Annotated in this window: 40 protein-coding genes, 1 tRNA gene and 2 pseudogenes; 27 read left to right on the top strand and 16 right to left on the bottom strand. The window is 49.4% G+C overall.

Annotated features, from left to right (window positions below; genetic code table 11):
- Positions 1-303: 303 nt before the first annotated feature.
- Together ACY0JR_RS15760 and map are read left to right on the top strand one after the other, a co-directional pair.
- Positions 304-2640 carry a GAF domain-containing protein gene (locus ACY0JR_RS15760; protein WP_462635077.1) on the top strand — a complete coding sequence of 779 codons (2337 nt, stop codon included), beginning with the start codon at positions 304-306 and terminating at the stop codon, positions 2638-2640.
- Positions 2641-3080: 440 nt separating this feature from the next.
- Positions 3081-3845, top strand: a complete 765-nt coding sequence (gene map / locus ACY0JR_RS15755; RefSeq protein WP_462635076.1) for a type I methionyl aminopeptidase — start codon at positions 3081-3083, stop codon at positions 3843-3845.
- Positions 3846-4052: 207 nt separating this feature from the next.
- On the opposite strand, the gene fabV is transcribed toward map, so the two are convergent.
- Positions 4053-5243 carry an enoyl-ACP reductase FabV gene (gene fabV, locus ACY0JR_RS15750; protein ID WP_462635075.1) on the bottom strand — a complete coding sequence of 397 codons (1191 nt, stop codon included), beginning with the start codon at positions 5241-5243 and terminating at the stop codon, positions 4053-4055.
- A gap of 139 nt (positions 5244-5382) precedes the next feature.
- Positions 5383-6108, bottom strand: coding sequence for a phosphatase PAP2 family protein (locus tag ACY0JR_RS15745; RefSeq protein WP_462635074.1), 726 nt, complete (start codon positions 6106-6108; stop codon positions 5383-5385).
- 124 nt (positions 6109-6232) lie between these two features.
- On the opposite strand from ACY0JR_RS15745, the gene ACY0JR_RS15740 reads away from it, so the two are divergent.
- Positions 6233-6487 (top strand): hypothetical protein, encoded by a 255-nt coding sequence (locus ACY0JR_RS15740; protein WP_462635073.1) that lies wholly within the window; start codon positions 6233-6235, stop codon positions 6485-6487.
- Positions 6488-6540: 53 nt separating this feature from the next.
- On the opposite strand, the gene ACY0JR_RS15735 is transcribed toward ACY0JR_RS15740, so the two are convergent.
- The 3 genes from ACY0JR_RS15735 to ACY0JR_RS15725 all read right to left on the bottom strand — a co-directional run bounded on the left by ACY0JR_RS15735 (position 6541) and on the right by ACY0JR_RS15725 (position 8095).
- Positions 6541-6993, bottom strand: a complete 453-nt coding sequence (locus tag ACY0JR_RS15735) for a hypothetical protein (protein ID WP_462635072.1) — start codon at positions 6991-6993, stop codon at positions 6541-6543.
- A gap of 211 nt (positions 6994-7204) precedes the next feature.
- Positions 7205-7286: transfer RNA gene (locus ACY0JR_RS15730), tRNA-Leu, on the bottom strand.
- Between the two features lie 89 nt (positions 7287-7375).
- Positions 7376-8095, bottom strand: a complete 720-nt coding sequence (locus ACY0JR_RS15725) for a phosphatase PAP2 family protein (protein ID WP_462635071.1) — start codon at positions 8093-8095, stop codon at positions 7376-7378.
- A 166-nt stretch (positions 8096-8261) separates the two neighbouring features.
- Here ACY0JR_RS15725 and ACY0JR_RS15720 point away from each other — a divergent pair, with 166 nt between their 5' ends.
- From ACY0JR_RS15720 to ACY0JR_RS15690, 7 genes are all read left to right on the top strand, one after another.
- Complete coding sequence (locus ACY0JR_RS15720) at positions 8262-8756, top strand: CinA family protein (RefSeq protein ID WP_462635070.1); 495 nt, start codon at positions 8262-8264, stop codon at positions 8754-8756.
- A 344-nt stretch (positions 8757-9100) separates the two neighbouring features.
- Positions 9101-9781, top strand: a complete 681-nt coding sequence (locus ACY0JR_RS15715; protein WP_462635069.1) for a class I SAM-dependent methyltransferase — start codon at positions 9101-9103, stop codon at positions 9779-9781.
- 491 nt (positions 9782-10272) lie between these two features.
- Complete coding sequence (locus tag ACY0JR_RS15710; protein ID WP_462635068.1) at positions 10273-12102, top strand: M61 family metallopeptidase; 1830 nt, start codon at positions 10273-10275, stop codon at positions 12100-12102.
- A gap of 267 nt (positions 12103-12369) precedes the next feature.
- Positions 12370-12975, top strand: a complete 606-nt coding sequence (locus ACY0JR_RS15705; RefSeq protein WP_462635067.1) for a hypothetical protein — start codon at positions 12370-12372, stop codon at positions 12973-12975.
- A 195-nt stretch (positions 12976-13170) separates the two neighbouring features.
- On the top strand, positions 13171-14643 hold the full coding sequence (locus ACY0JR_RS15700; RefSeq protein WP_462635066.1) for a sodium:solute symporter: 1473 nt from the start codon (positions 13171-13173) through the stop codon (positions 14641-14643).
- A gap of 367 nt (positions 14644-15010) precedes the next feature.
- Entirely contained in the window at positions 15011-16477 is a 1467-nt protein-coding gene (locus ACY0JR_RS15695) for a sodium:solute symporter (RefSeq protein ID WP_462635065.1), read from the top strand.
- 172 nt (positions 16478-16649) lie between these two features.
- Positions 16650-18470, top strand: a complete 1821-nt coding sequence (locus ACY0JR_RS15690) for an ABC transporter ATP-binding protein (protein ID WP_462635064.1) — start codon at positions 16650-16652, stop codon at positions 18468-18470.
- A gap of 368 nt (positions 18471-18838) precedes the next feature.
- On the opposite strand, the gene ACY0JR_RS15685 is transcribed toward ACY0JR_RS15690, so the two are convergent.
- Together ACY0JR_RS15685 and ACY0JR_RS15680 are read right to left on the bottom strand one after the other, a co-directional pair.
- On the bottom strand, positions 18839-20266 hold the full coding sequence (locus tag ACY0JR_RS15685) for a SusD/RagB family nutrient-binding outer membrane lipoprotein (RefSeq protein ID WP_462635063.1): 1428 nt from the start codon (positions 20264-20266) through the stop codon (positions 18839-18841).
- A gap of 10 nt (positions 20267-20276) precedes the next feature.
- Complete coding sequence (locus ACY0JR_RS15680; RefSeq protein ID WP_462635062.1) at positions 20277-23489, bottom strand: SusC/RagA family TonB-linked outer membrane protein; 3213 nt, start codon at positions 23487-23489, stop codon at positions 20277-20279.
- Positions 23490-24409: 920 nt separating this feature from the next.
- Here ACY0JR_RS15680 and ACY0JR_RS15675 point away from each other — a divergent pair.
- The 9 genes and pseudogenes from ACY0JR_RS15675 to argH all read left to right on the top strand — a co-directional run.
- Positions 24410-24955: pseudogene (locus ACY0JR_RS15675) on the top strand (GNAT family N-acetyltransferase); the annotation flags it as partial.
- 133 nt (positions 24956-25088) lie between these two features.
- On the top strand, positions 25089-26285 hold the full coding sequence (gene argG, locus ACY0JR_RS15670) for an argininosuccinate synthase (RefSeq protein WP_462635061.1): 1197 nt from the start codon (positions 25089-25091) through the stop codon (positions 26283-26285).
- Positions 26272-27264, top strand: a complete 993-nt coding sequence (gene argC / locus ACY0JR_RS15665) for an N-acetyl-gamma-glutamyl-phosphate reductase (RefSeq protein WP_462635060.1) — start codon at positions 26272-26274, stop codon at positions 27262-27264. The genes argG and argC overlap by 14 nt, the downstream gene beginning before the upstream one ends.
- A 291-nt stretch (positions 27265-27555) precedes the next feature.
- A complete protein-coding gene (locus ACY0JR_RS15660; RefSeq protein ID WP_462635059.1) occupies positions 27556-28689 on the top strand; it encodes an aspartate aminotransferase family protein in 1134 nt (377 codons plus the stop codon).
- A gap of 79 nt (positions 28690-28768) precedes the next feature.
- A complete protein-coding gene (locus ACY0JR_RS15655) occupies positions 28769-29722 on the top strand; it encodes a Rossmann-fold NAD(P)-binding domain-containing protein (RefSeq protein ID WP_462635081.1) in 954 nt (317 codons plus the stop codon).
- 167 nt (positions 29723-29889) lie between these two features.
- A complete protein-coding gene (gene argB / locus ACY0JR_RS15650; protein ID WP_462635058.1) occupies positions 29890-30687 on the top strand; it encodes an acetylglutamate kinase in 798 nt (265 codons plus the stop codon).
- A gap of 133 nt (positions 30688-30820) precedes the next feature.
- Positions 30821-31642, top strand: a complete 822-nt coding sequence (gene proC / locus ACY0JR_RS15645; RefSeq protein ID WP_462635057.1) for a pyrroline-5-carboxylate reductase — start codon at positions 30821-30823, stop codon at positions 31640-31642.
- 228 nt (positions 31643-31870) lie between these two features.
- The gene (locus ACY0JR_RS15640; RefSeq protein WP_462635056.1) at positions 31871-32935 is read left to right on the top strand and encodes a M20 family metallo-hydrolase; all 1065 of its coding nucleotides are present in this window, start codon (positions 31871-31873) and stop codon (positions 32933-32935) included.
- Position 32936: 1 nt separating this feature from the next.
- A complete protein-coding gene (gene argH / locus ACY0JR_RS15635; RefSeq protein ID WP_462635055.1) occupies positions 32937-34268 on the top strand; it encodes an argininosuccinate lyase in 1332 nt (443 codons plus the stop codon).
- Between the two features lie 460 nt (positions 34269-34728).
- Here the strand turns inward: argH and ACY0JR_RS15630 are convergent, their stop codons facing one another.
- A complete protein-coding gene (locus ACY0JR_RS15630) occupies positions 34729-36129 on the bottom strand; it encodes a high affinity choline transporter 1 (RefSeq protein ID WP_462635054.1) in 1401 nt (466 codons plus the stop codon).
- 230 nt (positions 36130-36359) lie between these two features.
- Here ACY0JR_RS15630 and ACY0JR_RS15625 point away from each other — a divergent pair, with 230 nt between their 5' ends.
- On the top strand, positions 36360-37484 hold the full coding sequence (locus ACY0JR_RS15625; protein ID WP_462635053.1) for a T9SS type A sorting domain-containing protein: 1125 nt from the start codon (positions 36360-36362) through the stop codon (positions 37482-37484).
- A 374-nt stretch (positions 37485-37858) separates the two neighbouring features.
- Here the strand turns inward: ACY0JR_RS15625 and ACY0JR_RS15620 are convergent, their stop codons facing one another.
- From ACY0JR_RS15620 to ACY0JR_RS15600, 5 genes are all read right to left on the bottom strand, one after another.
- The gene (locus ACY0JR_RS15620; RefSeq protein WP_462635052.1) at positions 37859-39946 is read right to left on the bottom strand and encodes an insulinase family protein; all 2088 of its coding nucleotides are present in this window, start codon (positions 39944-39946) and stop codon (positions 37859-37861) included.
- Positions 39947-40017: 71 nt separating this feature from the next.
- Positions 40018-41355, bottom strand: coding sequence for a M16 family metallopeptidase (locus ACY0JR_RS15615; protein WP_462635051.1), 1338 nt, complete (start codon positions 41353-41355; stop codon positions 40018-40020).
- 563 nt (positions 41356-41918) lie between these two features.
- The gene (locus tag ACY0JR_RS15610; protein ID WP_462635050.1) at positions 41919-42665 is read right to left on the bottom strand and encodes a LytR/AlgR family response regulator transcription factor; all 747 of its coding nucleotides are present in this window, start codon (positions 42663-42665) and stop codon (positions 41919-41921) included.
- Positions 42666-42858: 193 nt separating this feature from the next.
- A complete protein-coding gene (locus ACY0JR_RS15605) occupies positions 42859-43959 on the bottom strand; it encodes a serine hydrolase domain-containing protein (protein ID WP_462635049.1) in 1101 nt (366 codons plus the stop codon).
- 91 nt (positions 43960-44050) lie between these two features.
- Positions 44051-45070, bottom strand: coding sequence for a sensor histidine kinase (locus ACY0JR_RS15600; RefSeq protein ID WP_462635048.1), 1020 nt, complete (start codon positions 45068-45070; stop codon positions 44051-44053).
- Positions 45071-45279: 209 nt separating this feature from the next.
- Here ACY0JR_RS15600 and ACY0JR_RS15595 point away from each other — a divergent pair.
- From ACY0JR_RS15595 to ACY0JR_RS15580, 4 genes and pseudogenes are all read left to right on the top strand, one after another.
- Positions 45280-47709: pseudogene (locus tag ACY0JR_RS15595) on the top strand (TonB-dependent receptor domain-containing protein).
- 673 nt (positions 47710-48382) lie between these two features.
- A complete protein-coding gene (locus ACY0JR_RS15590; RefSeq protein ID WP_462635046.1) occupies positions 48383-48787 on the top strand; it encodes a DUF983 domain-containing protein in 405 nt (134 codons plus the stop codon).
- Positions 48788-48855: 68 nt separating this feature from the next.
- On the top strand, positions 48856-49728 hold the full coding sequence (locus tag ACY0JR_RS15585) for a helix-turn-helix domain-containing protein (RefSeq protein ID WP_462635045.1): 873 nt from the start codon (positions 48856-48858) through the stop codon (positions 49726-49728).
- 97 nt (positions 49729-49825) lie between these two features.
- Positions 49826-51427 carry a PQQ-dependent sugar dehydrogenase gene (locus ACY0JR_RS15580; protein WP_462635044.1) on the top strand — a complete coding sequence of 534 codons (1602 nt, stop codon included), beginning with the start codon at positions 49826-49828 and terminating at the stop codon, positions 51425-51427.
- A gap of 204 nt (positions 51428-51631) precedes the next feature.
- Here ACY0JR_RS15580 and ACY0JR_RS15575 read toward each other — a convergent pair whose 3' ends face one another.
- From ACY0JR_RS15575 to polX, 3 genes are read right to left on the bottom strand one after another with little or no spacing between them, the layout of a single operon-like run.
- Entirely contained in the window at positions 51632-51952 is a 321-nt protein-coding gene (locus tag ACY0JR_RS15575; protein ID WP_462635043.1) for an Mpo1-like protein, read from the bottom strand.
- A 51-nt stretch (positions 51953-52003) separates the two neighbouring features.
- The gene (locus tag ACY0JR_RS15570) at positions 52004-52954 is read right to left on the bottom strand and encodes a restriction system modified-DNA reader domain-containing protein (RefSeq protein WP_462635042.1); all 951 of its coding nucleotides are present in this window, start codon (positions 52952-52954) and stop codon (positions 52004-52006) included.
- Between the two features lie 32 nt (positions 52955-52986).
- Positions 52987-54696 carry a DNA polymerase/3'-5' exonuclease PolX gene (polX, locus tag ACY0JR_RS15565; RefSeq protein ID WP_462635041.1) on the bottom strand — a complete coding sequence of 570 codons (1710 nt, stop codon included), beginning with the start codon at positions 54694-54696 and terminating at the stop codon, positions 52987-52989.
- A gap of 313 nt (positions 54697-55009) precedes the next feature.
- Between polX and ACY0JR_RS15560 the strand changes: the two genes are divergently transcribed.
- From ACY0JR_RS15560 to ACY0JR_RS15550, 3 genes are all read left to right on the top strand, one after another.
- Entirely contained in the window at positions 55010-55405 is a 396-nt protein-coding gene (locus ACY0JR_RS15560) for a hypothetical protein (RefSeq protein WP_462635040.1), read from the top strand.
- A 68-nt stretch (positions 55406-55473) separates the two neighbouring features.
- Positions 55474-55878, top strand: coding sequence for an EVE domain-containing protein (locus ACY0JR_RS15555; protein ID WP_462635039.1), 405 nt, complete (start codon positions 55474-55476; stop codon positions 55876-55878).
- A 65-nt stretch (positions 55879-55943) separates the two neighbouring features.
- Positions 55944-57497, top strand: coding sequence for a hypothetical protein (locus ACY0JR_RS15550; protein WP_462635038.1), 1554 nt, complete (start codon positions 55944-55946; stop codon positions 57495-57497).
- Positions 57498-57671: the final 174 nt, after the last annotated feature.

Genomic DNA, 57671 nt, shown 5'->3' with positions numbered 1-57671 from the left:
CTGTGCGTAGAGTTAGCGGCAGCGCTCTACGCACCACCGGACAGCCAATCTCCCGATTGGCGTTACGGAACGGCATTGGCACAGACACTCGTAGGACCTTCGGGCACTACGAGGTCTTTTGAGCAGGCGGTTCAGCTTTGACAGACAGAAACACCCCTCCTATTTTAGGAGGGGTGCCCGAAGGACAGAGTGGTCAACACGCTTTGTCAAGCCTATTTCCCGTAAATCAGACTAGAAACACCAGCCTAACTGGCACGCACTGTTTTTGTATCTGACCTACTTTTTTTCCGTTTAAAGACCTGTATGGGATCTAACGATTATCAAATTAGTGTTGCTTCTTTTCCGTTCAAGGCACAGCTGAGCCTGAAACCAATCATTACCTACTGGCAGCAGTTTCAGGATAACTGCAAAAGCAGCTTCACGCTGAGTGCGCAGGAAATTGGCCGGCAGGTGCAAGAAATGCCGGAACTTCTGGAACCCATTACAGATCTTACTTCCCTGGGCGAGCAGCACCATTGCCTCATAGACATGCTTATGACCGCCATTTTTCCGCCGGCTACGCATGAGTCAGAGGCCAGTGGGGCGGTAGGGCCGCAATATGATGCCAGTTTTTACCACACGCCGCCGTTCAAGCAAATTATTCTCAATGACAGTAACCAACTGAAACGGCCGCTGAATATTGACAATCACCGCATGCTTTTCAACCGGGTGCGCATGGTGTATCTTCTCATTCTGGAGAAATTCTACCACGTACAGGTGCCACATGAAGAGTTCCTGATCTATACCGTGCCAGATTACCAATTGGGGCTCTACCGCCACTACAATGTGGTTTTGAATACCCAATTTCTGGACATAACCCTTACGCAAGCCTTGCCCGCGCTCAGCGAAGAAGACATTCAGACCATGCTGGACAACATCCGGGACATGGATATCTGGATGGCGTTGCTGCCGCCCCAAAATTTTGAGATAAGCGGGTTCTACATCATGAACCTGCTGGACGTCACCGACCAGGAAGTACTTTCTTCGCTTAAAAACGATTTGCTGGAGCGTGATGTCATGTTAGCGCCTGATAGGTTTGAGCAATTGCAGGAGAAAATCAGAATCCTCTTTAAGCGGCCGCACCTGCAGTTGGGCGTGGCGGCGTTCCATAAAAACAAAAGCGCGTTCGTCAACTTCGGCAATAAGATTAACCACAGCTTTTTGCTGCAGAGTGAGATTACCAGTTCCAGCTACGCTGGTTTTAAGGCTATTTATGATGAACTGGTGCGGGACGGCCACCCATTGGTGATCAAGAATGTGGAAACAACTACCCAGTTACCGGCAGGCGTACGGGAAGAAATGCTGAGCATGGGCATCCGGAATATCGTATTGGCCCTGCTGCGCTACGGCGATGACCCCATTGGGATTCTGGAACTGGGTTCTCCTAACGCCGGCGACTTAGACAACTTCGCCATTGCCAAAGTAGAGCAGTTTCTGCCGCTATTCTCGGTAGCGGTAAACCGAAACTCCGAAGAAATTGAGGCGCGGGTACAGTCGGTGATACGGGAGAAATTCACGGCCATTCATCCGGTGTTGGAGTGGCGTTTCAGGGAAGCGGCCATGAACCTGCTGGACAAGATCAACACCTCCCCCATTGCGCCCACGCCCGAGATGGAGCCCATTGTTTTCCCAGACGTGTACCCTCTTTATGCCGTGGCCGATGTACGCAGTTCCAGCACTGAACGGAACACCGCTATTCTGGGCGATTTGATGGAACACCTGCAACTGGCGGAACGGGTCTTGACGAAAGCTGTGGAAGTACATTCTCTGCCTATTCTGGATGAACTGCGCTTCTCCATTTCCAAACACTTACGCCAGCTTCAGGACGGCGTGCTGGTGCAGGACGGCATCCTGATCTTTGAGACCCTGCGTTCTCAGGTAGAGCCTATGTTTCAGTTCCTGGAAGATACGCACCCCGAGTTGCTGGAACATATACAGGACTATCGCAATGCCATGGACCCTGAACTGGGCATTCTGTACAAACGCCGCAAAGCCTTTGAAGAGAGCCTCACGCGCATTAATGAAACCATCTCAGAATATGTAGAGCAGCAGGAACTAGCCGCCCAGGAAATGTACCCGCACTACTTTGAGCGGTTCGTAACCGATGGCGTGGAGTTCAACATTTACGTAGGCCAGTCCTTGGTAGAAAACCAGCCGTTTGATCTGATGTTCCTCCGCAACCTGCGCCTCTGGCAGTTAATGGTAATTTGCGAAGTAGCCCGCCGTACGCAAGCCCTCAAACCCAAGCTGAAAGTCCCGCTGGAAACCACTCAATTGATTCTGATCCATAGCCAGCCTTTGGCCATCCGATTCCGGCAAGACGAGCGCAAATTTGACGTAGACGGTGCCTACAACATCCGGTATGAGATTGTGAAGAAACGCATTGACAAAGCCTTGGTGCGAGACACCGAAGAGCGTCTTACTCAACCCGGTAAAATCGCGATTGTTTATTCACAGGCCCGCGAAGCCAATGAGTACCTGGAGTACATAGAATACCTCCAAAACAAAGGAGTCTTAACCGAAAACGTGGAACAATTACAGGTGGAAGACCTCCAGGGCGTAAGCGGCCTGAAAGCCCTGCGCGTGCAGATTAAGTGCTGAGTTTATTGAATGAGTGATTGAGAGATTGAATGAATGAGAGAATGTGGATTGGATTGAATATAACTTGTTTCAATTCCGCTCCTTCGCAACAAGACTACACCTACCTTGAACACCGGAAAGTCTCCTTCTGGGAGGGGTTAGCATCAATACAGCGGCGGTAAACCTTTGGAAGAAGTTTGGTTTTGAAATCATCGATACTACGCCAAAAGGATTTCGGCACAAAGAGTTGGGACTAGTGGACACGTTTATTATGTTTAAGCAATTACTAGCAGATTGATAAACTACCGCTCACAACGGCTTGGCAAAAGCAGAGCTAACGAACATAAGCTTAACTTTATATCTTTATTCAACTGCGGTAAAACTGTAGAAAGACGGAAGACGATGCCCCTGCCCTCGCCAAGCCGTTTCACGTTAAAAAGTAAAGACTTAAAATATCCGTTATGTCAATAACAAAAGAAGCTGAGCTTATTGGAGTGCAGAGAATAAGCGAAATTGTTGCCGTTGTCCTCAAAGAAATGAGGAACTATGCGGCATCTGGCATGTCAACTAAAGAACTGGACAACTTTGGCGGACAACTACTCCTGAAATATGGTGCAAAATCAGCACCGGCCTTGGCTTATAATTTTCCGGGTTGGACCTGCATTAGCGTAAACAATGAAATTGCCCATGGAATACCTTCTGCCACCAAAATCATGCAAGAAGGTGATTTGATTAACATTGATGTTTCTGCAGAACTTGATGGGTATTGGGCTGACAACGGGGGTTCATTTGTCTTAGGACAAGATGTAAACAACCATCAACCTCTGGTGGATGCTTCCAAAAGAATTCTTAAGAAAGCCATCAACAACATTCAAAGCGGAGTTCGAATTGCGGACATTGGAAGGCTTATTGAAAGTGAAGCCAGAAAGTCGGGATTTAAAGTAATTAAGAACTTAACCGGGCATGGCATTGGAAGAAAACTACATGAGGAACCGCATGAAATAGCGAACTATTACGATAAATATAATATAAACAGATTTAGAAAAAACTCAGTGGTAGCCATTGAGACGTTTATATCTACCAATTCCACTATTGCAAATACCCTAAAGGATGGGTGGACCTTAGTTGGCAACAAAGGAGGATATGTAACCCAACATGAACATACCATAGTGGTGACAGATGGAAAACCTATCATCCTGACCGAAATGAATGAAGTTTGGAGCTGATGAAAGCTTAAACTGGTGCTAACCACGAGTGATTACTCCCTCCGTAGGTATTGCTTACACAAACACGTTAACGGTAGTAAAAACAGATTTAGCCTTAAAATGAAAAAAGGACCTTGTAAACGAACTCAAACGGCGCTTTAAAGCCTATCTAGTTCGTCCACAAGGTCCTTTCAGGATAACAGTAGAGTAAATTTACCCTTAAACAGCTTACACCAAGCCTGGCACGTCCACTACTTCGTTCACATCTTTTTCGTAATCTACTCCAGCCACTTCAAAGCCGAACAAGTTGAAGAAATCAGTTTTGTAACCGTTTAGGTCGCCAATGGTTGGTAGGGTTTCGGTGGTGGCTTGCTCCCAGAGGGCCGCTACTTCCGCCTGCACATCGTCGCGCATTTCCCAGTCATCAATCCTGATCCGGCCTTTCTCGTCTACTGCCACGTCACTGCCGGTGTAGAGTCTTTCCTGGAACAAACGCTGGATCTGCTCAATGGTACCTTCATGAATTCCTTTCGATTTCATTACTTTGTACAGCAAAGAAATGTACAACGGAATTACAGGAATAGCCGAACTAGCCTGCGTTACCAAGGCCTTGTTCACCGACACGTACGCTTTTCCGTTCAGGTCTTGAAGAGAATCTGTGATGGCGAAAGCGGTGGCTTCCAGATGGTCTTTGGCGCGGCCAATGGTGCCTTTGCGGTACACAGCCTCAGTGAGGGCTGGCCCTATGTAAGAATAGGCAACGGTAGTGGCACCGGGAGCCAGCAAATCAGCGGCTTTTAAAGCGTCTATCCACATGGCCCAGTCTTCGCCACCCATCACGGCCACGGTGTTTTCAATATCTTCTTCAGAAGCGGGTGTAATGCTTACCTCAGAAACGTTGCCGGTATGGAAATCTACGGTTTTGTTAGTGAAGGTCTGCCCTATTGGTTTCAGCACTGAGTTGTGCACCACCCCGGTTTTAGGGTGTACTCTACGCGGCGAGGCCAAGCTGTAAATCACCAGGTCCACCTGGCCTAAATCGGTTTTAATTAGGTCCAGCGTTTTCTGCTTTATTTCGTCTGAAAAGGCGTCGCCGTTGATGCTTTTGGCGTAGAGACCGGCTTCATGGGCCTGTTTCTCAAACGCGGCAGTGTTGTACCAACCCGGTGAGCCCGGTTTGCCTTCCGCCGATGGTTTCTCAAAGTAGACCCCAATAGTGGCGGCGTTAGCTCCAAAAGCGCTGGTGATTCTGGAGGCCAGGCCAAAGCCGGTAGAAGCGCCTAAGACTAATACCCTTTTAGGTCCGTCTACAGACCCTTTGGATTTCACATAGTTAATCTGGTTCACTACATTCTGTTCGCATCCTTCAGGATGGGCGGTTAGGCAGATAAAGCCGCGTACTCTGGGCGTAATAATCATATAAGGCTGGTTTAACAGTTAAATCAGTTGAAAGGAATGACTGTTGCAGACGTAAATTTGCAATTTTATTTACAAAACCCACCAGAAAGACTTCTTTAGAGCGCTCTCCAGCTCTTTCAAGGCGCTGTTTTCTTCAGGGCTATTCATTCGGGCTTGAACCCTCCACCTGCTTTTCCACCTTCCGGCCCAGCCGTTGCTGCAGTTTATTTAGCAGGTAAATTGCGATAATGAGCCAGAAAACTCCCGCTGCCCATCCGGCCAGCACATCTGACGCGTAATGCACATTCAGGTACACCCGGCTGAAGCCGATGAGTAAGATCCAGATTCCAATTAAAATACAGATCAGCCATTTAAGCCAGACCTGCCGCACGTTGGTCCAGACCAGGTACACCAGCAAACCCCAGAATGCACCGCCAATCATGGCGTGCCCGCTGGGGAAACTATTACCGTTCACCTGTAGAAAGGCCGTTTCGGGCCGAGGACGGGCGAAGAAAAGTTTCATGCTCTGGTTAAACAGCGTAGTGGTAGCGGCAATGGCAATAATCTTAAGGGAGTAAAAGCGCCATTTCTTGAAAATCAGGAAAACGAACGCCAGCCCCAGCGACCCGAAAATGAGAAAATTCTTAGACCCAAAAAACGTGACAAAGTACATGGCCTGGGTGGTCTGGGGCGTAGTAATTTCTTTGGCCAGGGCAAAGGCCGCCTGGTCCAAGTCTTTTTCCTGCTCTACAAACACCACCGTGGCCATCCAGAAAAACAGGAACGCGGAGCCCACAAACACCAGCCACGCAACAACCATCTCCAGCGTAATTACCGCCAGAAACGTACCCGCTTTTTTACCTGTCTGTTCTCCGTTTTCCTGCATAAGCTCCTGAGTTGTTCCTCCGTTTGTACGCAGGAACCCCCATCGTAAGATACAAGTCACGTTGAACCACAGAACTGAAGTAAATGGGAAAATCCAGCATGCCGTCTTGCAGCGTATATGCAGCATGTTGTACCTCCTGGGTTTCCTTTATCTGGATTTCGCGGCCCGCGCCGATTACCTGCACGCGCATGGCCGTCTTATAGCCAGCAGAACCGAAGGGGAGTTTGAAGTACAACTATACTGGACCCCAAATTTCTTTGCCGAGGTCTATTTCTCCACGGTTCATCACCGAAGCGAGAAAATAAGCGCCATCATTGAGAAACCCTCTTTTGAAGGTTACCTGGAGCAGATTACCTTGCCTCAGTTGCTGCAGCAATAAGCCGTAAACCGCTTTACAGGCAGGAGTCCATCATCAAAGGTTAGAAAAGCCAATTAATATCTAAAAGCCTTCACCGACAGGTAGGAGTCCAGCAGGTGCGTGTCAAGGTCGTATTTGTGGTTATAAAGCGACAATTCCAAGCTTTTTCCCTTCATCTCCCCAACAATGCTAGCGGTGCACTGGCAGCCGCTGTCTGAGAAGTATCCATAGAGGCTGTCCTTGGCCGCCGATATCTTTAGATTTCTCCTGAGTTGCTTTCCATTGGGTAAAATCATGGTCACGCTCAGCTTCTTTCTGTCTTGTCCATCCCGGAAGATGGAAATGAACACATCTGAGTAGGAAGTGTCTTTCCTGACCCCAGCCAGACTTTTGGGCTCGTAGTTTTCCTCAGCCACCGCACTGTAGGAGCCTACATATTTGGCCGCATAGTCCTGGTCTGCCTCCTCTTTGCAGGAAGCAAGAAGAACACCAACGGTTAGAAAGAGGCACAACCATCTATTTTTCATGCATTTTGTAGAAATCAGCTTAAAAACGCTATAAAGCTTGGGCTACTCCCCACTCTTCCTGCCAGACCTAAGACATCAGCTTAAAGCGGCATTTCCTGGTAAATTCCTGACCGATCTTGAGGTTGCAGCCATTTTACTTAAAACTCACCCCAATATAAAAGAAAAAGGCCTTATAACTGCTTACGTTACAAGGCCTTTTCTATTCTAATTGTGCGCTGGGGGAGAGTCGAACTCCCACGCCCGAAAGCGCTGCCACCTGAAGACAGTGCGTCTACCAATTTCGCCACCAGCGCATCAAATATCCCTTTATTGCTTTAGGGAGCACAAAACTACTACTTTTTCTTTAATTGCAAACCCTCGTTAAAAAATTTGAAGCAAAAATTTATGGCAAGAGTGGTTCCTCCCCTTTCACCACGGGGTGCAGGTTGCGCTTAGAGAATTTCTCCATGCGGTTCAACACAAAGAGCGCCAGAATAACCCACCCCAACCCGGCGGCCAGCCCAGCTAGCACATCGGTGGCGTAGTGCACGTGCAGGTAGACCCGGCTAAAGCCGATGAACAGAATGAGCAGCGCCAGCAGCGTAATCAGTAGAAAGCGCCAGGCGGTTTCCTCTACGCTCTTCCAAACCAAGTAAATCAGCAGGCCATAAAAAGAAGCGCTAATCATGGCGTGCCCGCTGGGGAAACTAAGGCCATAGGAATCTACCAGGTGCGGGACCAGCGGCCGGGGCCGGTTGAACAGGTACTTCAGAATTAAGTTAAGCGTAATGCTGCCCACCGCAATTACCGGCACTTTGAGGGAGTACCATTTGTGTTTCTTCACAAACAGAAAATACCCAATGAGCATGAGCCCCGCGCCCGAAATGAAATTGCGCGAAGCCAGAAACGTAATGCCTTTGATAAACTCCGTGAGCGTAGGGTTGGCGCGCTCATCGGCCCAAGCGAAAGCCCGGCTGTCTAATTGCAGCTCACGGCCCGGCAGCACTTCTTTGGCTAGCCAGAAAAACAACACCAAACATAGAATGAATACCGACCAGGTGACTACCAACTCCACCGTAAACAAAGCAGTACCCGCCACAATTTTCCTCAGTCTTTTTCTCATAATGTCTCTTTCAGGAGCCTGCCGTTTGTGGCTTTTTTCCAGAAAACGGGCTTTTAACAACAAGATTCCTAAAATACGTAAGGGTTATGGTTGGTGTTGGGAATGCCCCTCAAGGCAACCCCCCTCGTTAAAAACAGTATGACGCACATAGGCTAACATCAATCCCATGAAACCAGACGAACTGACTCAACTCATTCTAAAGCTGAAAGATAAGAACCTCACCCTGGCTTTCGCCGAAAGCTGTACCGCCGGTAGCCTGGCCGCCGCCGTGAGTGAAGCCACTGGCACCACAGATGTTTTTCTGGGCAGCATGGTCACGTATAGTGAACTAGCCAAAACCAAAGTACTGGGCGTCAAAGCCGAAACCCTCAAACTCTACACCGCCGAGAGCCAGCAAACCACCAATGAAATGGTACAGGGCCTCCACAAGCTCCTGAAAGCCGATGTCTGCGTAGCCGTGACCGGCTTGTTCGGACAAGGCGCCTCCGAAACCGCCGAGAAACCCATTGGCACCACCTTCGTGTCTATCCTTTTTAAAGAGAAAGTAGAGGAATACCGCCAGGTCTTCAAAGGCGATGCCCAGAAAATGCGCCAACAAACCGAGGATTTCATCTTCAACAAACTGAACGATACGGTAGACCGGCATTTCCAGCATCAGTAATCTTGCTCTGGGGTTTGGCAAACGCGTTTACAAGCACTTCTCAGAAAAACAGCTTATAAACGCTTTCATTTCCCCTCGCTCGCCTCTGGCGGATGTGGGCTACCTGTTGCGTCCCGCTGTTACACAACTTTTAATTGTGTTTTAGTGATAATCTAGACTGTAGTTCCGGCGAGTCTGGAGACTCGCTTCATCTCAAGTCACGAGACTAGAATCTCGCGCCAGTTTTGAGCCAGTTTTGTAGAAACCTGTGCAGATGCGAGTTAGGGGCCTTGTACTTTACAGAAGCGTTTTTAGCCCTACTTTTACAAAAACACCACCAGAACGGCATTTTTCCTACCCCTTACATGCAGCCACCCTCCGTCCCAGACTTCAACCTGATTGCTCCGGTGTATGATGCGCTGGCGCAACTGGTGTATGGGAAGGCCCAGAAGAAGGCGCAGGCACATTTCCTTTCTGCCATTCCGACAGGAGCGCGGGTGCTGGTCTTGGGTGGGGGCAGCGGCTGGGTCTTGACGGAACTGCTTCAGAAAAGCGCCCCAGCGTATGTGTTGTACCTGGAGCCCTCCGCCAAAATGCTGCAAAAAGCCAAAGTCAGGTTCACCCAAATTTCGGCCGCCGCTGAAGTGGAATTCCGGTTAGGAACCCAAATGGATCTTTTGCCTCAGGAAACGTTTCACGTGGTGCTCACCCCTTTCGTGCTAGACCTGTTCACGCCAGAAGAAGCACTAGCAATCATGCAGCGACTTTCCCTCGCATTACGTTCCAACGGCCTCTGGCTGCACACCGATTTTCATGCAGTTCCGGCCCTTCCTTTCTGGCAGAAGATTTTGCTATGGGGCATGTACCGGTTCTTTGGATTGATCAGTCATATCTCAGCCAAAAGCCTACCACCGTTTGATAGCCTATTTCAGAAAGTCGGCTTTAAAACGCAACAGTACGCTTTTTACTTCCATAACTTTATTAGAGCACAGGTACTGCAAAAGCCGATTGCCCCGCCTTTAAGAACGAATATTCCTCTTTCATAATTTTTGTACTTCCAAGGAATGTAGTGGAACACCAGAACCTACCCCTCCGAGGAGGAGAATACGCTCTTGCAGTAGAAAGCATTGCGTGAAAGAGACAAGGCAGTGCCTGGTCTCTACAAGATAACATCACTACCTTTTCTGCTACTTTCCCCAATTCCAGTCTTTCCCGAGCGCGCCTCGCTTTTGGCCCTAGAAAAGCAAAACTAAGAGCAAAGGACACTTCAGGCCGAAAGGGCAGTGCGAGAGGGAAAGACGGGGCCTCGCGGCCGTGAGCGCTTATCATCAAAGATGAAACAACACAGCATTTGAACCCACGTGAAAAACGGCCAAGCCAAGGGAACAGGCAAACTGCATGCACAAACCAATCTCACGCCAAAAGCATAAGACTCCATCCACCTTACCCCTCAGAAATCTATTAAAAAGAACTAATTAAACCCAGAGTGGTAGTATTTGCCTTTCATGTGTAACTTGGGGGTTGAAACATCCCTCCCATGAAGAAACTCTTCACGGCCTTCGCCCTGGCGGCGTTGGCATGCGCTTCTCCTGCCCTGGCGCAACAGAGCGTCAAGTACCAGGTAACTTTTGAGAATGCGGTCCACCACGAGGCCTCCGTCACAGCTACGTTTAAAGGCGTGACCACCCCGGTCCTGGAAATACGCATGGCACGCTCCTCGCCCGGACGATACGCCTTACATGAATTCGCCAAGAATGTGTACAACGTACAGGTCACCGATGGGCAAGGCCGCACGCTGGCCGTGAACCGCCCCAACCTGCACCAGTGGAATGTCTCGGGCCATGATGGAACCGTTACCGTGAAATATACTTTGTTTGCGGACCACCCCGATGGCACGTATGCTGGCGTGAACCTCAGCCACGCGCACTTAAATGCCCCGGCTACTTTCATGTACGCTAACGGGTTGGAGAAAGCGCCTATTCAACTCACGTTCACGCCTCCGGCCGGACAGAACTGGACGGCCGCTACCCAATTGAAGCGTGAAACCGCCCCGCTCACTTTCTCGGCCCCCGATTTCCAGTACCTCATGGACAGCCCCACCGAGCTAGCCAATTTGGAGTGGCGCGAATGGACGGTGCAGGAAAAAGGACGTACCCAGAAAATACGAATAGGACTGCACCACAAGGGCACCCAACAGCAACTGGACGAGTACACCCAGCGCGCCAAACGCATTGTAGCCGAAGCGCAGGCGGTGTATGGCGAACTCCCGGCCTTTGATTACGGCGAATACACGTTTATTGCCTGTTACCTGCCCGGCACCCCCGGCGATGGCATGGAGCATCGCAACTCTACCGTGATCACCAGTTCCCGGTCCCTGGAAACCGGCATGAACCCCAATCTGGGCACCTTGTCGCATGAGTTTTTCCATGCCTGGAACGTGGAGCGTATTCGTCCCCAGAGCCTGGAGCCTTTTAATTTCGCGGATGCCAACATGAGCGGGGAGTTGTGGCTGGCCGAAGGTTTCACCAGTTACTATGGCACCTTGTTGATGGCCCGCGCTGGGGTTACGGCTGCCGCCGATTATCTGAAGAGTGCGGGTTACCCTATTTTATCGGTGATGATTTCTCCCGGAAAAGATTACTTCTCTCCGGTGGAGATGAGCATGCAGGCTCCGTTTGTAGATGCCTCCCGCTCCGTGGACCCTACCAACCGCACCAACACCTATATCTCTTATTACACCTACGGCAATGCCATTGGGATAGGGCTGGACTTCACCTTGCGCACCAAATTCAAGAACCTGACCTTAGATGATTACATGCGTCTGCTTTGGCAGCGCCATGGCAAACCCGAGAAACCCTACACCCTACCGGAGCTGGAGCGCGCCCTGGCCGACCTGACCAAAGACGCTGGTTTTGCCCAGGATTTCTTTAAAAGGCACATTTACGGCAAAGAGCCCCTTCCGTATGAGGCCTTGGCCCGGCAAATGGGCTTGGCATTCCAAACGTCACAGAAGGCAGTGCTGGGTTGGGAAGGACTTCGGTTCCAGAACGACCAAGCCACTCTTGCCCAGGGAACCTTCGCCAACAGCCCCCTCTACAAAGCAGGCCTGGACCGCGACGATGTGCTGTTAACCCTGAACGGACAAAAACTCTCCAGCCAAAAAACGCTGGACAGCCTTTTAACCCAACACAAACCCGGCGACCAGGTACAGGTAGAAGTACTTCAGCAAGGCACCAAGAAAACAGTACCGCTTACCTTAGCCCAAGACCCTGCATTAGAACTGGTGCCCCTGGAGAAAGTAAACAAAACCGTTCCCAAAGAGGCCAAAGCCCGGCGAGAAGCCTGGTTGGGTGCAAAAAGCAAGTAGCAAGTAATCTGAAGTATCTCGGAACTTGTGGGCGAACTAGAAAGGCGCTGAAGAAACGACCTTACAGTTTGCAAAATCCTTTCAGGATGACAAAGTGGTCTAGCCCTTCTTTCCAGAAAATGACGGCTAAACGAAGCTTGGTTAAACTATTGAGGCAAGTAGTTACGTTAAGTCTATAATTACTTTTAACTTAGTAGTATACCTGAAGAAGCAGGACCACTCCTTTTTCAGCGGTACTTTTCAACATACCAGATGTCAAACAAACTTATGATACGCAGTCTCCTGGTGTTACTGGTGTGTGCCGCAGCCTTACTACCTGGTCAGGCGCAGGAACTAGCGCGCACTTCTCCGCTGGATTCTCTTAAAGCCTCGGCTCCGTTTGTTCCACGGGTAAGCTATAGCCTGAATGCGGGCGCGGCTTTCAGTAATTTCGGGTCGTATTCGTATGTAGAGCCACAGGTGCGGTATCAGCTAACACCACGGGTGCAGGTGTTCAGCAGCCTGACCATGCTACAGACCTGGGGCGGACCTACTTTTAGAACTACTACCGGTGAAGGCACTTCCACGTTGATGAGCGCTGCCCCAGACCGGCAATACTTGCTGCACGTAGGCGGCTCTTACGCCATGAGCGAAAAACTTTTACTTAGCGGCAGCGTCTGGAAAGATTTGAACCCATCGGGGATGAATCGTTGGAACAACAACCCTTTTAAGTACGGGCGTCTTCCCAACCAGGGCTTCCAGTTTCAGGCCCAATACCAAGTAGCTCCTAATTTCACCGTATCAGGTGGCGTGCGGTACAGCAACGGTGCGAATACCAACTACTACGGTGGTTATCCCAGTGCCGGATTTAACTCACCATGGGGATACTGGTAGAATTAACTATTTTTAAAATTTATTAATAAGCCTTGCTACTTTTTGTAAGCAAGGCTTCTTTTTTATTTACCTTTCTTATTAAATTTATCAAAAACAAGGCATAAGCAAGGAAGGCGGCTTCAAACTGGTATCGTTTTTCCTTTATATTTGCCCAGCACCTAACCTGAGTATTTTCAAAAACCCTACCTTCGGCCCATGTCATCAACGCTCATCTTAGGCATCATTTGTGCCTATTTCTGCATCCTGATTCTTATCTCGTTTCTAACCAGTAAAAAGGGCGAATCTACAGACAGCTTCTTTCTAGCCAACCGGTCCTCGCCGTGGTATGTGGTGGCTTTTGGGATGATTGGGACTTCTTTGTCTGGGGTCACGTTTATCTCGGTGCCAGGCATGGTGGAAAACGCGCAGTTCTCTTACCTACAGCTTATTCTGGGCAACATGCTGGGGTACTTTGTGGTGGCGTTGGTGCTCATGCCGCTGTATTACCGGCTCAATCTGGTTTCCATTTACACGTATCTGGAGCAGCGCTTTGGGTATTGGTCTTATAAAACCGGGGCTGGTTTCTTTTTGCTTTCCAGAACGTTGGGTGCGGCGTTGCGCCTGTATCTGGTGACCGGCGTGCTGCAGTTAGCTGTGTTCGATAGCCTGGGTGTGCCGTTTGAAGTGACTGTTATCATCACCATTGGGCTAATCTGGGTGTACACGTTCCGAGGCGGCATGAAAACCATTATCTGGACCGATACTTTCCAGACGCTGGCCATGCTCATCTGCGTGGGCATTACCATCATCACCATTTCGCAGGACCTGAACCTTTCCTTCAATGGCATGGTGAACACCATCAGCGAAAGCAAATTCTCCCAAGTGTTCTTCTGGGACGTGAAAGATCCCCGTTATTTCTTCAAGCAGTTCTTCTCTGGGTTCTTCATCTCTATTGTGATGGTGGGGCTGGACCAAGACATGATGCAGAAAAACCTGAGCTGCAAAAACCTGAAAGAGGCCCAGAAAAACATGTTCTCGTTTACAGTCATCATCCTGTTTGTGAATATTCTGTTCCTGAGTTTAGGTGCTCTGTTGTACCTCTACGCCCAGTCTAAAGGTATTACGCTGCCCGAAAAAGGCGATAATGTGTTCCCGTTCCTGGCCCTCAACCATTTTTCGGCGTTCATGGGCATTGTGTTCATCTTGGGCATCACGGCCATTACTTACGCCTCCGCTGATTCCGCGCTGACGGCGCTCACCACTTCTTTCTGCGTTGACTTCCTGGATTTCAAAAACCGTCCTGAAACGGAGCGCGTCCGGCTGAAGAACTGGGTGCACTTAGCTTTCTCGGTCATCATGGCGGTGGTCATCATCATTTTCAAGATTGTCAACGATGAGAGCGTAGTGCAGGCGGTTTTCAAAGTAGCGGGCTACACCTACGGACCATTGCTGGGGCTTTACTCCTTTGGGGTATTTACCAACCGCCCCGTGCGAGACAACCTGGTGCCGTTAATCTGCGTGTTGGCTCCTATTCTTACCTACATCATCAGCCTTAACTCCGTGGATTGGTTCTGGGGTTATGAGTTCGGGTTTGAGGTCTTGATTTTGAACGGCTTCCTGACCTTCATGGGCTTGTATTCCGTTTCCAGAAAGAAGACCGAGTTTGTAGATGTGACGCAGAGTTACTAGCAGTAAGCAATCATTCTTTAGCCCTGCGCTTTTAGGCTAGTTTTACTAGAACAGCCTAAAAGCGCAGGTTTTTTTTGCTTAATTCCGGGGAAGTAATGCAAAAAAAACATCGCCCGCGTCTCGTGAGTGTGAGCTACCTGCACCCTCTGGCTGCTACAGGACATATATGTAAAGCGGCGAGACGCCGCAAGTAGCTCACACTCACGAGACGCGAGCGAGGAAATTTTTACGTTTCCAAGGCTACTCTTCTTTCTCTCAGCCAGCTTCCGGAAATCAGTTTTATAGCAGTTTTTCCAAAAGCACACTCAAAACAGCTTCTTTCCCGTACTTTTGTGCGCCTTTCCCTAAAACAGGCGTAAAACGTGCCATGTCTCCACTTTTAATCCTCGGCATCATTGCCGGATATTTTTTTCTTCTGCTAGCGGTTTCCTTCGTCACAAGCAAGAAAGACGAATCTACCACGGCCTTTTTCCTGGCTAACCGAGATTCGCCGTGGTATGTGGTGGCGTTTGGCATGATTGGCACTACGCTCTCAGGCATCACGTTTGTGTCTATTCCGGGCATGGTGGAGAAGACCGGGTTCACGTATCTGCAGATGGTGCTGGGCTACGCGTTGGGCTATCTGGTGATTGGGCTGGTGCTCTTGCCGCTGTATTACCGCCTACGGCTGGTTTCCATTTACACGTACCTGGAACAGCGGTTCGGGTTCTGGTCTTACAAAACTGGAAGCGCCTTTTTCCTGCTTTCCCGCACCATGAGCGCGGCGCTACGCCTCTATCTGGTGGCGGGCGTGTTGCAATTGGCGGTGTTCAGGCCGTTGGGAATTCCGTTTGCGGGCACAGTAGGCATCACCATTGCGTTCATTTGGGTCTACACGTTCAGGGGCGGCATGAAAACCATTATCTGGACCGATACCATCCAGACCCTGGCCATGCTTTTGTGTCTGGGACTCTGCATTTGGGTGGTTTCTGAGGAACTGAGCCTTTCGTTTACGGGCATGGTAGACACCATCAGCCAAAGCCGCTACGGGCAGGTGTGGGAGTGGGACGCCAAAGCTCCTAATTTCCTGCTGAAGCAACTGGTGGCCGGTACCTTTATCACCATTGCCATGACCGGGCTAGACCAGGACATGATGCAGAAAAACCTGAGCTGCCGCAACCTGCCCGAAGCCCAGAAAAACATGTTCTGGTTTACGGTCATCCTCTTGATAGTGAACTTGCTGTTCCTGTGCTTGGGCGCGTTGCTGTATCTCTACGCCTCCCAGAAAGGCATTCTGCTTCCCGCCAAAGGCGATGACGTGTTCCCTGAGCTGGCCTTACATCACTTTCCGTCTATAGCAGGCTTGGCGTTTATCTTAGGCATTACCGCTATTACCTACGCCTCCGCTGACTCGGCGCTTACTTCGCTCACTACCGCTTTCTGCGTAGATTTCCTGCATTTCGAGCATCGGCCAGAGGCCGAACGCATTCGATACAAGAATTGGGTGCACCTGGGTTTCTCCGTGCTGCTGCTCGTAGTGATTCTGCTGTTCAGGCTGTACAATGACGCAAGCATTATTGCCACGCTCTTTACGTTGGTGGGCTACACGTATGGCCCGCTGCTGGGCTTGTACAGTTTCGGGTTACTGACCAACCGCGCGTTGAAAGACAAAGTAGTGCCATATATTGGTGTGTTGTCGCCGGTACTCACGTATGTGCTGAGCGCCAATTCGCAGGAGTGGTTCTGGGGCTACCAGTTTGGGTTTGAGGTACTGCTGCTAAACGGTCTGCTCATGTTTCTGGGGCTGTGGCTTGTGTCTGGCCGCAAAACCGAGAGCGGTCACTTATCCGTTTAGGAAGTCAGGTAGAATACCTACCTTTGCGGGTTGCTTTCTCTGAAAAGGCTGGTTTGTTCTGGTTTTGGCCCTATTTTCCTGAAACTCGTACTAAAACAGCAAAACATCACGTAGAAAGCTTTCTGTGGCCGTTTACCTGCGGCCCAACCTATACCTAACCAGTAAGTACTACATGGCAAAACGAGGATTCGGGCCGGGAGCGGCTGCCGAACTTGACACCGAAGGCAAACCCAGATTGAACAAAGAAAGTCTGCGCCGCGGCCTTCAAATATTTAGATTTCTTCTTCCCTATAAAACCAAGTTTTACATAGGCTTGGCATTTCTGCTGTTCTCTAGCTTAACGTTCATGGCTTTTCCGGCCGTGACGGGCATGTTGCTGGATGCCGCCGTGGGTAAACCGAATGCCTTTACACAAGACATTGACTACATGGCGCTGCTGTTGTTCGGCGTGATTGCCTTGCAGGGTATTTTCTCTTTCTTCCGGGTATATTTCTTTGCCCAAGTAAGCGAAAACGCCATCGCCGACATCAGGTCGAGTCTGTACACGCAGTTCATGGGGCTGCCGCTTACCTTCTTTGAGCAGCGCCGCGTGGGCGAAATCACCAGCCGCATCACCTCAGACGTGAGTTACATCCAGGACGGTTTCTCCATTACCTTGGCCGAGTTGTTCCGTCAGGTGACTACTTTGCTGGTGGGCATCGGGTTTATCATGTTCATCTCCGTGAAGCTTTCACTGTTTATGCTGGCCACGTTTCCGGTGCTGGTCATTTTAGCCATGGTTTTCGGGAAACGGCTCAAAAAGCTGTCGCGCAAAACCCAGGACGAACTGGCGGTTACCAACGTGATTGTAGAGGAAACCTTACAGGCCATTCAGGTAGTGAAGGCTTTCACTAATGAGCTTTTTGAGATTAACCGCTACAAACAAGCGCTGAACCGTTCGGTGAAGACGGCCATTACCACCTCTTTTTATAGAGGTGCCTTTATCTCGTTTATCATCATTGGTCTCTTTGGTGGCATCATTCTGGTGATTTGGTACGGCGCCACTCTAGTACAACGCGGCGAACTGTCTTTCGGTGACCTGACCTCCTTTATATTATATACCACCTTCATTGGGGCTTCCGTAGCGGGCTTAGGCGATTTATACGCCAAGATTCAGGTATCTATTGGCGCTTCTGACCGCATTCTAGAAATTCTGGACCAACCCGTAGAACAAGCCGATTTAGGGCATCCGGGTTCAGCTACGGTACGCTTCAACGGAAATGTGCGTTATGAGCACGTGGGTTTCTCCTACCCTACCCGCCCCGATTTGCCGGTGCTCCAGAACATCCATTTTGACATTAGAGCCGGCGAGAAGATTGCCTTGGTGGGTTCCAGCGGAGCCGGTAAATCGACCATTGCGCAGTTGCTCATGAAGTTTTACAAAATTGACCAGGGCGCTATCTACGTTGACGGTCAGAACATCAACAACCTGCATCTACATGACTTACGAGGCAACCTGGGCATTGTACCGCAGGAAGTGCTGCTCTTCGGGGGCACCATCCGGGAAAACATCGCCTACGGCAAACCAGACGCTACGGATGAAGAAGTACTTCTGGCAGCCCAGAAAGCTAATGCTCTGCAGTTCATTCAGTCCTTCCCAGAAGCCTTTGGCACCGTAGTAGGCGAACGCGGCATCAAACTTTCCGGTGGTCAGCGCCAACGCATTGCCATTGCCCGCGCCATTCTCAAAGACCCTGCTATTCTCATTCTGGATGAAGCCACCAGCTCCCTTGACTCTGAATCTGAAATGCTGGTACAAGAAGCCATGGATGAATTGATGAAGAACCGCACTACCATCATTATTGCCCACCGTCTGGCTACCATTAGAAAAGTAGACAAGATTCTGGTGATTGACAAAGGCCAGATTGTAGAGCAAGGCTCGCATGAAGAACTGGCCCATAACCCAGAAGGAATCTATGCTAATCTGCTCAGACTACAGTTTGATGTGCATTAGAAAGCCCGCCTGCAAAAGCGTCTGATCACTTTTCTGATTAAACTTCAAATGCCTGCCCTATCTGCAACTTACCAGATAGGGCAGGCATTTTACTTTTCTTTTGCTTCTACCTGCAAGCTTTCTGGCGCAAGCGTCCGCTTATGTCCCCACGCATATCTGATCTGCTCAATAGGGACACAAGTGGACGCTTGCGCCAGAAGGTGCCTAGCCTAAGATGGAGGACTTTTAGGCGATTTAGTATTACAAGGTGGTTTATAGGGTGGAAAAGCCAAAGAACCTTTAAAGCAAGGTTGTAAGGGCATAAAAAAAGCTCTAGCAGATACCTGCTAGAGCTTTTACTTTTTAGGTTTCTTAAACCAGTGTTTTACTTAGAATTTATCCCAGAATACTTTAGAAGTAACGGTATTACCGCCAATGGCTGCTGAGGCCGCTTTCGCATTCTCTCCATTACTGTTCATCTCTGTAGTTGGGTACGTCAAACGGAGTGGAATTTCGCTGATTCCCAAGGCTGGCTTCACCAAGTTTGGAGCATCTAATCTTCTCCATTCTTTCCACCCTTCTACAGGGTTATTGTACAAGGCTAGCCATTTCTGGGTACCAATTTTCTGTTTGAAGGTTCCAGGCGCGGTCATGTAGTTCACGGTAGGCTGCGCAATATAAGCGGTTGCTTCTGCTTCAGTACCACCCCACTCCATAATAGAGGCAGTAATACCGGCATTATAGTGCCCCATTGCGGTTCCGCCAACTGCAAATCCTCTTTCTACAGCTTCAGCCAATAAGAATTCTACTTCTGAATAAGACAACAGCATTCCTGGGTTGGTTGGGCTTTCCAGAATTGTACCTGGCGCAGAGTTCGCGCTATAGGAATTTGGCGCTCCGTAGGTTCCTCCTTTGAATGTTCCGTTCTCCAATGGCTTGAAGTATTCATTTCTTCTTGGATCATTTAGAGCATTCATTCTATCAATGATAGTATTTGCCCCCACAAAGTCAGCTCTACCACTCTGTACTAAGTCTGTCCAAACAGGGTTCGTGTTTGGCGTAGTAGCCAGGTAGGTTATATCTGCACTTTGGGCGTTTGAAGAAATCAGATTAGTGGAAGCTGCTTCTACCATTATTTTGGCTTTGGCAGGATCCACGTCAGCTAACGTCATTCCTAACCGCAGTTTCAGTGAATTTGCAAATCTCACCCAGTTAGGAACATTACCGCCGTAGATCAAATCAGCAGCACCTAAACCCGTAGCAGTAGCATCAAACATACCAATGGCTTTGTCTAAGCGCACCACCAGATCAGCATAGATGGCAGCATCATCATCGTACTTAGGCAGTACCGTGTTGATATCTAGCGCTTCTGAGTAAGGAACATCTCCAAAGGTGTTTACCAGCACAGACCAGGCATATACTTCTAACACCTCAATAGAAGCCAGTTGGTTTGCTTTCACTTTGGCGTCAAGTATGTTGTCTGCTGTTATGATCGTCTTTGCCTCTTTCAAATCACGTAAAACATCACGGTAGAATGGCTCCCAGAAGTTTCTATCCACCTGTCTGGTGGCAATTACAAACTGACTTTCATCTGGGTAAGTAGTTGCCGCCCAGTATTGCGCATAGAACCTGAAGGGGTTGTTATTCACACTGGAGCTGGTGATAATATTAGACAAACTCCGCTCTGCGCTGGTTACCAAAGTTACACCAGGAACCGCTGTGGCGGCTTTCGTATTTATGTTGTAGTCATCTAGGCTATCTACGCACGAGCTGGTGAGTAGCAAAGCTGGAATGCAGAAATATAGTATTCTTTTCATTTTCGCTTAATTAAAATTTGAATCTGATGTTGAACCCAAGGTTACGGGTAGTAGGATAAGAACCAGAGATATACCCTTGTCCTAAGTTACCAGAGCTCAAACCATCTTCTGGATCTGCATATGGTAAGTTTTTGTGGATAATCCAAAGGTTTCTACCTACCAGGGAAACATCAATTCCTGTAAATGGTTTCAATCTTGCCATTAAAACGGCAGGTAATGAATAGCTTAAAGAGACTTCTCTCAGTTTCACAAAGCTAGCATCATAAATGTGGTACTCTTGCGGCATGTAGTAGCCCAAAGTACCTTCGCCGTTAGCTATACGGGTAGTGTTAGGAGTACCGTCTTCCTTAACACCTGGCAAGATAATTCCACCACCTTCTGACAGCGGTGAACGGGACGGATTACCCAAGTCGTTCAGCTGAGTGGTTTCCTCATACAGACCAGTACCAAAACCGTAGTAGTTATCCAAAGAGAATACATCTCCGCCTTGGCGAACATCTACCAGGAAGTATAAAGAAACGCCTTTGTAGTTCAGGGTGTTAGACACACCACCTCTCCAGTTGGCATTTGGATCACCAATCTCAGTGTTTGGAACAATCACATACAAACCGTCTTCATCCACTACCCTCTGGCCGTCTTTATACTCAAAGCCACCGCCACGCAGCATACCAAACGGACGACCTACGGTTGCATTGGAAGACATACCACCTTGGTAGGTAGCTAAAGAGATGTTTTGAACACCTTCATACAGTGAAAGAACCTCATTTCTGTTTCTAGACCAGTTCACATTCATGGTCCAGGAGAAATTATCGTTTTTCACAGGAGAAATAAAGGCAGAAACCTCAATACCCTTGTTTTCTACCTCACCGGAGTTCACGAACGTAGAATTGTAGCCGGTGGCAGTGGAAACACTTACTGGTAAGATTTGGTCAACAGTGTTAGTTCTGTACACGGTCAAGTCAAATCCTAATTTTCCTTGCAGGAAGGCCATTTCTAAGCCAGCCTCAACACTCTTGGTTCTTTCTGGTCTCAGGTTCTGGTTGTTTTTTGTTCCAACCACAGAGAACAAAGGAGTAGAACCCCAGGCAGTTGGTTTGTCATATACATCATAAATAGAAAGAGCCGGAGCATCATTACCTACTTCTGCATAGTTCAAACGAACTTTACCATAGCTTAACCAAGGCAACGTCTCTTTCAATGTTTCTGAGAAAACGTAACTGGTGGCAATAGAAGGATAGTAGAACACATTGTGTGGAGACAATAAAGTGGTAGACTTATCTCTTCTTCCAGTCAAGTCTAAGAAGACAGTTTCTTTGTAACCAACGGTGGCACTGGCAAAGACACCATCAACTCCCGTTCTTACTTCACTTTCTGTTGGGGCGGTGATTGGGCTTACAGAGTTAGAAAGAGAATACAGTTTTGGTACCACTAAGCCACCATTGGTCTGTGCGAAGATGGAGCTTTCATAGTTTCTGCGCATGTTGGCACCAATCAAACCAGATAAACTTACATCGCCACCCGCTACCATTTTATTGAAGTTAGCGATCAGGTCATAGTTAAACTCTCTTGCAGTTCTGTTGAAACGGGAGTATGCCGCAACACCAGAGCTACCAACAGCATTTCTTTCCTCCTGCATTTCATCATAAGAGTCTAGAGTAACTCTACCCATTAAGTTAAACCAATCGGCAAACTTGTAGGTAGCAGATACATTACCGAAATAACGGTAACGCTCATCGTTCTCGTAGTTCTCATAACGCACCCAGTAAGGGTTGTCAGAATAGATTGGTCTTAAGTCTGTGGCACTACGAGGGTTCCAGGTGATGTTTTGTCTGTTCCGGAAATAAGCCTCTTTTTGTTGTTTCAGGTCAACGTTGGTTTGCCACCATTGTCTGAACTGCTGCATTGGGTTGAAAGAGCTATAACCAGTTCCATACCGGCCCAAGCCGTTCACTTTGGAAAAGTTCACAGAGGCACTGGTAGTCAGTTTAGGCGACACATTGTAAGTAGCCGCAAAATTGATCATGTTCTTCGTCAGGTTACTGTTGGGCAGAATCCCTTTATCTTCGTTTCTGGTGAAACCAAGTTTAAAGCTACCATTGTCGTTTCCGCCGTCTAAGATGATGCTGTTGTTTACAGAAACCGCATTTTCAAAGAAGTAGTTGGGGTCGTTTTCAGCACCTATCCAAGGAGTGGCCTGACGGTACTGAGGGGAAGTCGGGTCTAACGAGTTCCACTGGTACACCATCAAAGTTGGGTCAAAAGGAGCACCGTAAGAGGCATCTTCGGTGAAAGGAACCACTAGATCTGGCACACCGTCTCCGTTCATATCCCGTTCGTTGAAGTAAGCATCTTCATCTGGGCCATAGATTGCGCCATAACCAGCACCATACTGTTTCTGGTATTTAGGAGCAGTGCTTTTATCAACAAAGCCCATAGTTACCCCATTGTTCATGGTGATTCCAAGACCTCTTCTACCTTTTTTGGTAGTGATCATGATCACACCGTTAGCGGCGCGGGAACCATACAAGGCAGTCGCAGCAGCACCTTTCAGTACGCTCATAGACTCAATGTCATCTGGGTTGATGTCAGCAGCAGCGTTACCATAGTCATAACCACCACGACCAGTTCTCTGGTTAGCACTGTTGGTATTCGCGTTACTGATTGGAACGCCGTCTACCACAAATAGCGCCTGGTTGTTACCCGTGATTGATTTGGTACCACGCATTACCACGTTGGTGGAGCCACCCATGGTGTTGTTCTGCGTGATGTTCAAACCAGCCACTTTACCAGCCAGTGAGTTTACCGCATTAGGGTTACGTGCAATGGTAAGGGCTTCCCCTTGTACTTGCTGTGCAGCATAAGGCAGAGAGTTCTTGGTTCTTTCAGCACCCAAGGCCGTAACTACAACTTCTTTTAATTGCTCCGCATCAGTTGCCAATCTCACATTGATTGTAGATTGAGTCCCAATAGGCATTTCCAAGTTTGTGTACCCAATAAAGGTAAACACGAGTGTACCGCCGGCAGAAGGCACACTAATCGTATAACTCCCATTGACATCCGTTGGGACAGCCGTGGTGCTTCCTTTGAGTTGGACTGTCACCCCTGGCATTCCTTCACCAGTGGCAGCATCAGTCACCCTTCCTGTGATAGTCCTATTCTGTGCTGCGGCTTCTTGCAAGACCACCGAGAACAGAAAAAGAACCAATAGTAAGATTTTCTTCATGTTTGGTTGTAGTTAGGTTTAAAGATTTGTTAATGAAACGTTAATATAGAAAAAATTATTGGTTAGATACAAGAATACTTTACCACGGCATCTACAAAGAAAAATCAGTTTTTAAACAGACTTTATAGTAAAGCAACCAGCACATGGACATAAAGAGGGAGGTAGAAAAAAGTGTATTTTTGGCTTCCAGAACCAAAACAAACAACAATAAGGCAGATCAAGTCACTATTTTATGCGTTTTAGCTGCCTTACTGAATATTGATTCAGAAACGTTTATACGCTGGAATCTTAATAGCCGCAACAAACAATGTTGTCCTTTCCAAAGCACCTATTATCTAACTAACATTTGTGTTAACTGAACAAAGAGGAGAGTTTGCTGTTAACAATACGTTAAAACGCTATAATAGATTTGGTAAAATATATTTAATCAATAAAGTACAATTCTAAACCTACAAGCTAGAAAGACTGAATCAATCTATTATCTATCAAACAAGCTTCTACTTCCATAAATTTTTGGCAAAAAATAAACCAAAACATTGCTTGTTTCGTTTTTTATACGAAACATTTGCATAGAGACTCCAAAGCAGAAGTCTCATTACTATTTCTATATTTATTAGTTAAGTCAATGAATAAAAAGTCGCTTTTATCAGTTGTGCCCACAACGGTAAAACGCTCCGTTTTCAGGAGTGCGCTTTTTTCTGTTCTTCCCAGAACAGTTTTTTGTGAACCTATTTACCTTACCCGATCCAGGCGCTAGGCCACCGGCTCAGGTTGTGAGTTACAACTAACCCGGATGCACTCCTGTATACCAACTTTTAGGTTGGTAGCAGCACCCCTATCTTTTTGTTTATTTTTCAATACATATAGCGATGCGTACATACGCTTTGGCTGTAGAATTGCAGCCTATTGCACCTGTTTCCATGGAAACTTCAACTAACGCTTTCACTGTAGTGGTTGCTACAGAAGAGCACACCCCTTTTGCGCAGCAGATTTGCGATGAAATGGAGTCCTCGGCGAAAGCACGCGGCACCGGTATCGCGAAGCGCTCCCCAGAGTATGTGGCGCAGAAAATGCGGGAGGGCAAAGCTGTCATCGCGTTTGACGCTGAGGGCAACTGGTCTGGCTTCTGCTACATTGAAACCTGGGGTCACGGCGAGTACGTGGCCAACTCAGGATTGATTGTATCGCCGCACTTGCGCAAGAGCGGTTTGGCTAAACGCATCAAGCAGAAGGTGTTTGAACTGTCGCGCACCAAGTACCCTAAGGCGAAAATCTTCGGGTTAACCACGGCACTGGCGGTCATGAAGATCAACTCAGACCTGGGCTATCGGCCGGTAACCTATTCAGAACTAACAGATGACGAGGAGTTCTGGAAAGGCTGCCGCAGCTGCGTGAACTTTGACATTTTAACGGCCAAGAACCGCAGCAACTGCCTGTGCACGGCTATGCTTTATGTTCCGCCTAAGGCGGATAATGAGTGATTGAATGGTTGAATGAATGAGAGAACAAAAAGAATCAATTCTCTCATTCATTCAACCATTCAATCACTCACTAAAATACTCTCTCAATCATTTATTCTCTCAATCACTCATTACATCCATGAAAAAAGTAGTTCTCGCGTTCAGTGGCGGCTTAGACACATCTTTTTGTGTGAAGTACCTGCTGGAACAAGGTTATGAAATCTATTCAGCCATTGTGAATACCGGCGGCTTCTCAGAAGAGGAGTTGGCGGAGATTGCCCTAAGGGCTGAAAATTTGGGCGTGGCCCATCACGTAACCTTAGACGAAACCGATAACTACTATCAGTCTTGCCTTAAGTATCTTATCTTCGGTAATGTACTGAAGAACAATACCTATCCGCTTTCTGTGAGTGCCGAGCGCATCTCACAGGCGGTAGCTATTGCCAAATACGCGCAGGAGATTGGTGCCGAAGCCGTTGCGCACGGTAGTACCGGCGCTGGTAACGACCAGGTACGTTTTGACATGGTATTCAATATTCTGGTGCCTAACGTGCAGGTGATTACTCCTATTCGCGACCTGAAATTGTCTCGCGAGGAGGAGATTGCTTACTTGAAAGAGCGGGGCGTGGAGATGGACTTTCAGAAGGCGCAGTACTCTATCAACAAAGGTATCTGGGGAACCTCAGTGGGCGGCAAGGAAACCTTGACTTCGCATCAGGCGCTTCCAGAATCTGCTTACCCTACGCAACTTTCTAAAGAAACGCCAGAGCGCATTACGCTGCACTTTAAGAATGGTGAGCCTGTTGGATTGAACGACGAACTATTTGACAACCCAGTACACGTGATCCAAAAGCTACAGGAGATTGCGGGTGGCTTCGCCATTGGTAGAGACATTCACGTGGGTGATACTATCATTGGGATTAAAGGCCGAGTTGGTTTTGAAGCGGCGGCGCCGATGGTGATTATCAAAGCACACCATGCGCTGGAAAAACATACGTTAACCAAGTGGCAGTTGTACTGGAAAGACAGCTTGGCTACCTGGTACGGTAACTGGATGCACGAAGGCCAGTTTCTGGACCCCACCATGCGCAACATCGAGACGTTCCTCACCGATACACAGAAAACCGTAACTGGTAAAGTACACGTTCTGCTGGCACCGTACCGCTTCCAGGTAGAAGGAATTGAGTCTGAGCATGATTTGATGTCCTCTAAATTCGGTTCGTACGGCGAGATGAACAACGCCTGGACCGGCGAAGATGTGAAAGGTTTCTCCAAGATTTTCGGGAACCAGACCATGATGTACCGCTTAATCAACGGCGAAGATGGCGCAGAGTAATCTTATAAAAGTGGGCATAGTAGGTGGAGCAGGCTACACCGGTGGTGAGCTGCTTCGGCTGCTGGTGCACCACCCGCATGTACAGATAGCTTTTGTGCACAGCAACAGCCAGGCTGGCAAACCAGTAACAGATACACACACCGACCTACTAGGTGATACAGACTTAGTCTTCACCAATGAATTAGTCACTGATGTAGACGTTCTGTTCCTTTGCGTAGGTCACGGCGATGCTAAGAAGTTCTTAGACGCCAATCCTATTCCGGATGAGGTAAAGATCATTGACCTGAGCCAAGATTTCCGCTTAACGGCGAAGTCTTCTTTGGGTAATCGTTCCTTTGTGTACGGCTTGCCAGAGCTAAACCGTGAACAAATCAAAACGGCGGACAACGTGGCGAACCCAGGTTGCTTTGCTACGGCTATTCAGTTGGCTTTGCTTCCACTGGCTCAGAATGGTTCTTTGCCTCAGGAAGTGCACGTTAGCGGCATCACCGGCTCTACCGGTGCGGGGCAGAAACTAGCGGAGACCTCACATTTTAGCTGGCGTAATAACAATATCTCCAGCTACAAGGTATTCGGGCATCAGCATTTGCATGAAATTACGGAGAGCTTGCAATTGTTGCAAAGCAACTTAGACACTGCCATCCGCTTTGTACCGTATCGCGGGAACTTCAGCCGGGGCATTATGTGCACTACGTATCTGCGCTCAGACCTGAGCCTGGAGGAAGCACAGCAGTTATACAGGCAGTTCTACCAGGGGCACCCGTATACCCTCATCACGTCTCAGAACCCAGATTTGAAACAGGTGGTCAATACGAACAAGTGCCTCTTATATATAGAAAAGCACGATGACCAGTTAGTCATCACCAGCATGATTGATAACCTGCTTAAAGGGGCCTCGGGCCAAGCCGTGCAGAACATGAACCTGCTGTTCGGGCTGGAGGAAAGGGCTGGCTTGCAGTTGAAAGCTATTGGGTTTTAGAACAATACGCTGGCGCGAGCGCCCTGCTCGTATCCGCACGTATTGTTATCCTGTAAGGATCATGTGGGCGAATTAGAATAGGCTTCTTCAGGCGTTTCTACCGCTCGATAACAAGATCTTTCCAAAATGACAATAACAGTAGCGTTTTCCGGCATACGTGCTGACACGAGCGGGACGCTCGCGTCAGCGATTGAATACAGAATTTGGAATAGCCGCTTTTAGGTTGTTTTCAGAAAATTAGACCAAAAACAGAAATCGTGTTACGCAGTTCGTGATACGTGCTACCACACTATGAACCTCTTTGACGTTTATCCTCTCTTTGATATAACACCGGTACGCGCCCTTGGCTCCAAGCTTTGGGACGAGAACGGTACTGAATACCTGGATTTATACGGCGGCCATGCTGTAATTTCCATCGGGCATAGTCACCCACATTATGTGAAACGGTTAACTGACCAGTTGAACAACATGGGCTTCTACTCTAACTCAGTGAAGATTCCGCAGCAACAGGAACTAGCCGATAAACTGGGCAACCTGAGTGGCTACGAGGATTACCAGTTGTTCCTGATTAACTCAGGCGCTGAGGCAAATGAGAATGCCCTGAAACTGGCCTCGTTTCATACCGGCCGCAAGAAAGTGATTTCCTTCAGCAAGTCGTTCCACGGAAGAACTTCGGCGGTAGTGGCCGCCACCGATGACCGCAGTATTGTGGCACCGGTGAATGAGACCGAAAACATCTTGTTTCTGCCCTTCAATGATACTGCTGCTGTAGAAGAAACCCTGGCTACCAACCAGGTGGCTGCCATCATCATTGAAGGCATACAGGGTGTGGGCGGAGTAAACATTCCTACCACGCAGTTTCTGCAGGATTTGGAAAAACTAGCCAAGAAACACGGTGCGCTGCTGATACTTGATGAAATTCAATCGGGTTACGGGCGTTCTGGTAAGTTCTTCGCGCATCAGCACGCGGGCATCAAGCCAGATTTGATTACCATCGCCAAAGGCATGGGCAATGGCTTCCCGGTAGCGGGTGTTTTAATTTCACCTGAAATACCAGCCAAGCACGGCATGCTGGGTACCACCTTCGGGGGAAATTACCTGGCTTGTGCCGCTTCTTTGGCGGTTCTTGAAGTGATGGAGCAGGAAAATTTAATAGATAACGCTGCTAAAATGGGCGATTATCTCATAGAAAAAGCTAGAGCGTTGCCAAGCGTGCGTGAAGTTCGAGGCCAAGGCCTGATGGTGGGTATTGAGCTGGAAACTCCTTGCGCTCCCCTCCGCAAAGCCCTGCTAGACGAGTACCGCATCTTCACCGGCTCCGCGTCCAACAAAAACACCATCCGTATTCTGCCCGCCCTGAATGTGACGCAAGCTGAGCTGGATAGATTCCTAAACGCATTTGCTGATTTAGTATCACGTAGCTAGTAGCACGTATCAAGATTTTAGATTTTTATTAACCATGTGTCGTGATACTTGATACCCGATACATGATACCTCATATATGATGAAGCAATTCACCTCCGTTCACGACGTAGTAGATTTAGAGGCACTGGTGCGGGAAGCACTGGTATTGAAACAACATCCGTACGCTCATGAGAGCCTGGGCAAACATAAAACTTTGGGGCTTATTTTCCTGAATCCTAGCTTACGGACGCGTCTCAGCACACAGAAAGCGGCGCAGAGTCTAGGCATGAACGTGATGGTCATGAACATGGGCCAGGAAGGCTGGGCGCTAGAAACCCAGGACGGCGCCATTATGAACGGCACCACCGTGGAACACATCAAAGACGCTGCTGCCGTAATGGGTCAGTACTGTGATGTGCTGGGCATGCGCTCCTTCCCGAAGCTGCAGAACGTAGAAGAAGATTACTCCGAGGAGATTCTGAAGAAGTTCATCCAGTACGCCAACGTGCCGTTCGTAAGTTTAGAATCTGCCACCCGTCACCCTCTACAGAGCCTGGCAGACTTAATCACCATCACCGAACACGCTCCGCAAGGCCGTCGTCCAAAGGTGGCCTTAACCTGGGCTCCGCACGTAAAAGCGTTACCACAGGCTGTACCGAACTCTTTTGCCGAGTGGATGTGCGCGGCAAATGTAGACTTCGTGATTACGCACCCTGAGGGCTACGAACTGGACCCGCAGTTCACCAACGGCGCTACCATCATACACAACCAACAAGAGGCTTTAGAAGGTGCAGACTTCATCTACGTGAAGAACTGGTCTACCTACCAGCCTTACGGACAAGTTCTCACGCAAGATGCCAGCTGGATGCTCACGAACCAGCACCTGGTTAATACCAACAACGCCAAAGTGATGCACTGCCTACCCGTTCGCCGCAACGTGGAACTCAGCGATGAAATACTGGACGGACCGAACTCCTTAGTAGTAAATGAAGCTGCTAACCGCGAGTTTGCCGCTCAGGCCGTATTGAAACGGTTGCTAGAAAGCATCCAATAATAGTCCCCCCCTCTTTGTCATCCTGAAAGGATCTTGTGGGCGAACGGTAGTAGCGCTTAGAAAGAGCCTGTCTAGTTCGCCCACAAGATCCTTTCAGGATGACAAAGAGAATGACTTTTATTGATTAGGAAAAAAGTCTAGAATCTAACATCTAGTATCAAACCACAGTGTCTACTAAAATCAACGTCATTAAAATTGGGGGAAACGTAATGGACAACCCAGCCCAGCTAGATCAGTTTTTAACCGACTTTGCTGCCATCCAGGGCCCCAAAGTTCTGGTACACGGAGGCGGTAAAATCGCTTCTGAACTGAGTAAGCAGCTAGGCATTGAACCCAATATGGTGAACGGACGCCGCATTACAGATGCAGATACGCTGCGGGTGGTCACCATGGTGTACGGAGGGTTGCTGAACAAAAACCTAGTAGCGCAACTGCAAGCAAGAGGCTGTAACTCTTTGGGTCTTACTGGTGCCGATGCTAATGTAATTCCAGCGCACAAGCGGGTAGTGAAAGACATTGACTATGGCTTTGTAGGTGATGTGGAAAGCCCTGAGCAAGTGAACGTAACTTTCCTGGCCTCCTTAGCAGAACAGGGCCTTACTCCCGTTTTCGCGGCACTCACGCATGATGGACAGGGCAACATGCTCAACACCAACGCAGATACGATTGCCTCTACCCTAGCCATTGCCTTGAGCCACCAGTTTGAGGTAAACCTGATCTATTGCTTCGAGAAGAAAGGTGTGCTGCTGGATGTAGAAGATGAAAACAGCGTCATTCACCACCTGCAACCAGACTATTACGCAGACCTGAGAGAGAAAGGCGTCATCTTCGCGGGTATGCTTCCTAAGCTGGACAACGCGTTTGCGGCACTGGAGCAAGGAGTAAAAGCAGTAATTATCGGAGATGCGGCAGAGATTCAGGACATTGCCGCTGGCGGAAAGGCAGGAACCAGGATTACGCTGTAGCATATAACAACTCATTTTAGACTTGTTTTCTTGAAAACTGCCTCAAAACAGCAGCACTTATTAGTGAATCTGTTTTCTTGCAGAAGTTCAATACTGATTTACAGCCACTACTAAGGCTTAACCCTATAAAACCATGAGTAAACAGTACAAGAAAATAGCCATTCTAGGCGGCGGTAACATGGGCATCGCGCTGGCCAAGGGCATGGTGGCCTCCGGTAAATACCGCGCTGAGGACATTACTCTCACCCGCCGCAATACGAAGGCACTGGCTGCGCTGGTGGAGCTGGGCTACAAAGTTTCCAGCAACAACGCCTTGGCTGCGTCGGAGGCCGACATCATTGTGCTGAGCATCCTTCCGCAGCAACTAGACAGCGTGTTGGACAACATCTCCGAGAGCGTTGACCCAAGCCGCCACTTGTTTATCTCCATCGTAACCGGTGTAGCCGTGACCGATATCATCAGCCGCTTAGGGAAAGTGGTGGAAGTGGTGCGTGCCATGCCCAATACTGCCATTGCCATTAGAGAATCCATGACTTGTATTGCGAGCAAAAATGCCTCAGTCCAAAATATGGAACTGGTAAAGGAAATCTTCTCGGCCGTAGGCGAAACCGTGGAGATTGAAGAAGAACTCATGTCTTCAGCAACAGCGTTGGTGGCCTGCGGTATTGCTTTTTTTCTTCGTTCTATTCGCGCGGCGGCCCAAGGCGGCACAGAGATTGGCTTCCACGCCGGTGATGCGTTGCGCATGGCAGCCCAAACGGCGAAAGGTGCGGCTTCGTTGTTACTGCACTTCGGGAGTCACCCTGAGAATGAGATTGATAAGGTAACCTCACCCAAAGGTTGCACTATTGCCGGTCTGAACGAGATGGAGCACAACGGCTTCAGCTCGGCCATGATTAAAGGCATCAAAACCTCAGCCAATAAGGCGGAGAAGTTGTATACAGATGATAAGTAGAGACCAGGCACCGCCTTGTCTCCACGCATTGCTGTTACTGCCCTTTTTTTCGGAAAAGTAGCTAGAAATGCACCATCAGCAGATGTAAACATCCCCCTTCGCCCCCTTCAAATGGGGAATATCGGGTAGTGTACCTATTGTGTATGATCAACCTACTATGACGCGGAAGTTACTTCCGTGCCTTGCCAATAAAAGTCACGGAAGTAACTTCCGCGCCATACATTATAAATGAATAACACCTTATACCAAGACGCTTTAAGCTTGCTCCAGCAATTGATCTCGATTCAATCGTTCAGCCGCGAGGAAGAAGGAACAGCGGAGGCAATTTCGCAGTTCTTGCAAGCCAGAGGCGTTGAGATTCACCGTAAGCAGAACAACGTTTGGGCGTTTAACAAGCACTACAACCCTGCTTTTCCTACAGTACTGTTGAACTCGCACCATGACACCGTGAAGCCTCATCCTAGCTGGACCTTTGACCCGTTTACGCCTACGGTGCAAGACGGAAAACTCATAGGCTTGGGCAGTAATGATGCGGGCGGCTGTTTGGTATCACTCATTGCAACCTTCCTCCACTTCTATGAGCGTCAGGATTTAACCTATAACCTCGTGCTGGCGGCTACGGCTGAGGAAGAAATCTCGGGAAGAAACGGCATTGAACTGTTGTACCCGGAACTGGGCGCGGTGGAATTTGCTATTGTAGGGGAACCTACCCAGATGCATTTAGCCGTGGCCGAAAAAGGTTTAATGGTCCTGGATTGCGTGGCCCACGGCAAAGGCGGCCATGCTGCCCGTGAGGAAGGCTTGAATGCTATCTATGAGGCTTTGCCCGATATTGAGTGGTTCCGCACGTTCCGTTTCCCGAAGGAGTCCAGCTTCTTGGGGCCCATCAAGATGAGCGTTACCATCATTCAAGCAGGTTCACAGCATAATGTAGTGCCTGACCAATGTACCTTTACGGTAGATGTTCGCATGACTGATGCCTACCAGCCTGAAGAAGTGTTGAGCATCATTCGGGAGCACGTGAAAAGCGAAGTTACTCCACGCTCTACCCGTTTACGTCCATCGTCCATTGACCAGAATCATCCCATTGTGCAGTCGGGTATCAAGTTGGGCCGGAACCTGTACGGCTCCCCTACTACCTCCGACCAAGCACTGCTCAACATTCCATCAGTGAAAGTTGGTCCCGGTGACTCAGCGCGGTCGCATACCGCCGATGAATACATTTACCTTTCAGAATTAGAAGAGGGCATTGCCCTTTACATACAATTATTGACTCCTGTTATTACCGCTTAGCATGAAACTCTGGCAGAAAGAAACCTCCGTCGCACAGAATGTAGAAAAGTTCACCGTGGGCAAAGACGCCGAAATGGACTTACAATTAGCTCCTTTTGATGTGCTGGGTTCGCTGGCACACACGCGCATGCTGGAGAGCATAGGGCTGATGGAGCCGGAAGACTTGGCTGCCGTGCAGCGCGAACTCAAGGAGATTTACCAAAGCATAGGGCGCGGCGAATTTGAGATAGAGCCGGGTGTGGAAGACGTGCATTCACAAGTGGAGCTGCTCCTGACCCGTAGGTTAGGTGAGGCAGGCAAAAAGATTCACAGCGGCCGTTCCCGCAACGACCAGGTGTTGGTGGACCTGAAGCTGTTCATCCGGCATGAAATCCGTGAGACAGTGGAAGCGGTGCACACGTTATTCAATACCTTGCAGGAACTCAGCGAACAGAACAAGCACATTCTGCTACCAGGTTACACGCACTTACAGGTGGCTATGCCATCTTCCTTCGGACTGTGGTTTGGCGCGTACGCCGAAAGCCTGGTAGATGACCTGCAAATCTTGCAAGCGGCTTACAAAATCAGCAATAAGAACCCGCTGGGCTCGGCGGCTGGTTACGGCAGCTCCTTCCCGCTCAACCGCCAGATGACGACCGATTTGCTGGGCTTCGAGGCGCTGAATTACAATGTAGTGTACGCGCAGATGGGCCGTGGAAAGACGGAACGCAGCGTGAGCATGGGCCTGGCCTCCCTTGCTAGCACCCTCGGCCGAATGGCCATGGACGTGTGCCTGTACATGAGCCAGAACTTCGCCTTCGTGACGCTGCCCGATCAGCTGACCACCGGCTCCAGCATCATGCCGCATAAGAAAAACCCCGATGTGTTTGAAATTATGCGCGGCAAGTGCAACCGCCTGCAAGCCCTGCCCACCGAGATTCAGATGCTACTAGGCAACTTACCTTCCGGTTATCACCGCGAACTACAGTTGCTTAAAGAAAGCTTCTTCCCGGCCTTTGGCGAAATCAGGAACTGCCTGGAGATGATGACCTTCATGCTGCCGCATCTGAAGCTGAATGAAGACATTCTGAAAGATGATAAATACCAGTACCTCTTCAGTGTGGAAGTGGTGAACAACCAGGTACTCAGCGGCGTGCCGTTCAGAGATGCTTACAAGAACGTGGGCCTAGCCATTGAGAAAGGTGAGTTTACCCGTCCAGAAACGTTGAATCACACGCATGAAGGCAGCATAGGAAACCTTTGTACTGAGCAGATCAAAGGCTTGATGGAGGATGTGCTGAGCGGCTTCCAGTTTGAGAAAGTAGACAAAGCGATTGCACAGTTGCTGGCGTAAATCGTTTTTGGCACGTTTTGCTTAAAACGGGTTCAAAACGCAGTAGCCCTCACAGATTTCAAACATCTGTGAGGGCTTTTTCTTTTACACATTCGCTGGCGCGAGCGTTCCGCGCGTGTCCGTACGCATTTTTGAAATTATTGCTGTGCTCTTTTCATGTCATCCTGAAAGGATCTTGGTAGCGAACTAAAAAAACGATAAAGAAGTGTCCTTACAGTTCGCTCACAAGATCCTTTCAGGATGACAGAGAGGGTTGTGCTGGGTTATGAAATTATCAACTTACCAAGATTGCGTGCGGACACGCGCGGAACGCTCGCGCCAGCGAAGGGAATAAAGAAGCTTTCCTAGTAAAGTGCCAAGAAATGAAAAACGTTATGTTTTGGAGAACCTCAGCGGAACAGTATTCTGTCACAGCACTTCTGTTTTCAATCTACCTCCTGAGAAAAGGCACTAAATTGTATTAGTGGACTTCTGATTCGCTAGTGGCAAGGCTTTGGGGTGAGGTTAGCATTCCTACCAAATATCCCAGCACACTTCCTGCCAACCCATACCACATAGGCTCTATCTCAGTACCAGAAACACGGCAAAAAAGCCAAGCGCCCATTCCCAGCACCATCGACAAGATAGCGGCTGCCGCTGAGGTCTTCCTGAGGTAAATGCCGGCCACCAGCGGCACCAGCAGACTCACTAAACTAAGTGCCGACGACTCACTCACCAGTTCATGGATGTTATTTCTGGACAAGGCAAAGCCTAGGGAGATAATGGATACAATCAATACGCTTCCCCTTGACAGGGCCAGCAGCTTTTTATCGGTGATATCTTTGAAGAACGGGCGCAGTAGGTTCTCGCTCAGAATAGACGCGGGGGCCAGAATGGCACCGCTGGCGGTACTGATGATGGCTGAGATCAAGGCTCCAAAGAACAGCACTTTGATGACCATGGGGCTTGTGCCCAGGATTAACCCGGGAACCAACATCTGGGCATCTGCTCCGGCCAGTTGCGGGTGCAATACTTTGGCATAAAGCGCCAGTACTAAGGGCAACAGCGCTACCGTCACGTACAACAAAGCGGCCAACAAAGAAGCGCTCACCGCCACCTTCTCGGATTTAGACGACATTACCCGCTGAAACACATCCTGCTGCGGAATAGAACCTAACCCTATGGTCATCCAAAGGGCCAGATAGTTAAGCCAACCTGTAAAGGAGGTGCCCGTTTTGGGCGTGATTCTGTGAAAGTTTGCCGGAAGCGTGGCTGTTACTTCTGAGAAAGGTTTATCGCGCATCACCCACCAGGTGACAATTACCAGGCCCAGAATAATCATGATGGTTTGCAGGTAATCGGTGACGCTCACGCTCCACATGCCACCAAAGTATGTGTATAGCACCACCAGAAAACTCCCGATTAAAATACCCTGTACCAGTGTGGTGCCCAGCAGCAGATTAAACGAAATACCCAAGGCCACCATTTGCGCGGCCACCCAACCGAAGTAGGAAATCACGAGGCAAAACGAGGCAATGATCTCGGTGGTACGGCCGAACTTGACGCGGTAAAAATCGCCGAAGGTAAGTAGGTTCATGCGGTACAGCTTCTTGGCGAAGAACAGCCCCACCAGCACCAGGCACAAGGCCGCGCCCAATGGGTCTTCCACCATACCAATCAGCCCTTCTTCGGCTACTTCGGCGGATGCTCCTAAAATGGTCTCTGACCCGAACCAAGTGGCAAATACCACGGCTGTAGCCATGGGCAAAGGCAGAGCGCGACCGGCTAGCATAAAGTCTGCCGTGTTGTGCACCCGGCGGGCGGCCCAAAGTCCTAAAACCACATTCAGAACCAAGTACAGCAGAACGAAGAAGATGAGCATAGACAGGTGAATTGCCTTTCAGGCCTTGTTTCTGGAAAACACGCTAGAACCAGAAAGCAAGATAGAATATTTCACTTGTTTTTAATTTTCGCCTTGTGGCTTTGGTAGGCCTGCTACAACATACATTATTTCTAATACCTAGATTATCGCAGGTCTTTTTGTTTGTAAATCCGTATTAATTAATAACTTACTTGCGCCTTACGTATTCCTGAAATTCTACGCTGTTTTATATGAAATTACCCCTACTACTTACAAAGGCAAGAATCTTATCTCTGCCAATCGTATTCCTTTTCTTCATTCTGGCTTCTTTTTCTGCGCAGGCTTCGCACATAAAAGGCGGGACCATTTACTACAAAAGCGACACCACCGCAGCCCGTAACCCTCTGAGGTATTTCTTCACGCTGGTTACGTACAGCGTGGCCCCGCCTCCCTTTGAAGACCTAGAAGCAACGCTTTACTTTGGAGACTGCACAAGCCAGCGGGTGGCAAGAGCCTCCAGAACCCTGGTCTCTGATGGGCAAAACGGCACGTTTGTGAATATTTACAGGTTTGAGCATATCTATGCCGGATCGGGCACCTATACGGCTACTTATTCTGTAGGGAGCCAAAGTGGCATTGTAAATATCGCTTCCTCTCATAAACCTGACTTCTTTTTGCAAAGTACCCTCACCGTTGATCCGCTCTTGGGGGCCAACAGTTCACCTGTTTTTCAGTTCACCCCAACGGAGGCTCCAATACGGAACCGGGCCTTTGTGCACAATTCTGCGGCTACAGATGCTGACGGAGATAGCCTTTCGTTTAAGTTGGTGCTTCCGAAAACCTCTAATGGAGCTACCTCCTGCGGAAATCCTATAGGGGTGACAACTCCCGGTATAAGCGGCTTGGAGAATTTCCTGGGCAGTCTAGATCCCACTAGTCCGGCTGGTTTGACCCTGAACAGAAACACTGGCTTGTTAACATGGAACTCCCCCCGCATGCAAGGCACCTACAATGTGGCCATAATGGTAGAAGAATGGCGCAACAACCGTCTTATTGGTACGGTGGTCAGAGATATGCTTCTCTACGCGCTGGAAAACCCTCCGGTGGTAACCGGAGTTTCTGAGGAATGGCAACAGCAGGTTTCTACCTATCCAAACCCGGCCTCTTCTACGTTGACCCTGAAGGTACCTGATTTTCTGCAACTGCGGGGAACCGAGGTACTGAACGCACTTGGTAAGCCGGTGGTGCTGCCTGCGCCAACAAGATCAAAAGAGGGTTGGGTGTACACGGTAGCTGGTTTGCCCACCGGCTTTTACTTGCTCCACCTAAGAACCTCTCAGGGGAAAATGGTGCACAAGTTCATTGTGGGGCAATAAGCTGCAGGCTGTTTTTGGCCTGAACTTTTGAATACGGCTTAGAAACAAAACATCGAATCCTCGCTCGCCTCTGGCGAGTATGTGCTACGTGCGGCCTCTGGCCGAATCATGGAAGCGTTAAATAACGAAAGTAGCGGCGGGACGCCGCAGGTCGCTCACACTCGCCAGAGGCGAGCGAGTGACATCATTCCAAGGCATCTGTATTTAACCCGAATTTCAAAATACAGCTAGAAAACAAGACGACGTTTAAACGGAGCCTTCGGAAGGACTAGCCAACTAGCAGCAGCTAAATTCTTTTGCACATCACCGCAAAAAAGAAAGGGAGCAGACCAATGGCCTGCTCCCTTTCTTTTGAAGATAAAAGAAACGTTCGCTTAGTTGAAATCAGCGGTAGTTACGCCTTCGTTCACTTTTACGGTTTTGGCTTTCATCTCCATCACTTGCTGCTGGCCTCCGGCAGATACCGTAAGGGTTTGCGTGTGGGGGTACAGAATGCTACCTACCTTTTTGTAATCACTGAACTCAGTGGTGGTGTTGATGGTCATGTTGTTGGCGGTGGTGGCGTCTTCGGTTTTCACCAGAAGTTTGCTGGACATGTCATAATACTCGGTTTTGGTTTTACCGGTAGGGTACGTGATAGCCACCTTGTACGCATCTGAACCGTTTACTTTTTCTACGCCTTTCACCTCGGCTTTGAACGCAGGGTTGTTCAGGTAATCTAACTGTTCAAACAAGTTCGTAACCACGTTCTTCTCCTTGATTTCCTCGGGAGTCATGGTTTTCTTCTGGCCCATTTGCTCCTGGTAACCAACCTTTCCGTTGAATCTGGTTTTCATCACGGGGTTTCCGCCCATAGACATGGTCATGGCTTCCAGGTTGGGGGCCATGGCTTTGGTTTCCACGTCCAGAGAGGCACCCTGCATCTGAAGGTTCATGGCCGAAACAATGGATTTCACTTTCTTCACTTCTTCTACTCCGCCCAATGCTTTCAGGTAGTTGTTGAATACCTCTGTGGCTTTCACGTTAGTGGCGGCAGAGGAAGAAGCGCCGGCCGTAATGGGGTTGGCGAACACGTCATATTGCTTTACCGGGAAGTTCAGCTTTTTAAGTCCGTCGGTCATCTGCGAAGCGTTGCCCACAATGACTACGCGGGTGTTGCCGCTGTTGAAGTACTTCTGGGCTACCCGCTGAATGTCTTCTTTGGTCACCGCATTCACTTTCTGCAAATAGGTGCGGTAGAAGTCTTTGGGCAAATCATTAATAAGAATGTTACGGGCGAAGGCGGCGGTGCGGCCTTTGTTTTCCAAACCTAACGCAAACGAACCGTTGTACAGGGCTTTGGCGCTGGCTAGTTCTTCATCAGATACTTTCTGGGTACGCAGGGCGTTGATCTCGTTCAGGAATTCTACCACCGCGCTGTCGGTTTTAGCGGTTCTTACCGAAGCCGTGGCCGAAAACGCCGTCTGGAATCTGCCTGCGCCTATGCTGGAGTATGCGCCATACGTGAACCCGTGTTTCTCGCGCAGATTGTTGAACAGGCGGCTTTCAGAACCACCGCCCAGAATTTGGTTCGCCAGCAATACCGGGAAATAATCTGGATGGTTCATTTTCAAATCCACCAGGTTGGTCACCGTAATTTCTGACTGTACCGCGTTGGACATGTCTACCAGGTTGATCTCAGTTTTAGCCGGATTCGGCACGGCCGTTAACGTTGGCAAGGTCAGTTGAGGGCCTTTCAGGTCGTTGAACACCTGTTCGGCTAGTTTCTTAGCGTCATTTGGTTTAATGTCGCCAATAATGGTGAGGTACCCGCGGGAAGGCGTGATGTATTTGGCGTAGGCTTCCTTTACATCTGCCAGGGTCAGGTTCTTGATAGATTCCTCAGTCATGAACTCCCCACTAGGGTGGTTTTTGCCGTAAGCTAACGCATTCACTACTCGGCCAGAAACTGCTTTTACGCTCTTCTCGTTGCTTTTCAAACCGGTTAACATCTGAGACTTCAGCTTCTCAAATGACTCTTGGGTGAAAGCAGGATTCTTCAAGCCTTTGCCCATCAACGCAAAAGCCTGCGGGAAGTAGCGGGTCAGGGCAGCGGCACTTCCGCCGGAGGCGGATAATCCTACCTCGGCTCCCATTTTGTCCACGGCTTCGTCAAACTGGGCTTTGGTCATGTCTTTGGTACCCTCGTTGAGCATCTGGCCCATCAAACTTACCACCCCGGCCTTTTTGCCTTCGGTGATAGGACCCGCGTCTATAAAGTAAGAGGCCGAAACGCGGGGCAGTTTATGGTCTTCCACCACCAGCACGGTAATGCCGTTCTTCAGCTTGAACGTGGCCGGATCTTGCAGCGTAATTGTTGGGGCCGGGCCCGCCGCCGGTTTCTTGGATCTGTCAATGGTTACCTGTGCCTGGGCGTTGAACAGCAGCAGGACACTGGCGGCAATCAAAATATATTTTTTCATGGTTGTTTCTACTTTTTGGCTACGCCGAGGTTCATTTCTTCCCCTCCAGCCCAGCAGTCTTTTTATCTGAATTAATTAGCCGCTTTAGCCGTAGCCGGTAAATAATACAATACTACCCGAGCGTTAGGCTGCAGGTATTTCTTGGCAGCCGCCTGAATGTCCTGACGCGAGATGCTTCTGATTTTGTCCAGTTCCTGATTTATGTTGTTGGTGTTCTTGTTGTAGAAAGTGTACCCGCTGGCCAGGTTTTCGGCCACGCCCAACATGGTGGAGTTGGCGGTCACGTAGTTGTTTTCAAACTGGTTCTGAATCTTCTTGTAATCCTCCTCAGAGATGAGCGTGTTCTGCAGGTTGGCCACCTCGGCGTCAATGTCTTTCAACAAGTCTGGCAATGGAGTGTTATTATTCGGCAAAGCCAGCGTGATGTAAGCGCCGTAATCTTCCAGCGCGAAGTTGAAGGCTGCTACCTGCAAGGCATTCTTCTTCTCATCCACCATTTTCTTGTAAAGCTTAGAACTAGCTCCACCCGACAAGATGGACGAGATCATTTCCATGGTTTTGGAATCCTTCTCGCTCATGCCTGGCACCCGGTAGCCCGCAAAGATGGCCGGAATCTGGATGTTGGCGTCATAGGCGGTGTCTACAATCATTTTGGTGATGGGGGCTTCCACCACTTTTGTGTAGTTCACCGGGGCTCCTTTGGGCACGGCACTGAAATAAGCGCTCACCAATTCTTTGGTCTGAGCAATGTCAATGTCACCGGCAATGGAAAGCACCGCGTTGTTAGGCACGTAGTACTTCTTGAAGAACGCCTGAAACTCCTCCAACTTAGCGGCATCTAAGTCAGCCATTGACCCGATGGGCTGCCAGGTGTACGGGTGCTTGGTAAACAACCGCTTGAACATTTCATTGGTAAACTGGCCGTATGGCTGGTTATCAAGGCGCATGCGCTTTTCTTCCTTCACCACCTCGTTCTGCGTTTTAACGCCCACCTCATTGATGACCGGGTGCAGCATTCTTTCGCTCTCTAGCCACAAGCCCAGCTTGAGTTGGTTTGAGGGGAACACCTCGTAGTAAAAAGTGCGGTCATGTGAGGTATTGGCGTTGTTCTGGCCCCCGTTGCTGGACACCAGTTTCATGAACTCGCCGCGCTTGATGTTCTGCGAACCTTCAAACAACAAGTGCTCAAAGAAGTGCGCGAAGCCGGAGCGGCCTACTTGTTCGTTTTTAGAGCCTACGTGGTACATCACAGACACCGCCACCACGGGGGCAGATTTGTCCTGGTGCAGGATCACGTGTAAACCATTGGGTAGGTCATACTCGGTGAACTCTACTTTCTGGGCCTGTGCCGCCGTGGAAGAGAGCAGGGCCGCTGCCGCCGCCACCAAAAGATGCTTCTTTGAAAACATACTGCTGTTACGTTTGTAAAAAATAATGAAAGGGTTTCTGTACTGTTTGGGATTGACTCTAACTGAAGTGCCTATGCTGAAACTGGGGAGTAAGTAAGACGAGTTTATCTAATGTATAGGGAATAGCTTTTTTGCTTCTTTCTACAGGCAAGACCGCCTTACAACTGTTAGTAGTTGAATTTACTCTTTTATTACAGGGGAATAACGGTACAGCTAAGATTTATTTGAGGAACGCTTTTATTGTTCCTTTTACTCCAAGCAGTAAGGCTGTTGCATTTTGTACCATGTGAGCAAATCAGTGGAGCGTTGTTTGAGGCTGTCGCCTCACTGATTTGCAAACTTCAGCCCATGGTAGGTCCAAGTTGAAAACTTGAACCATGTTCTTTGGTGGATGAATCGGCCCTACTCCATTCTGACCAATTCTCAAAGAAGGTTTCCAAAGAGTGTTTCAAGGGCTTTTCCTGAAAATCAGGTTTAAAACGGGGTTCACCGCTTCCAGAAGAAAGGGAGAGCCGATGCATCAGAACACCAACTCTCCCCTACCAGATAAAAACTGTTTTCGTTTACGGTTGATCTTTCTCCCTGATCAGTTTGAAAAAGCCTTCGCGGTAGGTCTCTCCGATGGGGATGGATTTGTCCTGGATGTACAGCGTGTTGCCGTCTACCATGTTCACTTTGTCAATGGAGATGATGTAGGATTTGTGCACACGGTAGAAAGGCGGGTGCGGCAATTGCTCTTCCATATCTCGCAAAGTTTGGTATGTGACCACGCGATGCTGCGGCAAGTACAGAGACACGTAATTCTTGAGGCCCTCAATGAACAGAATATCGGTGTAATTGATGCGCAGGAACTTGTTTTTGCTCTCGCCTTTTACAAACATGTATTCTGGAGGAGCCGCAGGCGAAACCGGAACTGATGGAAGCACCGGAGTTGGAGCAGCTAAAGAAGATACGGGTTGCAGAAGGACCTGCGCTTTCTGCACGGCTTTCAGAAAACGATCAAACGCAATGGGCTTGAGTAGGTAATCCACCACATCATGCTCGTAGCCGTCTAAGGCATATTCTGGGTAAGCAGTGGTGAGAATGACTTTGCACTTGTTGCCCGCCAGTTTTAGGAACTGGAGCCCGGTCAGCTCCGGCATCTGGATGTCCAGAAAAACCAGATCTGCGCGATTGGCGGCTACCCAACTTAAGGCTTCAATGGGGCTGGTAGTGCTGCCCACAAACTCCAGGAACGGAATTTTCTCAATATAGGCTTTTAAGAGGTTAGACGCGTATGCCTCGTCATCCACGCAAATACACTTGATCATTTCTGTACTTAAGAGTTAGCTGGGAAGATGTCAGGCTTTCTTGCAGCCTTTTCCGTAAATGGGCACAAAACAACACTTACGTCTGAATCTTCTTCCAGATGATAACGGTTGAACAACCGCTATTGTACCTTCGATTTTCGGCTTGTTTTCGCCAAAACAGGCTAAAAATGCCTTGGCTTAATAGTTACTCTAGTTACAATTGTTTGGCTATATCCCCAAAGAAAGTCCATTTGTTCCAGACGCCGTAGCCTTTGCTCAACTTCACCATCACCAGACGTTCCTTGGGATTGACGTAGATGTACTGGTTCAGGATACCTTCGGCGAGGTATTCTGAGGAGGAGGAAGACAGCCACCATTGGTTTTTGTAGAACCGGGTGCCGCCCTGGGTGGTGTCTGCGGTGGTAGAGGTTTGCACCCAACTGGCGGGCAGTACCTGTTTCCCGTTCCACTGGCCTTGGTGCAAGTATAAACTGCCAAACTTGGCGAAGTCGCGCGCGGTGGCGTTCAGACAGCAGAAGGCTTTCTCTACGCCCTCCTTTTTCTGGTCTGTGCTCCAACTGGCCTCACTTTCCATACCCAACGGCGTCCAGATTTTCTCTTGCAGATACGCGGTCACGGTTTTGCCTTTCAAACATCTTTCCAGCACCAGCGCCAGCAGTTGGGTATTGCCGCTGGCATATTCAAACTTCTCCCCTGGCACGCTGGCTAACTTTAGTTTCAGGCTTTTGCGCCGCAGGTTTCTCCCGTAGTAAAACTGGGCATCTTCATGAAACGGATTGCCATAGGTTTCTCTGAACTTTATGCCCGAAGTCATTTGCAACAGGTGCTTGATGGTGACTTGGTCAAAGCCATTCTTCTTCATTTCAGGCAGATAGTTGGTAACAGGCTCCTCTATGGACTTGATCAAACCATCTTCCAGGGCAAACCCAATGAGCGCAGACGTAAAAGCCTTCGTCACCGAAAACGCAGGGATCTGGCTTTCTTTCCCGTACCCGTAAAAATAATTCTCATACATAATAGAGTCATTCCTGAGAATGAGAAACGCCACGGTATTCAAGCTTTTCAGATACGCCTCAAAGTTTGACCTGTTTCCGCCTCTGAGTGCCGCAGCATTGATGTTAACGGGCTGGGCAGCTACGGGAAAGAGATGGGACACGGCCGCTGGCTGCAAAGGCCTGCCAGGAAAAATCTCACTGTCCGTGATGTCTGGTGCTAAATGTCTGCCCATTCGCAGAATGGTGCAGGAAGACAAACTGCATAGTATCATGACCCAGACCAGTACCAATTTTCTCATGTCCATCTTATGCGTTCAGTTGCCGTTCCTTTTAGTTTCTATGCTATCGCCGTTTCGGGCCTGTTTTTCAGAAAATGAGCCCAAAACGAAATCATAGCTTTTTCAGCTCTAATTGTGCCAGGTGCGTGGTGCCCTTGTTCTGGATGATCAACGAATGTTGATTTGGGTAGAGCAGGTCCAGCCGCCGCTTTACATTCACCAGCCCGATGCCGGTGGTCTGGTCTTTCTGGTGGTTATTGATCTGGTTCTGCACCTCAAAAAACAACTGCTGTCCCGTTACCTGCAAATGGATGCGCACCGGGTTCGCCGCGTCATTCACCACCCCGTGTTTAAAGGCATTTTCCACAAACGGAATCAAAACCAGGGAGGGCACCCGCTGATCTTCTACATGACTTGAAACCGTGAACTCCACAAAAAACTGGTCTTCAAACCGAAGCCGGAAAATGTCAATGAAGCGGTGCAGATAGTCTACTTCTTTGTGTAATTCCACCTTGCCATCTGGGTTGTCATGGAGCATGTAGCGCATCATCTCAGAAAGCGTGAGAATAGCCTGGGCTAGTTTCTCAGAAACCGGATACGCCTGTGCGTACAGGTAATTAAGGGTGTTGTACAGAAAGTGCGGATTTACCTGCGATTTCAGGAAAGCCAGCTCGGCCTGGTTTTTCTCGGCGCGCAGCAGCTTGCTTTCCTTTTCCTTTTTAATGGTGTCTTGCAGATTCCAGACTACGGAGCTAATCACCATCATGGGAAAAGCCCTGAACAGGTTATCGCTTAAATAGTAAGAGAAGGTGGCATTCACATTATAATTCCTGAACCCGAACAGCAGCGGGCACAGCATCTCTTCTAGAAAGTAGCGGGTGAAGGTGAACAGGAAAGGGGCAAAAGCAAGGCAAAGCAACAACTGAACCATCTTCTCGCGTTTCAGGAACCTGGGGTATACTAGTGAATAGCAGTAGTAAAAGGTTACGGCCATACAGACGGAATAAGTAAGGAGCAGCAAATGGGACCAGGTGAGCGGCCTCTGTTCGTCAAGGTAATCTGCCAGCAACGTGTACCCCAGGTACAGCGTCCATGCCCCTGCATGGTACAGAACGGTTCTGCTTTTCTTCATTTGCCAAAGCTAATCAGCACGCCCGTGTTCGCCACTTATTTTATCCCAACCCCCATATTCCTGATTCCAACCCGGGTTTGCGCCCAGTTTTCCAGAAAGTAGCCGCAAAACAAGATTGGGATAAGGATTAGAGGGGTTGAGATCATTTTTTTTCAGGCCAGAGCAACCAAATACACCTTTAGGCATCTATTCATTAAAGACCTATAGGTATGCATGTAACCTCTACCCTCTCCTCCCGCTGGCTCCTAGTTTTCTCCTTTTTGCTTCTCTCTTTTTCAGTCTCTGGGCAGGCAGGTACTGCGGTGAAAGGAGCAGTGGTAGACGCTAAGAAACAACCGGTAGGTTTCGCCACTATCTTGCTGGTGCACCTGCCAGACTCTGCGGTTACCAACTCCCAGACAGCCGACGAGGCAGGCCGATATGCCTTTGAGAAAGTGGCCGCTGGCCGATACCTCGTCAAAGCCACCCGCATTGATTTCACTCCCGCTTTAAGCGAGGCTTTTGAGGTAAGCGACCAACCCGTGCAGGTACCCACCTTACAAGCCAACACCAAAGCCACGGCCTTGCAAGAAGTGGTAGTGCAGGGGCAACGACCTTTGCTGGAACAGCAAGCCGATAGGCTGATCATGAACGTGGAGAAGCTGAATACCGCCGGAGACAATGCGCTGGAGGTTCTCAAAAACGCACCCGGCGTTCGGCTGGATAAAGATGACAACATCCTCTTTAGAGGAAGCGGCAGCGTGAACGTAATGCTCAATGGTAAGATGACGTACATGAGCGGCCGTGAACTGAGCATGTACCTGAAATCTTTACCGGCCTCGGCGGTGAGCAAGGTAGAACTGATTGCCAACCCACCCGCGTCTTATGATGCGGCTGGCACGGCGGGTGTTATCAACATTCAACTTAAACGTGAACTCACCAAAGGCATGAACGGCACCCTGAGTTTGGGCAGCGGCTACGGCACCTATGGCAAAGCGTGGGCGGGCATCAACCTGAATTACAATCTGGGCAAGGTGAGTTTCTACACCCGCCTGAACACCGGCCATTACAATTCCTACAACAAGCTGACCATGGAACGCACCATCCGGGACAGCGTTTACCGTTCGGTGAACTACTGGCACCCCATTACCAAGAGCGTGAACGTAGTGGCCGGGGCCGATTATTTCATCAGCAAACAGCACACTGTGGGGCTTATGCTGAAAGGGTACACCTCGCCGCAGGATGTCCTGACCACCAGCAACTCCGTGACCTATGATATTCCGGGTAACCCTATTGGCGGCGTACAGATGCACAACCCGCATGAGGTGGTTTCCCATAACTACAGCCTCAACCTGAACTACAAATTCGACATAGACACCACGGGCCGTTCTCTCACCTTTGACACCGACTACGTTCGTTACCGCAACGGTGCCGATGAACGCTTCAGCAACCAGTACTTTGAAGCCGCCATTATGCCCGGAAGAGAGTTTGAGAACTTCCGTAGTTTCTCAGATGCCGCCGTCCAGATCTATGCCATTAAAGCCGATTACGTACACCCACTGGCCCAAAATTGGAAGGTTGAAACCGGCTGGAAAAGCAGTTGGGTACGCAATGACTCAAATATAAAGTTTGAGACCTAGCAGGAAAGCAACTGGCAACTGGATGACCGCCGCACCAACCATTTCTTGTATGACGAAAACATTCATGCCGGGTACGTGAGCCTGAGCAAGAAAGTAAGCAAGCAATTAAGCATGAAAGCGGGATTAAGAGCCGAGCATACCATTTCTAAAGGTAATTCGCTCACCACCAAAAATGTAGTAAACCGCAACTACTGGGAATTGTTCCCCAGCGTATTTGCCAGCTATACTCCTCATGAGGATCACCAGCTTTCCACCTCGTACAGTCGTCGCATCAATAGGCCCAGTTACCCCAGTTTGAACCCGTTCACGTTTTATTCAGACCCGTACACCGGCCTCAGAGGCAACCCGTTTCTGCAGCCTTCTTTCTCCAATTCCTTGCAGTTCAACTACACGTTCAAGAACTTCCAACTGTTGGGCATCAGCTATCTGCAGCAGAATGATTTTGTGATGGAAGTGGTGAGCCAGAACGATGCCACCAAAGAAAGCATCAGCACGCCGCAGAACCTGAGCCGCGCCCGTTCCCTGAGTATTAGCAGCGGTGGCACGTTGCCCGTGCGCAAATGGTGGAGCGCTAACCTACAATTACAAGGCAGCCTGAACAAAGTGAGCACTCCGGTACAGGGCGAACAATACAACCAGGAACAGTTCTCCTGGGACTTCAGCACCGACCATAACTTCACCCTACCTAAACAATTTACGTTGCAATATTCCGCGTACTACAGTTCCCCTTCCGTATCTGGCCTCTTCCAGAACAAAGCCTCTTACCTCATGAGCATAGGCGGCAAGAAAACCTTTCTGGACGGACGTGCCACCGTCAGCCTGAAACTCAACGACATCTTTGACACCGCCCGTTTCAGAGCCAACCTGGACTACAGCAACGTGCACATGTACTGGGAAAATGAATGGGAAAGCCGCCGCCTCAACCTCACGCTCGACTACAAATTCGGGAACAGCAAAATTAAAACCGCCCGCAACCGCAGAACCAGCACCTCAGACGAAGAAAACCGTGTCAGCAAATAATTCCAATCAAAGCACGTCCATAGGACGATGAAGACATTGCAACGGAACAAGCTGCAACCCGTCACCTGCGCCTTCCCCAGCGGAGGGCCGCCTGCGTAGCCCGAAGCTAAGGGAAACGCAAGCAGCGGCGGCCCAATTGACAACAGCACAAGCTCCCTATGGAACAGAGGACGGCTGCCCGATGGTACCTTACTGAAGCTCCGCCTGTCTGAGCGGCAGCGAGTTCGGAGCTTCTTGATTCTTTTGGTTACTTTTCTCATCAAGGAGAAAAGTGACAAACGCCAGCAGAGCGCATCTGCCGCCAAGAAGTTAGCAAGAAGGAAGTGGAAAGTAAAAGCTAATTGGAACGGCTGTCTTAGTTGTTGGTGAGAACAACAACAACGGCGAGGAGAAGTTAAAAGGAGGAAAGTAGAAAGTAAGCAGTCTATCCGTTCCGCCAATCAGGAGATTGGCTGCCCACCAAGTGCTTAGAGCGCTGACGCTAACTCTACGCACAACACAAACAGCACAAGGCGCACAGCAAAGAAGCATTTCTAACCTACTTTCCAGAAAACCCCTTTAAAATACTTCACATTACACTATCCTCGGCAAAAATCACCGGAACACCCGCCTTTTGTCCTATCCATAAACTGCTAGCGCACGTACTTTTGTAAAGAGAAAACAAACGAAAGCTATGTTAGGAAAAGGCTCTAAACTGTACAGCATTTGTAGATTGAAATGCCCGAAGTGCCACGAGGGGAATTTGTTCCAGAATAACAGCCTCATGGGCTACAGTAAAATGTCGCAGATGCTGGACCATTGCCCGGTGTGCCACCAAGCGTATGAGCCCGAGCCCGGCTATTATTACGGGGCCATGTTTGTGAGCTACGGCCTCACCACCGGCCCAACGCTGGCCATTGTGGGCTTGATGATGCTGTTCTCAGACGAGATTACTATCTGGATGTTTGTGGGGGCGCTGTTACTATCTTTGCTGCTGTTTTTGCCTGCCATCTTCAAACTGTCACGCGCCATCTGGATTAACATTTTCATCAGCTATAATCCGCAGGCGGCCACGCATCCGGAGGCCAGAGGACATTAAGGGCGTTCCTTTCTAAGCTATTTTTCGCAACTTGGGGCAAAACCGGCGAGACGCTTGCCGTTTGCCTTATGCCCGAAAAGCTTCCTGTTTACCGTATTCCAGATTTCACCTCTGCCAAGGGGCTTGCCCGTGGCATTCACGTAGCTGATTTACAGGCCCACCGGCAGAAACACGCCTTTGTGCAGGTTCCGCACAAGCATGATTTTTACTTACTGCTAGTAGTTAAGGCCGGGCACGGCAGCCACACCATTGATTTCACCCAGTATGAGGTGAAGCCTGGTAGTGTCTTCTTCCTCACGCCCGGGCAGGTACACGCCTGGGAACTTTCACCTGAGACCGAAGGCACGCTGTTGTTTTTCACACCAGAATTTTACCGCGCAGACCGCACTACTGATACCCTGCGGCAGTTCCCTTACTTCCAGACCTGGCAACATCCACCGGTGTTGTACGCCGCGTCTGAGGTCTTTTCTCCCGTGGAGCAACTCCTACACCAGATGCAACAGGAATATACCCAATCGGCTCCTTTCCAACCCCATGCGCTGCGGGCTTTTCTGGAACTGCTTCTCATTCAACTGGCCCGGCTGTACCCCGAGGCACCCGTCACTGCAGATGAGAGCAGCTGGCCTTTTCAGTTGTACCAACTGGAAACCCTGGTAGAAAACCATTACCGGGAGCACCAGCCCACCAGTTTCTACGCCAACGCCTTGCACCTTTCGCCCAAGTACCTGAACGAACTCTGCAAACAGAACCTGGGCAAAACCACCACAGACTTACTCCAGGAACGCCTTACATTGGAAGCCAAACGGTTGCTCACCCACTCGCCGCACCTCAACATTGCGCAGGTCGCGCAGGCCCTCGGTTTCGAAGACAATTCTTATTTCAGCCGTTTTTTCAAAAAACAGGCCGGAACCACGCCTGAACAATTCCGGCAGAAGGGGTAAATACGGAATCTACTTTGTAACCAACCTTTTACCACAACCTAATCTCAAAAGCCAGGGTTTAAAGACAGGATAACCTTGTTTGATTTACTTTTCCCCCATGACACGCTGCTTTCTTCTTCTGTCTTTTTTACTGCTCACTTCCTGCTATTCTCATTTCACCTCTGCCCAAGACCTGACCGGCCCCAAAGGCGAAACCTTCACGGTGCGGGTGGTGAAAGACAAACTGAGTGACCCGTGGGAAGTCACCTACGGGCCCGACAACTATCTCTGGATTACCGAAGCCAAAGGCTATAAAGTAAGCAGACTGAATCCTTCTACCGGTGCCCAAACGGTTTTACTGGACCTGACTTCGGCCCGTAAATTCCCTCGCTATGACAAGGTTCCAGATGAGGTGGACGGTGGCAAGCCCTGGCCGCAAGGCGGATTGATGGGTTTGTCTCTGCACCCAGCTTTGCTTTCGGGCAAGCCCTACGTGTACCTGGCCTACGCCTATGATTTTGCCGGGGCCGGAAAAACGGGCGAAGGGTGTGACCCCAATTTTGGCGGATGTCATTTTACCATGCGGGTGGTGCGGTATGACTATGACGCCAAAGCGCAGAAATTAGCCAACCCTCTGGTGCTTTGCGATAGCATTCCGGGCAGCAACGACCACAATTCCGGCCGCTTACTCATTGCGCCGGTCAACGGCAAAAATTTCCTGTTCTACACCGTGGGCGACATGGGTGCCGGTCAGTTCAAAAACGTGGGCAGGCCCAACCATGCCCAGCAAATCAGCAGCTATGAAGGCAAGGTACTTCGGTTCAATCTGGAGCCCGATGCAGATAAAAACCAATATGACCGCTGGATTCCGAACGATAACCCTTTCACTACCGACCAGCGTCAGAACGCCGTCTGGAGCTACGGACATAGAAATGCCCAGGGCTTGGCGTACGCCGAAGTAGGGGGCACCGGCAGAATTTACACCAGCGAACACGGTCCTTTTTCTGATGATGAGATCAACATGATTGAAAGAGGCAAGAACTACGGCCACCCTCTGGTGATTGGCTACAATGACAACAACTACAACGGACTGGCCGCGGGCGTAAGTAATCATTCCCAAATTCCCGGCGAGTGGCACACCACCTACCCCACCATTAAAAGCGAGAAGGCCAACGCCGCCGCCATTGGGCCCCAACTGTACCGTGATCCTATTTACAGCTTCAATCCCAACTCCAACGCGTTTTTGACCAAGATTCTGACGCTGGCAAGAAGCGGCGGTGAAAAAAATACTCCTGAGTGGCCATCCGAAGCCCCCAGCAGCATAGCCGTGTACACTTCCTCGGGCATACCCGGCTGGCAGAATTCCCTCCTCATACCCACCCTCAAAACCGGAAAGCTGATCAGGCTGCAACTCAATGCCACGGGTACCGCTGTCACCGGCGATACCCTCACGTACTTCCGGTCAAAAGTTCGGTACCGTGACCTGGCAATTTCCCCTGATGGCAAAAAGTTGTACCTGGCCGTAGACAGCTCTTCGGTTACCTCCGGCCCCTCGGGCGAAGACCCCAAAGGCAGCCAATACCGGGGTTCTATTCTGGAGTTTACCTACGTGAAGGGCGGCACTGCTTTGAAAGGTGCTATGGGTGGGGCACCGGGCAGCAAGACGCCAACTGGTTCAAAGGCTGTAGGCCAAGTTGCCGACAAGCGTCGGGAGAAGTAGCCCATTTTATGCTTTGAGCCTGCTTTCCTGAAAACCGATTGAAAACAGATTATTCGAGTGCATAAAGCGGGTTACTTAGTGGAAAGCCCAATTCTCCATTTTGTCATCCTGAAAGGATCTTCTGGGCCAACTGCCATAACGCTTACGCGAAGCCTATCTCGTTCGCTCACAAGATCTTTCCAAGAGGACAAAGGAGGGTTTACGTTACTTGACTTTGAATTTCTGCTTGCCTGTGAGCAGATGAAAGAACAGCACAAAGTCTGAGGCTAGGCTGTAAAACGGATATTGAAACGTAGCTGGTTTGTTTTTCTCAAAGAAGAAATGCCCCACCCACGCAAAGCCGTAGCCAATGACCGGCAGCCACCAAAGCCAGCCGTACTGCCCCAATACAAAGGCCACTAGCATGAGCAGCAACAACAACCCGGTTCCTGTAAAATGCAGCACCCGGCTGGTAGTGTTCTGGTGCTCTGAGAGGTAGAACGGGTAGAACTCTTTAAAGGAGGTGATGCGAGTTGGTGTTGGCATGGCCGTAAACTATTCTTTATAATTCAAATCAGACCTTTGATTCTCATAATTCTAATTCACAGATTGCCTAGAAGCCAAAAACTGTTCCCTTAGTTCGGCTAAGGTTTTGCCTGAATAATCTTTCCAACTCGTCCAACCATTAACGGTTTGTCTGGAGCTACCCGCTTTCTGAATACCTGCCAGAGCCGCATATGAAGGACTACTAAATATTTGCCCTTGGAATTCAATAGCTCCATCTTCTAGAAGTGAAGCTTCAAACCTCATTTGCTGTCCATTTTTTGGTTTATAGTCCATGAAAAGCTTATCAGTTTGGCTCAACAATCCTGTAGAAATCAAATCTGATACTTCAACATCATACTTGGCAATTTGCTTGTTAGAAGTAACTTCAACTTGAATCTCTGTTTCTACTTCTGTGTCTAATTCAGGCTTAAATTCTTCAGGAAAATCATAGATAACATTAGTGGGATTATTCAACTCCACAAATTTATTTACTAGCCATAGCTTAACCTTGTATTTGAGTGTCCGAGCCCAGTCACGCAAATCATTTGTAATACCGTCTATTGGAACCCCAATTATTGGCTCAGTCTCTAAAATTTCGCTTACAACCTTTCTAACGTTTATGGCACTAATTCGAAGATCATTGAACTTGTCTTTAACATAGTCATCCTCTTCATATTTCCTTACTGCCACATCTTCAATAATCTTTCTGGCAAGAATCTGCTGTGAAGCTAAAACTTGTTTTGTTACCTGAGGAGCTATATGGCTCCAAATGCTATGATGGACTAGTTCTGCTTCAACCAAGTACCACCGTTTTAAAGCAATATCGATTGCAAAACCGTCAGGTATCGTACCTGCTCCATCAGCTGTTTTGATTAAAGTCTTCGGCAAATAAATGGAGGTAGGACCAAATAAGTATTCATAGTTTCTTACAACTACTTGTTCTAACTCATTTTCATTTTCAAATGGTGCTTTAATAAACTTCCTATCTCCAAAAATCAGCATATAAAGATCATAACAAGTACTCCTAAATATAACTAAATCCCCTTCGCCTTCTTCCGCTCCGCGAAATAAGCCGCCACTTCATCCCTACTCTTCGCGTTGAACGTCATCTCGGCAGTTAAGCCGCCTTTACGGCCTACCAGCACACCGTAGCGCATGTCATCGTAGCCACGCATGCTGTGGGCGTCTGGGTTGATGCTGAGCAGCACGTTTTGGCTGAGGGCGTATTCTACCCAGCGCCAGTCCAGGTCTAAGCGCCTCGGGTTGGCGTTTATTTCAATAATTACCTGGTTGGCGGCGCAAGCATCAATCACGGTTTTGTGGTCAATGGGGTAACCTTCGCGGCGCAAAAGCAAGCGACCGGTGGGGTGGCCCAGCATGGTAGTGTACGGGTTCTGAATAGCATTTACCAATCTATCAGTCGCTTTCACGATGTCCATTTTCAGGTTGCTGTGGATGGAGGCGACAATGAAGTCAAAGGAAGCCAGTACCTCGTTTTCGTAATCCAAGGAACCATCTGCCAAGATATCAGACTCAATGCCTTTGAAGATGCGGAACGGACCCAACTCCTGGTTCAGGCGGTCGATTTCCTTTTGCTGCTCTTTCACCCTGAACTCCTGCAAACCGTTCGCATAAAACGCAGATTTAGAGTGGTCGCACATGCCCAGGTACTCAAAGCCTAGTTGCTTGCAGTGTACGGCCATTTGCTCCAGGGTGTGGGCTCCGTCTGAGTAAGTGCTGTGGTTGTGCAGAATGCCTTTTAGGTCACTGTTCTGGAGCAGGGTGGGCAGTTGGTTTTCGCGGGCTAAGTTCAAAACGCGCGCACTTTCCCGCAACTCCGGCGCAATGAACGGCAATTGTACGCGCTGAAAAATCTCTTCTTCAGAAGAAGCAGGTTCACCGTAGGCTTCGGCCATCAGCGTGTCTCCGGCTTCGTTCACGGGTTGGGTTAACCAGGCGGGGTTAGCTGAGTGGAGCAAGGTTTGGTTTGCGAAACGGCGTTCGGGCACCAGGCGTACTTCCAGCTTCACGCCGGAAGTATCTAGCAGTCCGCGCCATACAAAGGGTCCCGAAACGGTTTCCTGAGGTGATATACCCGGCAGCTCGGCTAGGAAGTTGGGCCAGTTGGCATCATCACTCAGGCTCAAAAGAAACTGCAAGGTCTCCACCGTCTCCAGGTTGCGGCGAATCTCCCCTACCACTTCGGCGGCTACCGTTTCGGGCCTGTTTTTCAGGAACGAGAGTAATTCCAGGGCCAGAATCTCGGCTTCGGCCCAAAGCAGTTTGCCTTTGTTGGACTCGGTGTATTGCAGCCCCTGCAGAATGGTCTCCTGGGTTTTCGCCCCGAAGCCCTTCAGCTTGGACACTTCGTTTCTCTCGCAGGCCTCGCGCAGGCCGTCAATGGTGTCTACGCCCAGGTCTTTCCAGATGGTCTTGATCTTTTTGGGGCCAATGCCCTTGATGTTGAGCATCTGCACCACGCCCTCGGGAGTGGTCTCCAGCAGGCGGTTCAAGTCGGTGTGGCTGCCCGTCTGAATGGCTTCCATGATCTTGCCCGCCATGCCTTTGCCAATGCCGTCCAGCTTTTCTAACTGGGCCTGACTCATCTGGTGAATGGGCGATTCAATGCGTTCCAGCACCATGACAGCGCTAGTATAGGATCTTATTTTAAACGGGTTCTCGTCGTGCAGCTCCATGAGCGAAGCCGTTAGCCGGAACATACGAATGAGTTCTTTGTTCTCCACGGTGCAGGTTGTGAAAGGGGTTTGAACAAAGATAAGAACATCCTGCGGATGTTAGTCCTGAGTGCTGAGTCTTGAGTCGGGTAAGGTATGAACGCTAAGTATTGGCAAAGCCGATTTAAGCTTGCTTCCTGAAAACTGCTTCAAAAGGGATAAAGCCTTTAGAGATGATGCAGGCATTTATTTCGACACATATTTGACCAATTCAGAACTCTAGACTCAGAACTCAGGACTACTTGTAAAGACTCAGAACTCTTTTTTAGTATCTTGTGCCAAGATTGTCTCGGGCGGCTTGCCTGAAAGTCCCTTTTGCCCTATGAGAAACTTCTTTTTGCTGAGTGTAGTGGCTGTGCTCCTGATGGCGGCCCAGTGCGGAACCGGGCCTGAGTTACCGGCTTCGGTGTACGGAAAAACCTGGCTTAATTCGTATGAAGAAGATTCGGCAGAGGTGAAAACGTACCGGCCCAATACCTTTGATTTTCCGCCGTCAAGGGGGCGCACTGGGTTCATGCTGCAGGAAGACGGCACGTTTATCAGGTACGGCATTGCCCCTACTGATGGGCTGGAAGAACACCCCGGCAAGTGGGAAGCCAACCGCAAAAACCGGCTGCGCATCACCTTCCAGAACCCGAAACATGAACCGGAAGAACTGGAGATTGTCTCTGTTTCTGCGGAAATGATCAAGATTCGCCGGATTAAGAACCAAGAATAGATACCTTTTACCTTTCATGTACCGCAAGCGCTTTCCTGCCAAGGGCAGCCCTTGTTTTTAGCTTACCTATGAACTACTGGCTCGTTAAAACTGAACCTGAAAAATACGCCTGGTCTGACCTGCAACGCGATAAACAAACCACCTGGGACGGCGTTAGAAACTTCCAGGCCCGCAACAACCTCCAGAAAATGCAGGTGAATGACCTAGTGCTGTACTACCACAGCGTATCTGAAAAATCTATTGTAGGTGTGGCCAAAGTAAGCCGTGAAGCGTTCCAGGACCCCACTACTAAGGAGACGCAATGGGTAGCGGTAACGCTGGTGCCTGAGCAGGCATTTACCAAACCCGTGACCCTGGACCAGATTAAAAAAGAGGAGCGGCTCCAGAACATCGCGCTTCTGCGCCAGTCCCGGTTGTCTGTGATGCCGTTAACACCCGAAGAATTTGACATTCTGCTGCAGATGGGTCAGTAAAAAGGCAAGAAAACCACTCCTAGAACGTTGGCGTTTTACTGGATTACCCGTATCTTAAACGCACTATGTTTCCACGCCTCAGAAGCACGTATTGGCTGTCTCTGCTCCTCCTGCTCTGCTGGGGTGCGGTTTTCCCTGCCCAAGCCCGTCAGAAAAAAGAGAAAGACAAAGAGAAACCCACTGCGCCCACCCAAACCCATCGGGTAGAGATCGAAAGTGATTCTTATGACGAGGAGCATTCTGTACATGCCTTGCCAGACAGCAGTTTGCTGGTGGTCTCTACCAAGCGCAACAGCTGGTTCGGGAAGAATGACTTTGTACTCACCAAGTACAACCGGGAATTGAAGCAGGTTTGGCAGACCAAGCACGAGCATAAAAATAACCAGTCTTTGCTGCATGTGGCCGCCGAACGGAACATGGTGTACCTGCTGTTCTCTACGCTCAGCAACAAGAAATTGGTGCTTTACCGGGTGAACGCCGCCACGGGCACTGCCACATTTAGTGAGCACACATTGCCTTCTTCCTACATCAACGTCAACGAGATGGCTGCTTTGGATGGGCAGGTGTTCCTGAATGGCTTGGACCGCGACAACCTGAACATGCTGCACCTGAACCCCAGCCAGGAAGAAGTAAAACTACTGCCGGCGGTGTTCGGGATGGAAGAAGATTTAGGCGAGTTCAGGGTGGACACGCTGACCCATGCCGTAGAATTTGTGGTGGCGGAGTCGAACGGCTGGCGTTCAAGGGTGCAGACCAAACGCATCAATACCAAAGGCGACGTGATTGGTACCTATTTCATTCAGCCCGAGATGGATTACCGCAATGACAACACCCTGCAGGCTGGCCGCCTCACCCCCGGCGACACCCTCAGCAAAGTGCTGCTGGGCACCTACGGGTACCGCACGTCGGTTTTCTCCAAAGGACTGTTCGCCAGCGACCTCTACAGCAATTTAAAGTACTACGATTTCAGTAAACTGGATTACTTTTTTGAGTACCTCGGGCCCCGGGCCCAACGCCGCCTGAAAGCCAAATTCGCCCGGCAGGAAGCCAAAGGGAAGCCTCTGGTGCTCCGGTACCGCATGTTCCTGCACCCGGTTATTCCGCACCCGCTGGGCTATGCCCTGGTGGGCGAGATTTACTACCCGCAGTACCGCAGCAACAGCTTCAACCAGTACGCCAACATGACCGGCCGCTACCCCGATCTGCGCCTACCCCGAAGCAACTTTGACGGTTACCGCTTTACCCACGCCATTGTCTGCGTATTTGACAAAGAGGGTAATCTTCTGTGGGACAATGCCTACAAGCTCAAGAATGAGACTTACCCCAATTTAGGCCCCACGGTAGAGGCCGGTGTTACGCCCTCCGGCAACATTGCCTTGGTCTACCCCGATGAGGAATACATCTGGCACAAGACCCTGAGACCTAAAACAGAACTTTCCAATGAGGAGAAAGTGGAGGTGCGGGTGCAGGAAGAATCAGAGAAAATGGTCTCCAGCAGCAATGAAGGCATTGTGCACTGGTACGGCGGTAATTTTATCGCCTTCGGTTTCCAGCGCATCAAACCCGCCCACGGCGATGCCCGCACGGTCTTCTACCTCCAGAACATGACGTTTGAGTAAAGCTAACTCTCGTCTGGTTTTAAGCTTAATTTCTGAAATTAAACCATAAACCAAGGCTGGGGTTCCGCTTTCACTTCGGCAGAAATTAAAGAACAAGCATTGCCATACATTCAGGAAAAAATCTGCCTTAAAACTACGACTCAGGCAAGGCTTTATATAACTTTTAGCCTATAT

This window comes from Rufibacter sp. JT3400010 (assembly GCF_054956755.1).
This window is presented reverse-complemented; position numbering and strand designations above follow the sequence as displayed.

Coding starts and splice junctions, on each gene's coding strand:
- ACY0JR_RS15725 (WP_462635071.1), bottom strand. CDS start 8,095: ATGAGAAAAAGACTGAGGAAAATTGTGGCGGGTACTGCTTTGTTTACG.
- ACY0JR_RS15685 (WP_462635063.1), bottom strand. CDS start 20,266: ATGAAAAGAATACTATATTTCTGCATTCCAGCTTTGCTACTCACCAGC.
- ACY0JR_RS15720 (WP_462635070.1), top strand. CDS start 8,262: ATGAAACCAGACGAACTGACTCAACTCATTCTAAAGCTGAAAGATAAG.
- ACY0JR_RS15735 (WP_462635072.1), bottom strand. CDS start 6,993: ATGAAAAATAGATGGTTGTGCCTCTTTCTAACCGTTGGTGTTCTTCTT.
- ACY0JR_RS15655 (WP_462635081.1), top strand. CDS start 28,769: ATGAAGCAATTCACCTCCGTTCACGACGTAGTAGATTTAGAGGCACTG.
- argG (WP_462635061.1), top strand. CDS start 25,089: ATGAAAAAAGTAGTTCTCGCGTTCAGTGGCGGCTTAGACACATCTTTT.
- map (WP_462635076.1), top strand. CDS start 3,081: ATGTCAATAACAAAAGAAGCTGAGCTTATTGGAGTGCAGAGAATAAGC.
- ACY0JR_RS15560 (WP_462635040.1), top strand. CDS start 55,010: ATGAGAAACTTCTTTTTGCTGAGTGTAGTGGCTGTGCTCCTGATGGCG.
- ACY0JR_RS15640 (WP_462635056.1), top strand. CDS start 31,871: ATGAATAACACCTTATACCAAGACGCTTTAAGCTTGCTCCAGCAATTG.
- argH (WP_462635055.1), top strand. CDS start 32,937: ATGAAACTCTGGCAGAAAGAAACCTCCGTCGCACAGAATGTAGAAAAG.
- ACY0JR_RS15690 (WP_462635064.1), top strand. CDS start 16,650: ATGGCAAAACGAGGATTCGGGCCGGGAGCGGCTGCCGAACTTGACACC.
- ACY0JR_RS15745 (WP_462635074.1), bottom strand. CDS start 6,108: ATGCAGGAAAACGGAGAACAGACAGGTAAAAAAGCGGGTACGTTTCTG.
- ACY0JR_RS15610 (WP_462635050.1), bottom strand. CDS start 42,665: ATGATCAAGTGTATTTGCGTGGATGACGAGGCATACGCGTCTAACCTC.
- ACY0JR_RS15555 (WP_462635039.1), top strand. CDS start 55,474: ATGAACTACTGGCTCGTTAAAACTGAACCTGAAAAATACGCCTGGTCT.
- ACY0JR_RS15715 (WP_462635069.1), top strand. CDS start 9,101: ATGCAGCCACCCTCCGTCCCAGACTTCAACCTGATTGCTCCGGTGTAT.
- ACY0JR_RS15660 (WP_462635059.1), top strand. CDS start 27,556: ATGAACCTCTTTGACGTTTATCCTCTCTTTGATATAACACCGGTACGC.
- ACY0JR_RS15550 (WP_462635038.1), top strand. CDS start 55,944: ATGTTTCCACGCCTCAGAAGCACGTATTGGCTGTCTCTGCTCCTCCTG.
- ACY0JR_RS15585 (WP_462635045.1), top strand. CDS start 48,856: ATGCCCGAAAAGCTTCCTGTTTACCGTATTCCAGATTTCACCTCTGCC.
- ACY0JR_RS15700 (WP_462635066.1), top strand. CDS start 13,171: ATGTCATCAACGCTCATCTTAGGCATCATTTGTGCCTATTTCTGCATC.
- ACY0JR_RS15600 (WP_462635048.1), bottom strand. CDS start 45,070: ATGAAGAAAAGCAGAACCGTTCTGTACCATGCAGGGGCATGGACGCTG.
- argC (WP_462635060.1), top strand. CDS start 26,272: ATGGCGCAGAGTAATCTTATAAAAGTGGGCATAGTAGGTGGAGCAGGC.
- ACY0JR_RS15760 (WP_462635077.1), top strand. CDS start 304: ATGGGATCTAACGATTATCAAATTAGTGTTGCTTCTTTTCCGTTCAAG.
- ACY0JR_RS15625 (WP_462635053.1), top strand. CDS start 36,360: ATGAAATTACCCCTACTACTTACAAAGGCAAGAATCTTATCTCTGCCA.
- ACY0JR_RS15615 (WP_462635051.1), bottom strand. CDS start 41,355: ATGTTTTCAAAGAAGCATCTTTTGGTGGCGGCGGCAGCGGCCCTGCTC.
- fabV (WP_462635075.1), bottom strand. CDS start 5,243: ATGATTATTACGCCCAGAGTACGCGGCTTTATCTGCCTAACCGCCCAT.
- ACY0JR_RS15630 (WP_462635054.1), bottom strand. CDS start 36,129: ATGCTCATCTTCTTCGTTCTGCTGTACTTGGTTCTGAATGTGGTTTTA.
- ACY0JR_RS15620 (WP_462635052.1), bottom strand. CDS start 39,946: ATGAAAAAATATATTTTGATTGCCGCCAGTGTCCTGCTGCTGTTCAAC.
- ACY0JR_RS15695 (WP_462635065.1), top strand. CDS start 15,011: ATGTCTCCACTTTTAATCCTCGGCATCATTGCCGGATATTTTTTTCTT.
- ACY0JR_RS15575 (WP_462635043.1), bottom strand. CDS start 51,952: ATGCCAACACCAACTCGCATCACCTCCTTTAAAGAGTTCTACCCGTTC.
- ACY0JR_RS15710 (WP_462635068.1), top strand. CDS start 10,273: ATGAAGAAACTCTTCACGGCCTTCGCCCTGGCGGCGTTGGCATGCGCT.
- ACY0JR_RS15705 (WP_462635067.1), top strand. CDS start 12,370: ATGATACGCAGTCTCCTGGTGTTACTGGTGTGTGCCGCAGCCTTACTA.
- ACY0JR_RS15590 (WP_462635046.1), top strand. CDS start 48,383: ATGTTAGGAAAAGGCTCTAAACTGTACAGCATTTGTAGATTGAAATGC.
- ACY0JR_RS15740 (WP_462635073.1), top strand. CDS start 6,233: ATGTTGTACCTCCTGGGTTTCCTTTATCTGGATTTCGCGGCCCGCGCC.
- ACY0JR_RS15570 (WP_462635042.1), bottom strand. CDS start 52,954: ATGCTGATTTTTGGAGATAGGAAGTTTATTAAAGCACCATTTGAAAAT.
- ACY0JR_RS15580 (WP_462635044.1), top strand. CDS start 49,826: ATGACACGCTGCTTTCTTCTTCTGTCTTTTTTACTGCTCACTTCCTGC.
- proC (WP_462635057.1), top strand. CDS start 30,821: ATGAGTAAACAGTACAAGAAAATAGCCATTCTAGGCGGCGGTAACATG.
- ACY0JR_RS15680 (WP_462635062.1), bottom strand. CDS start 23,489: ATGAAGAAAATCTTACTATTGGTTCTTTTTCTGTTCTCGGTGGTCTTG.
- ACY0JR_RS15605 (WP_462635049.1), bottom strand. CDS start 43,959: ATGAGAAAATTGGTACTGGTCTGGGTCATGATACTATGCAGTTTGTCT.